General features: G+C 63.3%; 49 protein-coding genes. 26 read left to right on the plus strand and 23 right to left on the minus strand.

The annotated features are described in order from the left end of the window. Positions 1–176: 176 nt before the first annotated feature. The 10 genes from NKJ04_RS29895 to NKJ04_RS29940 all read right to left on the minus strand — a co-directional run bounded on the left by NKJ04_RS29895 (position 177) and on the right by NKJ04_RS29940 (position 8,980). Entirely contained in the window at positions 177–1,058 is an 882-nt protein-coding gene (locus tag NKJ04_RS29895) for an AAA family ATPase (protein WP_127295448.1), read from the minus strand. Positions 1,059–1,066: 8 nt separating this feature from the next. Beyond that, entirely contained in the window at positions 1,067–2,071 is a 1,005-nt protein-coding gene (locus NKJ04_RS29900; RefSeq protein WP_127295450.1) for a xanthine dehydrogenase family protein molybdopterin-binding subunit, read from the minus strand. Position 2,072: 1 nt separating this feature from the next. Further along, positions 2,073–3,440 (minus strand): xanthine dehydrogenase family protein molybdopterin-binding subunit, encoded by a 1,368-nt coding sequence (locus tag NKJ04_RS29905; protein WP_352611338.1) that lies wholly within the window; start codon positions 3,438–3,440, stop codon positions 2,073–2,075. A gap of 13 nt (positions 3,441–3,453) precedes the next feature. Further along, complete coding sequence (locus tag NKJ04_RS29910) at positions 3,454–3,936, minus strand: (2Fe-2S)-binding protein (RefSeq protein ID WP_023813250.1); 483 nt, start codon at positions 3,934–3,936, stop codon at positions 3,454–3,456. 60 nt (positions 3,937–3,996) lie between these two features. Further along, positions 3,997–4,791 (minus strand): FAD binding domain-containing protein, encoded by a 795-nt coding sequence (locus NKJ04_RS29915; RefSeq protein WP_023813249.1) that lies wholly within the window; start codon positions 4,789–4,791, stop codon positions 3,997–3,999. Between the two features lie 14 nt (positions 4,792–4,805). Next, positions 4,806–5,249 (minus strand): SRPBCC family protein, encoded by a 444-nt coding sequence (locus NKJ04_RS29920; RefSeq protein ID WP_128303426.1) that lies wholly within the window; start codon positions 5,247–5,249, stop codon positions 4,806–4,808. A 112-nt stretch (positions 5,250–5,361) separates the two neighbouring features. Then, on the minus strand, positions 5,362–6,189 hold the full coding sequence (locus NKJ04_RS29925; protein ID WP_127266791.1) for an AraC family transcriptional regulator: 828 nt from the start codon (positions 6,187–6,189) through the stop codon (positions 5,362–5,364). 176 nt (positions 6,190–6,365) lie between these two features. After that, complete coding sequence (locus NKJ04_RS29930; protein ID WP_023813246.1) at positions 6,366–7,133, minus strand: SDR family oxidoreductase; 768 nt, start codon at positions 7,131–7,133, stop codon at positions 6,366–6,368. Between the two features lie 66 nt (positions 7,134–7,199). Beyond that, positions 7,200–8,198 carry an ABC transporter permease gene (locus NKJ04_RS29935; RefSeq protein ID WP_023813245.1) on the minus strand — a complete coding sequence of 333 codons (999 nt, stop codon included), beginning with the start codon at positions 8,196–8,198 and terminating at the stop codon, positions 7,200–7,202. Between the two features lie 41 nt (positions 8,199–8,239). Next, positions 8,240–8,980, minus strand: a complete 741-nt coding sequence (locus NKJ04_RS29940; RefSeq protein WP_013530854.1) for an ATP-binding cassette domain-containing protein — start codon at positions 8,978–8,980, stop codon at positions 8,240–8,242. A 466-nt stretch (positions 8,981–9,446) separates the two neighbouring features. Between NKJ04_RS29940 and NKJ04_RS29945 the strand changes: the two genes are divergently transcribed. Both NKJ04_RS29945 and NKJ04_RS29950 read left to right on the plus strand, forming a co-directional pair. After that, complete coding sequence (locus NKJ04_RS29945; RefSeq protein ID WP_023813244.1) at positions 9,447–10,436, plus strand: sugar-binding protein; 990 nt, start codon at positions 9,447–9,449, stop codon at positions 10,434–10,436. Positions 10,437–10,634: 198 nt separating this feature from the next. Then, positions 10,635–11,417: a FadR/GntR family transcriptional regulator gene (locus NKJ04_RS29950; protein ID WP_352679142.1), complete on the plus strand. Its 783-nt coding sequence runs from the start codon at positions 10,635–10,637 to the stop codon at positions 11,415–11,417. Between the two features lie 24 nt (positions 11,418–11,441). On the opposite strand, the gene NKJ04_RS29955 is transcribed toward NKJ04_RS29950, so the two are convergent. After that, positions 11,442–12,380, minus strand: a complete 939-nt coding sequence (locus tag NKJ04_RS29955; protein WP_352679144.1) for an NAD(P)-dependent oxidoreductase — start codon at positions 12,378–12,380, stop codon at positions 11,442–11,444. Positions 12,381–12,499: 119 nt separating this feature from the next. Here NKJ04_RS29955 and NKJ04_RS29960 point away from each other — a divergent pair, with 119 nt between their 5' ends. Continuing rightward, positions 12,500–13,396 carry an NAD-dependent epimerase/dehydratase family protein gene (locus tag NKJ04_RS29960; protein WP_352679147.1) on the plus strand — a complete coding sequence of 299 codons (897 nt, stop codon included), beginning with the start codon at positions 12,500–12,502 and terminating at the stop codon, positions 13,394–13,396. A gap of 102 nt (positions 13,397–13,498) precedes the next feature. Beyond that, entirely contained in the window at positions 13,499–14,275 is a 777-nt protein-coding gene (locus tag NKJ04_RS29965) for a FadR/GntR family transcriptional regulator (RefSeq protein WP_023813240.1), read from the plus strand. A gap of 17 nt (positions 14,276–14,292) precedes the next feature. On the opposite strand, the gene NKJ04_RS29970 is transcribed toward NKJ04_RS29965, so the two are convergent. After that, positions 14,293–14,583, minus strand: a complete 291-nt coding sequence (locus NKJ04_RS29970; protein WP_031213606.1) for a DUF3175 domain-containing protein — start codon at positions 14,581–14,583, stop codon at positions 14,293–14,295. 227 nt (positions 14,584–14,810) lie between these two features. Here NKJ04_RS29970 and NKJ04_RS29975 point away from each other — a divergent pair, with 227 nt between their 5' ends. The 7 genes from NKJ04_RS29975 to NKJ04_RS30005 all read left to right on the plus strand — a co-directional run bounded on the left by NKJ04_RS29975 (position 14,811) and on the right by NKJ04_RS30005 (position 22,756). After that, entirely contained in the window at positions 14,811–15,983 is a 1,173-nt protein-coding gene (locus NKJ04_RS29975) for an MFS transporter (RefSeq protein WP_502897989.1), read from the plus strand. Positions 15,984–16,160: 177 nt separating this feature from the next. After that, on the plus strand, positions 16,161–17,189 hold the full coding sequence (gene gntR / locus NKJ04_RS29980; protein WP_023813237.1) for an HTH-type transcriptional regulator GntR: 1,029 nt from the start codon (positions 16,161–16,163) through the stop codon (positions 17,187–17,189). A 301-nt stretch (positions 17,190–17,490) separates the two neighbouring features. Continuing rightward, positions 17,491–18,618 carry a sugar ABC transporter substrate-binding protein gene (locus tag NKJ04_RS29985; RefSeq protein ID WP_023813236.1) on the plus strand — a complete coding sequence of 376 codons (1,128 nt, stop codon included), beginning with the start codon at positions 17,491–17,493 and terminating at the stop codon, positions 18,616–18,618. A gap of 79 nt (positions 18,619–18,697) precedes the next feature. Then, positions 18,698–20,245, plus strand: a complete 1,548-nt coding sequence (locus tag NKJ04_RS29990) for a sugar ABC transporter ATP-binding protein (RefSeq protein ID WP_352551685.1) — start codon at positions 18,698–18,700, stop codon at positions 20,243–20,245. Continuing rightward, complete coding sequence (locus NKJ04_RS29995; protein ID WP_127295462.1) at positions 20,242–21,222, plus strand: ABC transporter permease; 981 nt, start codon at positions 20,242–20,244, stop codon at positions 21,220–21,222. The genes NKJ04_RS29990 and NKJ04_RS29995 overlap by 4 nt, the downstream gene beginning before the upstream one ends. Further along, positions 21,219–22,205, plus strand: a complete 987-nt coding sequence (locus NKJ04_RS30000) for an ABC transporter permease (RefSeq protein ID WP_127295464.1) — start codon at positions 21,219–21,221, stop codon at positions 22,203–22,205. Before NKJ04_RS29995 ends, NKJ04_RS30000 begins: the two co-directional genes overlap by 4 nt. A 2-nt stretch (positions 22,206–22,207) precedes the next feature. Further along, complete coding sequence (locus NKJ04_RS30005; protein WP_352551687.1) at positions 22,208–22,756, plus strand: gluconokinase; 549 nt, start codon at positions 22,208–22,210, stop codon at positions 22,754–22,756. A 63-nt stretch (positions 22,757–22,819) separates the two neighbouring features. Here NKJ04_RS30005 and NKJ04_RS30010 read toward each other — a convergent pair whose 3' ends face one another. Together NKJ04_RS30010 and NKJ04_RS30015 are read right to left on the minus strand one after the other, a co-directional pair. Then, positions 22,820–22,981: a hypothetical protein gene (locus tag NKJ04_RS30010; RefSeq protein WP_352551689.1), complete on the minus strand. Its 162-nt coding sequence runs from the start codon at positions 22,979–22,981 to the stop codon at positions 22,820–22,822. Between the two features lie 113 nt (positions 22,982–23,094). After that, positions 23,095–24,000 carry a LysR family transcriptional regulator gene (locus NKJ04_RS30015; protein WP_352679154.1) on the minus strand — a complete coding sequence of 302 codons (906 nt, stop codon included), beginning with the start codon at positions 23,998–24,000 and terminating at the stop codon, positions 23,095–23,097. Positions 24,001–24,119: 119 nt separating this feature from the next. Here NKJ04_RS30015 and NKJ04_RS33760 point away from each other — a divergent pair, with 119 nt between their 5' ends. From NKJ04_RS33760 to NKJ04_RS30025, 3 genes are read left to right on the plus strand one after another with little or no spacing between them, the layout of a single operon-like run. Beyond that, positions 24,120–24,302 (plus strand): hypothetical protein, encoded by a 183-nt coding sequence (locus NKJ04_RS33760; protein WP_502897987.1) that lies wholly within the window; start codon positions 24,120–24,122, stop codon positions 24,300–24,302. Beyond that, on the plus strand, positions 24,293–24,541 hold the full coding sequence (locus NKJ04_RS33765) for a DoxX family protein (RefSeq protein WP_502897988.1): 249 nt from the start codon (positions 24,293–24,295) through the stop codon (positions 24,539–24,541). Before NKJ04_RS33760 ends, NKJ04_RS33765 begins: the two co-directional genes overlap by 10 nt. A gap of 43 nt (positions 24,542–24,584) precedes the next feature. Then, the gene (locus NKJ04_RS30025; RefSeq protein WP_023813228.1) at positions 24,585–25,454 is read left to right on the plus strand and encodes an NmrA family NAD(P)-binding protein; all 870 of its coding nucleotides are present in this window, start codon (positions 24,585–24,587) and stop codon (positions 25,452–25,454) included. 120 nt (positions 25,455–25,574) lie between these two features. Here the strand turns inward: NKJ04_RS30025 and NKJ04_RS30030 are convergent, their stop codons facing one another. Continuing rightward, positions 25,575–26,024, minus strand: coding sequence for an RrF2 family transcriptional regulator (locus tag NKJ04_RS30030; RefSeq protein WP_352679156.1), 450 nt, complete (start codon positions 26,022–26,024; stop codon positions 25,575–25,577). A gap of 256 nt (positions 26,025–26,280) precedes the next feature. Then, a complete protein-coding gene (locus NKJ04_RS30035) occupies positions 26,281–27,267 on the minus strand; it encodes a sulfate ABC transporter substrate-binding protein (RefSeq protein WP_352679158.1) in 987 nt (328 codons plus the stop codon). Positions 27,268–27,520: 253 nt separating this feature from the next. On the opposite strand from NKJ04_RS30035, the gene NKJ04_RS30040 reads away from it, so the two are divergent. The 4 genes from NKJ04_RS30040 (at position 27,521) to NKJ04_RS30055 (ending at position 29,113) form a co-directional block, all read left to right on the plus strand. After that, entirely contained in the window at positions 27,521–27,802 is a 282-nt protein-coding gene (locus NKJ04_RS30040) for a type II toxin-antitoxin system TacA family antitoxin (RefSeq protein ID WP_023813225.1), read from the plus strand. Beyond that, on the plus strand, positions 27,802–28,287 hold the full coding sequence (locus NKJ04_RS30045) for a GNAT family N-acetyltransferase (RefSeq protein WP_352679191.1): 486 nt from the start codon (positions 27,802–27,804) through the stop codon (positions 28,285–28,287). Before NKJ04_RS30040 ends, NKJ04_RS30045 begins: the two co-directional genes overlap by 1 nt. 154 nt (positions 28,288–28,441) lie before the next feature. Further along, on the plus strand, positions 28,442–28,714 hold the full coding sequence (locus tag NKJ04_RS30050) for an AbrB/MazE/SpoVT family DNA-binding domain-containing protein (RefSeq protein WP_023813223.1): 273 nt from the start codon (positions 28,442–28,444) through the stop codon (positions 28,712–28,714). Further along, on the plus strand, positions 28,715–29,113 hold the full coding sequence (locus NKJ04_RS30055; protein ID WP_023813222.1) for a type II toxin-antitoxin system VapC family toxin: 399 nt from the start codon (positions 28,715–28,717) through the stop codon (positions 29,111–29,113). Between the two features lie 15 nt (positions 29,114–29,128). On the opposite strand, the gene NKJ04_RS30060 is transcribed toward NKJ04_RS30055, so the two are convergent. The 7 genes from NKJ04_RS30060 to NKJ04_RS30090 form a co-directional block, all read right to left on the minus strand. Next, positions 29,129–30,169 carry a sulfate/molybdate ABC transporter ATP-binding protein gene (locus NKJ04_RS30060; RefSeq protein WP_023813221.1) on the minus strand — a complete coding sequence of 347 codons (1,041 nt, stop codon included), beginning with the start codon at positions 30,167–30,169 and terminating at the stop codon, positions 29,129–29,131. A gap of 13 nt (positions 30,170–30,182) precedes the next feature. Further along, positions 30,183–31,067 carry a sulfate ABC transporter permease subunit CysW gene (gene cysW, locus NKJ04_RS30065; protein WP_127270916.1) on the minus strand — a complete coding sequence of 295 codons (885 nt, stop codon included), beginning with the start codon at positions 31,065–31,067 and terminating at the stop codon, positions 30,183–30,185. Further along, entirely contained in the window at positions 31,060–31,911 is an 852-nt protein-coding gene (gene cysT, locus NKJ04_RS30070; protein ID WP_352679160.1) for a sulfate ABC transporter permease subunit CysT, read from the minus strand. The genes cysW and cysT overlap by 8 nt, the downstream gene beginning before the upstream one ends. A 21-nt stretch (positions 31,912–31,932) precedes the next feature. Continuing rightward, a complete protein-coding gene (locus NKJ04_RS30075) occupies positions 31,933–32,958 on the minus strand; it encodes a sulfate ABC transporter substrate-binding protein (RefSeq protein WP_352679163.1) in 1,026 nt (341 codons plus the stop codon). 220 nt (positions 32,959–33,178) lie between these two features. After that, entirely contained in the window at positions 33,179–33,937 is a 759-nt protein-coding gene (locus NKJ04_RS30080) for a M15 family metallopeptidase (RefSeq protein ID WP_352551700.1), read from the minus strand. A 206-nt stretch (positions 33,938–34,143) separates the two neighbouring features. After that, on the minus strand, positions 34,144–36,225 hold the full coding sequence (gene pbpC / locus NKJ04_RS30085; RefSeq protein ID WP_352679165.1) for a penicillin-binding protein 1C: 2,082 nt from the start codon (positions 36,223–36,225) through the stop codon (positions 34,144–34,146). Positions 36,226–36,399: 174 nt separating this feature from the next. Then, positions 36,400–41,898 carry an alpha-2-macroglobulin family protein gene (locus tag NKJ04_RS30090; protein WP_352679167.1) on the minus strand — a complete coding sequence of 1,833 codons (5,499 nt, stop codon included), beginning with the start codon at positions 41,896–41,898 and terminating at the stop codon, positions 36,400–36,402. A gap of 272 nt (positions 41,899–42,170) precedes the next feature. Between NKJ04_RS30090 and NKJ04_RS30095 the strand changes: the two genes are divergently transcribed. From NKJ04_RS30095 to NKJ04_RS30130, 8 genes are all read left to right on the plus strand, one after another. After that, the gene (locus NKJ04_RS30095) at positions 42,171–44,099 is read left to right on the plus strand and encodes an autotransporter assembly complex protein TamA (RefSeq protein ID WP_352679170.1); all 1,929 of its coding nucleotides are present in this window, start codon (positions 42,171–42,173) and stop codon (positions 44,097–44,099) included. A 3-nt stretch (positions 44,100–44,102) separates the two neighbouring features. After that, positions 44,103–50,156, plus strand: a complete 6,054-nt coding sequence (locus NKJ04_RS30100; RefSeq protein ID WP_352679173.1) for a translocation/assembly module TamB domain-containing protein — start codon at positions 44,103–44,105, stop codon at positions 50,154–50,156. Between the two features lie 266 nt (positions 50,157–50,422). Next, on the plus strand, positions 50,423–52,075 hold the full coding sequence (locus NKJ04_RS30105) for an ABC transporter substrate-binding protein (RefSeq protein ID WP_352441159.1): 1,653 nt from the start codon (positions 50,423–50,425) through the stop codon (positions 52,073–52,075). 228 nt (positions 52,076–52,303) lie between these two features. Next, on the plus strand, positions 52,304–53,338 hold the full coding sequence (locus NKJ04_RS30110; protein WP_352679174.1) for an ABC transporter permease: 1,035 nt from the start codon (positions 52,304–52,306) through the stop codon (positions 53,336–53,338). A 12-nt stretch (positions 53,339–53,350) separates the two neighbouring features. Then, positions 53,351–54,508, plus strand: coding sequence for an ABC transporter permease (locus NKJ04_RS30115; protein ID WP_023813215.1), 1,158 nt, complete (start codon positions 53,351–53,353; stop codon positions 54,506–54,508). A 67-nt stretch (positions 54,509–54,575) separates the two neighbouring features. After that, positions 54,576–56,792, plus strand: coding sequence for a dipeptide ABC transporter ATP-binding protein (locus tag NKJ04_RS30120; protein WP_352679176.1), 2,217 nt, complete (start codon positions 54,576–54,578; stop codon positions 56,790–56,792). Between the two features lie 156 nt (positions 56,793–56,948). Next, positions 56,949–57,176, plus strand: a complete 228-nt coding sequence (locus NKJ04_RS30125) for a CopG family transcriptional regulator (RefSeq protein ID WP_352679179.1) — start codon at positions 56,949–56,951, stop codon at positions 57,174–57,176. Next, positions 57,173–57,610 carry a TA system VapC family ribonuclease toxin gene (locus NKJ04_RS30130; RefSeq protein ID WP_352679182.1) on the plus strand — a complete coding sequence of 146 codons (438 nt, stop codon included), beginning with the start codon at positions 57,173–57,175 and terminating at the stop codon, positions 57,608–57,610. The genes NKJ04_RS30125 and NKJ04_RS30130 overlap by 4 nt, the downstream gene beginning before the upstream one ends. Positions 57,611–57,671 lie beyond the last annotated feature (61 nt).

The following is a 57,671-nucleotide window of genomic DNA, read 5'->3' on the forward strand; positions in this document are numbered from 1 at the left end:
CGGCCTCAAACCCGAGCCGCAAGGCACCCCACATTGGCCTGACCCTCCCTCCTTGCCCCTATAACTTAATAACGCAACGGGCCCCTTGAGGGGGAGATGTCCGGCAGGACAGAGGGGGGTGCTGTCCCGCCAGCGTTGCGGAATGAACGGGGAGAACGTGCCGTTGAGGTCTCGGCTCACGCCAGCGCCTCCTCGACAATCCGGCCAAGCTCGGGCTCGATGTAGGAGAGATCCTCCTCGTCCTTGATCAGCACGCCGATGGCGCGGCGGAAGGCTTCCGGCCACGGGCTGCCGCCTTTTTCCAGGATGGTCGCGGCGTTGGCCCATTCGACCGCCTCGGCAATGCCGGGCGGCTTGGCGAGCGGGCGGGCGCGAATGGTCTGCACGGCCGCCGCCACCGCGCGTGCGGTGGCTTGCGCTACATCGCCGGCGCGCAGCATGATGATGGCGGCCTCGCGCTCGGCGTCGGGATAGCCGATCCAGTGGTATACGCAGCGGCGGCGCAGTGCTTCGGCCAGTTCCCGGGTGCGGTTCGAGGTCAGGATGACGATCGGCTGTGCCGTGGCGCGGATGGTGCCGCGCTCGGGAATGCTGATCTGGAAGTCGGAGAGGAATTCCAAAAGCAGCGCTTCGAATTCGTGGTCCGAGCGGTCGATCTCGTCGACCAGCAGCACGCGCTGCTCGGGCGCCTTCAGCACCTGCAGCAGCGGCCGGGCGATCAGGAAACGGTCGTCGTAGATGTCGATCTCATGCTCGCCGGCATGGCGGATGGCGAGCAGTTGGCGCTGGTAGTTCCATTCGTAGAGCGCATGCGCGGCATCGATGCCTTCATAGCATTGCAGCCGCACCAGATCACGGCCGAGCAGCGCGGCGATCGCCTTCGCCGCCTCCGTCTTGCCTACGCCCGGCGCGCCTTCGAGCAGCAGCGGCTTGCCCAGCCGGATTGCCAGGAAGATCGCGGTCGAAAGGCTCTCGTCGGCAAGGTAGCGCGAGGCGGCCAGGTGCTGCGCCACCGCCTCCGGCGAGGTCGCGACAGTCTCGGCGCTTGTCCCTGTCATTCCAGCCCTCAATTCGCCGTTTGCGCCTTCAGCGCGCGCAGGATGCGCTCCGGCGTGATCGGCAGAGTGTCGATGCGCACGCCGACGGCGTCGAAGACGGCATTGGCGACGGCCGGGATCTGCGGGTTGGCGCACATTTCGCCCGGCCCCTTGGCGCCGTATGGTCCGTCCGCCGAAGGCCGCTCCAGAACGATGATCTCGGTCTCGGCGAGATCGCCGGGGCCGGGCATCAGATACTGGTTGAAGTCGGTGCCGCCATGGTCGCGGTTGGGATAATAGGGCTCGGTTGTCTCATAGAGCGCATGGCTGATGCCCATCCAGGAGCCGCCAACCAGCTGCTGTTCGACCATCTTTGGGTTCAGCGCGCGGCCGATCTCGAAGACGTTCTTCACCGTCAGCACGGTAACCTCGCCGGTCTCGTCGTCGACCTCGACCTCGGCCACCGTGCAGGCATGGGCATAACAGGTCGACGGCTTCATCGCGCCGGTTTCCTTCTCGGGATAGGAGCGCGGGATCAGGAACATGCCGCGGCCGGAGATCGAGCGGCCACGCTTGAAATGCGCCGACAGCGCGACATCGAAGATCGAGATCGACTTTTGCGGTGCGCCTTTGACCAGGATGTTGCCCTGTCCATCGGTCTCGAGGTCGGAGGCGTTGACCTCCAACTCCTCGGCGGCCACTTCCAGCATCACCTGGCGCGCTTCCCTTGCCGCCTGGATGACGGCGTTGCCGGCGCGGTGGGTGCCGCGCGAGGCGAATGTGCCCATGCAGTGCGGGCCGGTGTCGGTGTCGGCGGTGTCGACGACGACACGGTCGGTCGGCACGCCGATCGTCTCGGCGCAGATCTGCGCCATGATCTGCTTCATGCCCTGACCGAGATCGACGCTGGAAAGCGTCACCATGAAATTGCCGGTCGGCGTCGAATGCACCAGCGCCTGCGTCGGGTCGCCGCCGAGGTTCATGCCGGTGGGATAGTTGATCGCGGCAACGCCGCGTCCACGCCTGATCGCCATCTCAAGCTCCCTTCACGTAAGACGACATGGCCATGTATTTCTCCGCCACCGGCCAGTTGGCTGCGCGCGAGGCTTCCTGCATGCATTCGATCAGCGCCGCGCCCTCGGTCGGCTGGCGATGCGCTTTCATGTCGCCGTCGCGATAGGCGTTGATGAAGCGGAATTCGAGCGGATCCATGCCGATCAGCCGTGCCAGCTTGTCCATCTGCACCTCCAGCGCGAAATCGCCGATGGTGACGCCGAAGCCGCGCATGGCGGATGAGGGCGTGCGGTTGGTGTAGACGCAGTAGGTGTCGATCCAGACGTTCGGGATGGTGTAGGGGCCGGGATAGTGCCCCGCACCCTTCTGCGCGCCATAGGGCGAGTGGCGCGAATAGGCGCCGGCATCCGTGTAGCCGGTGACCTTGCGCGCGACGATGCGGCCATCTTTCATGACGCCGTCCTTGATGACGACCTTTTCAGCGGCGCGTGGCGACGAGATCTGCATCTCCTCCTCGCGGCTGTAGATAAAACAGACTGGTCGTCCTGTTAATTTTGCGCCGAGGATGGCGATCGGCTCGACGATGACGTCGACCTTGCCGCCAAAACCGCCGCCGACGGTGCCGCCGACGAAATGCAGTTTGCTGCCCGGCATCTGCAGGATGATCGAGGTGTTGTCGAGCGTGAAGAACATCGCCTGCGTGTTGGTGTAGCAGGTGAAGCGGTCATTGCCCTCGGGTGCCACCACGCAGCCGGTGGTCTCGGTCGGCGCGTGCTCGATCGGCGAGGACTGGTAGCTCTCCTCCAGGATGTGGTCGGCGCCGGCGAAGCCCGCCTCGACATCGCCGAAGCGCACCTTGCGGCACTCGCCGCTGTCATAGAGGTAATAATTCTGGCCGTGATATTCGTTGACCAGGGGTGCGCCGGGCTTCAGCGCCTCTTCCATGTCGAAGACGGCCGGCAGCACCTCATAGTCGACCTTGACCTTGGCTGCGGCCTCTTGCGCGGCACGCTCGGTTTCGGCCAGCACGGCCACCACGGCCTCGCCCTTCCAGCGCACCTTGCCGTCGGCAAGCACCGTCTCGTCCTCCGGCCCGACCTGGATCAGGATCAGGATGGTGTAGACATTGTGCGGCACGTCCTTGGCGGTCAGAATCTTCACCACGCCCGGATGCTTTTCCGCTTCCGAGGTGTCGATCGAGCGGATGCGGGCATGGTGATGCGGGCTGCGCACCATCTTCAGGTGCAGTATGCCAGGGAAATTGCGGTCGGCGAAAAAGGCGGTCTTGCCGGTGACATGGCCGGGTGAATCCGAGCGCGGCCGGGGCTGGCCGATCTCGTTCAGATCGTCCTTGCGGATATCAGCGAAGTAGTTCTTGCGCAGTTCCATTGCTTTGGACCCCTCAGGCCGCGTTCTGCGAATTGGCGCGGGCGGCGGTCAGCACCGCCTGGATGATCGGCTCGTAGCCGGTGCAGCGGCAGATGTTGCCCGACAGCGCCTCGACCACCTCGTCGCGGCTGGGGTTGGGCGTATGGTCGAGCAACACCTTGGCCGCCATGATCATGCCCGGGGTGCAGAAGCCGCATTGCGTGGCGAACGTGTCGAGGAAGGCGCGCTGCAGCGGGTGCAGCACGCCGCTTTCCGAAAGCCCTGAAGTCGTGCTGATGACGGCGCCATCGCAGGTCTCGGCAAGCGTCAGGCAGGAGAGCCTGAGTTCGCCGTCGATGATGACCGAACAGGCGCCGCAGGTGCCTTGATGGCAGCCGCCTTTCGGTGAGGTGTCGCCGATCTTGTCGCGCAGGGCCTGAAGCAGCGTCGTGCCGCTGTCGATGAATTCGGCCTTTTCCGAGCCGTTGAGCGTGAATTGAACCGGAACCTTTGCCATGTTTTCCTCCCAGCGCGCCTGCCCGAACCGGCGGACAGACGCGCGCCCCCGAACGAAATATTATGCGAGCAGCAACCGGCCGAGATGAACCGGCAAGACTTCGGCGCGATACCAGGCGCTGGCGATCGGGTCGGTGATGGGCGAGGTGCCATCACCGGCCGCGGCCAAGGCCGGCGCGATGCCGTCAGCGGTCAGCTTTCGGCCGATCAGCGCTTTTTCCGCCGCCCTGGCGCGCATTGGCCGATCCGCCATGCAGCCGAGCGCGATCCGCGCCGAGGTCACGGTGCCATCCGACGACAGTTCCAGAGCACCGGCTATGCTGAGCACCGAGACGCCCTTGGGCTTGACCCTCGACACTTTCAGGAAGCGGAAACTGTCGGCCTTCGGAAGCGTGAAGCTCACGGAAGTGACGACGGCACGGCTGCCGTCCCGATTGGCCAGAAAAGTCTCGATCGGCGTTTCGCCGCCATCGGTGCCGACCGTGGCATCGAGTGCCAGCAGGGCAACAGCGAAATCGCCATAGGGGGCCGGGGCAAAAAGATTGCCGCCGACGGTCGCCATGTTGCGGATGGCCGGGCCACCGACGGCGCGGGCGGCCTTGGCGAGCGTGCCGAGCTCCGGATGGCCGGCGATCGCCGCCATCGTCACCGAAGCGCCGACACGGGCTTTTCCACCGGCAACGGCGATGGTGGACAAAGACGGCTCGGTCGACCTGATAAGGCCGGAAACCGAGACATCGCCCTCATTGGCCGCGCGGACGACCAGCGTGCCGCCGCCGAGATAGCGTGTGCCCTGGGCTTTCAGTGCCGCGTTCGCGTCTTTCACCGTTGCAAAGGTCTGCAGTGCCAGCGCCATGGTTTGGCTCCCCGTCAGCTCTGGCCGGCGAAATGGCTTTTCAGGGCGTTGAAGCCGCCCTGAAAGACATTGGCGCCCATGCCGTCGGCCAGCTTGTCTGCCTCCTCGGGCGCGGCGTCGAAGCTGGCGGTCCATTCGGCGTAGGTGCGGTCGCCATCGGTCACGCGCCGCAATTGAAGCGTCGCCTTGTGATTGGTCAGCGGCTGCGGCGTCTCCAGGATGGAGTAGCTGACCAGGAAATTCTGATCGGAAAAGTCGAGCAGCTTTTCGCGCAGGCGGGCGCCGCTGGCGAGCTGGAAATTGCGCACGCAGCCAATCGTGGTGGCGTCCTGGCCGTCTTCAATGTGGCTTTCCACCATGCGCGGATGCCAGTCCGGCAGTCCGTTGAAGTCGCGTATGCGCGCCCAGACCTTTTCGACCGGTGCGTCGATGACGCTGGATATGGTGACTTTGGCCATTCAAATGTTCCCTTGCAAAAGCGATCCGATGCAAGGGTAGGGCGGCCATTTCAGCGGCGCTTATCAATGCGTCTTGAGCGCCTATCAAGGAGTCTGAAAAAGGGCGGTTGGTTCAGGCAATCGCCCGCGCGGCCTCGCGGTAGAGCGTCGGCGGCACGCCGACATGGTCGCGGAAAAAGCGTGAGAAATTGCCCTGCGTGGTGAAGCCGAGATTGCAGGCGACCGAGATCAGCGGCTCCCGCGACCATTGCAGCTGCCGCACCGCTTCCTCCATGCGCAGCGTGTTCCAGTAGACATTGGGCGTCAGATTGGTCTGTTCCTTGAACAAAGCGAAGAAATGCGGCCGCGACAGGCCGACGCTGCGCGCCACGTCGTCGAAGCAGATGCGCTCGCAGACATTGGCCTTCATCAGCTGGATTGCCTTGCGGACACGGAAATCCTGCATGGTGTTGATGCGGACACGGGCCTCCTGCGGCGCCGAGGCGTCGGCGGCGTCGAGCACGCTATCGATGAAACGCTCGATCTCGTAGTTGGCGATATCGTCGACGCTCTCATTGTCGCTGAGGTGGTCGAGCAGATTGGCGGCGGCCTGATGCAGCCACGGTTCCAGCGTGATCGCGGCTTGTGAGAACAGCGGCGCAGACGAAGGCAGGTCGCGGCGGCGCCGCGCCCAGTCGGGATCGATGTAGAAGGCGAGAAACAGACCGGGCGTCCCGTTTTGCGACAGAACATGGCTGTGCGGCTGGAAGGAGTTGATGCCGGCGGCCGTTCCAGGTCCAAGCCGGACGGTCTCGCGGCCGATGGTCATTTCGCCGGCCGTACCTTCCAGCCAGATGATCAGATGGGCCTCGACATGGGCATGAGTGACGAAGTCGCTTGCGACATTCAGGATAGAAACATGTCCGAACCGGCCCCAGTAGAGCCTGATCGCTTCCGTCATGGGTATATCCTCCCGCAGACGACTGGCCTCCCTTCGCCTGCAACAGGGATTGTGCGGCGGAGTTAGGGGCCGCGTCAAGACGCGCGGGGGCGGCGAGGGCCAATGACGGCCGATGCGGCCGGATTTTCAGACTGAGCGATAGGTTTCCTCTTCTCCCACAAGGGAAGAACGCCCCCTCAAACCGATGCCGTCATGCCGCCATCGACATACAGCGTATGGCCATTGACGAAGGAGGAGGCGTCGGAGGCGAGGAATACCGCAGCGCCGATCAACTCGTCGACATTGCCCCAGCGCCCGGCGGGCGTGCGCTTTTCCAGCCAGGCGGAAAATTCCGGATTGTCGACCAGCGCCTGGTTCATCTCGGTGCGGAAATAGCCGGGTGCGATCGCATTGATCTGCAGGCCGTATCTCGCCCAGTCGGCGCACATACCCCTTGTCAGGTTGCGGATCGCGCCTTTGGTCGCGGTGTATGGTGCGATGTTCGGCCTTGCCAGCTCGCTCTGCACCGAGCCGATGTTGATGATCTTGCCCTTGCCGCGCGGGATCATGTGGCGGGCGACCGCCTTGCCGACATGGAAGGCGCCCGACACATTGGTCTTGAACAGGCGCTCCCACTGCTCCTCGGGAAAGTCCTCGAGCGGAGCGCGGAACTGCACGCCGGCATTGTTGATGAGGATGTCGATGGCGCCGATCTCGGCCTCGATGCGGGCAATGTCCGCGTTGACCGCCTGAAAATCGGTGACGTCGAATACCGAGGCGTGCGCCTTGAAGCCGACATCGCGCAGCTTTTCGACGGCGCTGTCGATCCTGGCGGTGTCGCGACCGTTCAGCACTATGCTTGCACCGTGTCCGGCGAGGCCCCGAGCCAGCGCAAAGCCGATGCCTTGACCGGAGCCAGTCACCAGCGCCACCCGCCCCTCGAGGCTGAACAGGGAGTTGGCCATCAAACCGTCTTTTGTTTGACCATGATCTTGCCCGAAAACCGGTTTCCACTTTTCGGGATCATGGTTCTAGTCGCTGCGGCGGAAATTGCGGATGCGGTCGAACAGCACCGCCAGCAGGATGGCGCCGCCGATGAACACACCTTGCCAGAAGGCATTGATGCCGAGCAGACCGAGACTGTTGCGGATCACCTCGATTAGGGCCGCACCGACGATGGCGCCAAAGGCGGTGCCGACGCCGCCAGCCAGATTGGCGCCGCCGATGACGGTTGCGGCGATTACCTGCAGCTCCATGCCGGTGCCGAGATTGGTGGTGACGGCACCCAGCCAGCCGGTCTGGATGATGCCGGCAATGCCGGCCGACAGCGCCGAGATCATGTAGACGGCAACCTTGATCTGGCGCACCGGAACGCCGGTCAGCGTTGCCGCGTGCTCGTTGCCGCCAATGGCAAAGATGTGGCGGCCGAACTTCGTCCAGCGCAGGATGAAGCCGGTGATCAGCGCCAGAAGGATCATGTAAAGCACCGGATTGGCGATGCCGAACACCCAGGCGCCGCCGCCCAATGACAGAAGCTTGGCGTGGTCCGGCCCGAACTGGAAGACGACCGTGTTGTTGGAGGCGACCATGGCCAGGCTTCGGGCGATCGACAGCATGCCGAGCGTCACCACAAAGGGTGGAAAGCCGAGATAGGCGATCAGCACGCCGTTGAAGGCGCCAATGGCGAGCGCGGTGGCGATCGAGGCCAGGATGCCGACCTCGATCGAGTAGCCGGCATGCATCGTGACAGCCAAAATCATCGACGACAGGCACAGCACCGAGCCGACCGAGAGGTCGATGCCGCCGGTGATGATGACGAAGGTCATGCCGAGCGCGATAATGGCGACGAAGGTGATGTTGCGGGTGATGTTGTAGAGGTTCTTCGACGTGGCAAACGCGTCGGTGGCAAACGACAGGAACACGCAGGCGAGGATAACGGCGATCACCACCCAGAAGGTCTGGCTGGCAAACACTCTTGCCGGCAGGGATTGCTGCTTGTGTTCGATCGGCTGGTCAATTGTCAGTGCCATCGTCGACCTTCATCTGCTGTGCGTGGTGAAATTCGCTGAAATCAAACCTGTTCGATGGCGCCGGTGATCAGCCCGGTGACTTCCTCGGGCGAGCTCGACGCAATCGTCTTGTCGGCGACCTTGCGGCCGCGCCGCATGACTATGACGCGGTCGGCGACGGTGAAGACGTCAGGCATTCGGTGGCTGATCAGCACGACGGCAATGCCTTGATCGCGCAAATGGCGGATCAGGTTCAGCACTTCGGCGACCTGGCGCACCGAGATGGCGGCCGTCGGTTCGTCCATCAGCACGATCTTGGCCTGCGACAGCATGGTGCGGGCGATCGCCACCGCTTGGCGCTGGCCGCCCGACATCTGCTTGACGAGGTCGCGCGGACGGGTTTCGGACTTCAATTCGGCGAAGAGCTGGCCGGCCCGCTTGTACATCGAGGCATAGTCGAGGATGCGAAACGGTCCGACGCCGCGCCGCAGCTCGCGGCCGAGATAGACATTGGCGGCGGCGGTCAGATTGTTGCAGAGCGCAAGGTCCTGGTGGACGATCTCGATGCCGTGCTGGCGGGCTTCCGCCGGCTTGTGCAGGATCAATTCCTTGCCGTCCATGTGCATGGTGCCATGGCTCGGGCGGAAATTGCCGGCGATCATCTTGACCAGCGTCGACTTGCCGGCGCCGTTGTCGCCCATCAGGCCGACCACCTGTCCGGGCTCGATCGACAGCGACACGTCGTTGACGGCCTGGATGGCGCCGAAATGCCTTGAGATGTTGGTGAGTTCGAGAACCGCCACCAGCCTTTGCCTCCCCGTGATTTGCGACCTGCCGCTGTTCCCGGCGTGGATGCCGACGCTGCTTTGGCCTCGCTCTCCCCGGCTCCTCCCGAAGACGGCGTTAGCGTTCTTTTACGCAAAAGCCGGCGCACGTCAATCAATTGTCGGACGAATTGGGCCAGGACTATTTTAAAAATCCGTTTTGTAGGACAAATAGCATTGACGTTGGCGCCAAGCCGATATTAGCTAAGCGTCGGAGGAGATTATGCCGATCCCCGCTGGCGGTTCGCCGGCCGGAATCGGCGGAGGTTTGACGGTCCAGGATCCAGCGGCACCTGTGTGTGAGTTGATCTGAAGCCGAATCTGGAAATGCTTATCGATCTGTCCTGGCGACACGAGCGCTCGCGAAACGACCCTCGGTCATCACGAATCCGGTCGATCTGTATGGCGGGCACGCCGTGTCCGTTTGTTTCAAGGGAGGACTGACATGAGGAAAACACTTTTGCTCGCCGCCGTCGCCGCAATGGCGTTGGGTGCCGGGCCGGCTTTGGCCAAGAAACAGCTCGTCATTGTCGTGAAAGGTCTCGACAATCCGTTCTTCGAGGCCATCCACCAGGGCTGCGAGAAATGGAACAAGGAAAACGCCAGCTCGGAGTATGAATGCTTCTACACCGGTCCGGCGTCGACTTCGGACGAGGCCGGCGAGGCGCAGATCGTCCAGGACATGCTGAGCAAGGCCGACACGGTCGCGATGGCGATCTCGCCGTCCAACGCGCCGCTGATCGCGCAGACGATCAAGAGCGCCAATCCGACGATCCCGATCATGACGGTCGATGCCGATCTCAGCAAGGAAGACGCAGGTCTTCGCAAGACCTATCTCGGTACCGACAATTACCTGATGGGCAAGAAGATCGGCGAGTACATCAAGAAGGGCAAGCCGAATGGTGGCACGATCTGCACCATCGAAGGCAACCCGGCAGCCGACAACATCCTGCGCCGTGCGCAAGGCATGCGTGACGCACTGTCGGGCAAGGAAGGCCTTGCCGCACTTGCGGGTGAAGGTGGTTGGACCGAAGTTCCCGGCTGCCCGGTGTTCACCAATGACGATGGCGCCAAGGGCGTGCAGGCGATGACCGACATCCTCGCCGCCAACCCCAAGCTGGACGCCTTCGGCATCATGGGCGGCTGGCCGCTGTTCGGCGCGCCGCAGCCCTACCGCGATCTGTTCGGGCCGCTCAAGGACCGGATCGCCAGCAACGACTTCGTCATCGGCGCCGCCGACACGATCGGCGACGAAGTGGCGATCGCTCGTGACGGCCTTGTAACGGCTCTGGTCGGCCAGCGGCCGTTCGAAATGGGCTACAAGGCACCGTCGGTGATGATCGACCTGATCGAAGGCAAGGCGGTCGCCGATCCGGTGTTCACCGGCCTCGACGAGTGCACCAAGGATACGGTCGACACCTGCATCCAGAAGTAGGTTCTCGATTTCGGGGCGCCCGGTTGCGGGCGCCCCGTCAATCCTGAACGGAAGCGGTAATTCCCGAACGGACGCAATGGTTGGGGCAATCGGCTCCGGCTTTGCCGCGCCCGTGATCTGGATTTTTCGGCAACGAGATCGGCGCCCGTACGGTTCGGACCAGTCCGGACGACAGACGGTCGACGCATTGGAACGTGGATGCCGGACGAGAAGTCAAGCAAGCGAACCGACCGAACCAAGGCACAAGCGAGCCACGGTCCGGCTGTCATGCGGAAGGCTGGTGCCGCGCATTTTGCGGGGGCGAGCGTCCATGTCTCGTTGGCCGGCGAGATTGGCCTGCGGATCGTGCGTGGCGACTATCCGCCCGGCACCATCCTGCCCAACGAGTCCAGATGGGCCGAGATCTTCAATGTCAGCCGTTCGGCGGTGCGCGAAGCCATCAAGATGCTGATGGCGAAAAGCCTGTTGGCCTCACGCCCCAAGATCGGCAGCTGGGTCGAGCCGAAGGAGCGCTGGAACCTGCTCGACCGCGACGTTCTGGCCTGGTACGCGACCGCGCCCGACCGCGAGGCGTTCCTGCGAACCGTGCAGGAGTTTCGTCATATCATCGAGCCAGAAGCGTCGGCCTTTGCCGCCATGCGGCGCAGCGACGAGCAAATGGCGGAAATCAGCCAGGCCTGCCGCGAGATGGGCGAGGCCTTGAGCCTGCAGGAGCGTATCCGCGCCGATACGCGCTTTCATCTGGCCATCCTGCGCGCTTCCGGCAACGACCTTCTGGTGCCGCTCGGCGTGCTGATCGAGTCGGCGCTCGACCATCTCTTCGCATTCACGACACAGCAGGTCGCCGATCAGCGCCAGGCGCAGAAGCTGCATGAGGCGATCGAAAAGAACATCCGCCTGCAGCGCCCCGCCGCCGCGCGCAACGCCGTGCACAAGCTGCTTGCAGATACCGACGATGGGATAGGGCGGTGGCGGCGGTGATCGGCGCCAGCGTTGGGCAATCGGTTAAATGGTCTGTTTCTTGCCATCCTTCATCGGCATCAGGTCGACACCGTTCACCCCAGCGATATGCGTCGCCAGCATCGGTACGAATTGCTCGGCCGGGCCGGTTGCATGGGCACCGGCGAAGGAGTTCTTGGTAGCGTTGCCGAGCGGGTTGGCAATGCCGGCCGCACCCGCCATCGATTCCAGATAGGTCAGGTCCTTGAAGGCATTGGCGATGGTGAATTTGTGCGCGTCTCGGTCACCTTCCAGCGTCCAGCGCATGAAGGTCTGGTAGAAGCCGCAATCCATGCGGCCATTGCGAATGACGCTGTCGAAGCGCGGCGGCGAGATGCCGACCTTCTCAGCCAGTGCCAGTGCCTCGGAATAGATCGCTGCGTAGCCGAGCGAGATGAAATTGTTGAGCAGCTTCATGCGATGGCCGTCGCCGGTGTCGCCGATATGGACGATGCGGCCGGCCCAGGTTTCGATCACCGGCTTCACCCTGGCAAAGAGGGCGTCCGGCGCGCCGACCATGGCGTCGAGCGTGCCTTCCCAGGCTTCCTTCGGCGTGCGGCTGAGCGGTGCGTCGACAAAATCGATGCCGAGCGCCTTGAGCTCAGCGGCAAGCGCAATGGTCGAGACCGGATCGGAGGTCGAGCAGTCGACGACGACCGAACCTTTCTTCAAACCCTCCTTGAGGCCGCCCGGGCCGCGAATGATGGCTTCGACCTCGCGCGAACCGGTGACGCAGATGAAGACGATATCAGACGCCGCCGCCACATCGCGCGAGGTCGATGCTTCCGTGGCGCCGCGGCCAAGCAGGTCTTCCGCCGGCTTGCGGTTCTTGCGGCCGAGGAAGGTCAGGCTGTAGCCCTTGTCGACGATGTTCTTGGCGATCCCGTGGCCCATCAGGCCAAGGCCGATGAAGCCGATCTTTTCGCGCGCGGCAGTCGTGTTCATGTCTTCAAGTCCTGTTGCAATGATTGATGTCAGGCGCTGCCGTTTTGCAGGCGTGGGTGGTTGCGGATGGCGATATTGTCTGACAATACACATAAATTCCTGAGGATGTGGAGAGCAAAATGACGAAGCGGATCATGTTCACCGGCGGCAGCGGCAAGGCCGGACGCCATGTCGTCCAGTATCTGGTGGAGCAAGGCTGCCAGGTGCTCAACATCGACACCAAGCCGCTCGACAATCCCAAGGTGCGCACGCTGATCACCGACATCACCGACAGCGGGCAGGTGTTCAACGCACTGTCGAGCTATATGGGCCTGCATGAATTCGACCCCTCGCTGCGCCCGCAGCCGGTCGATGCGGTGGTGCATTTCGCCGCCATCCCGCGCATCATGATCACCACCGACAACGAGGTGTTCCGCATCAATGCGCTCGGCACCTACAATGTCATCGAGGCGGCGGTGAAGCTCGGCATCCCCAAGGTTATCATCGCCTCCAGCGAGACGACCTATGGGCTCGTGTTCGCCAACGAGCCACGCGATCCCAAATATTTCCCGCTCGACGAGGAGTATGACGTCGACCCGATGGACAGCTATGCTTTGTCCAAGGTCGTCAACGAGAAGACGGCGCGGGCCTTCACCCAGCGCAACGGCACCGACATTTATGCCCTGCGCATCGGCAACGTCATCGAGCCGCACGAATATTCGCTGTTTCCGAAATGGTTCGCAGATCCGGGTTTCCGCAAGCGCATCGCCTGGAGCTATGTCGACGCGCGCGACCTTGGCCAGATCACGTTGCGCGCCATAGAGAAGGACGGGCTCGGCTATCAGGTGTTCAACGCGGCCAATGACGACACCTCGTCCGACCTACCGACCGCCGAACTCTTGAAGCGGTTCTACCCCGGCGTGCCGGTCAAGGCCGAACTCGGTGAATACGAGACGCTGCTGTCGAACCGCAAGGCGCGCGACGTGCTCGGTTTCCGCCCGGAGCATAGCTGGCGCAGATACGTCAAGCAGGACTGATCCGCGAAGCAAGCGAGGCTGATCTGTGCACAGCGGGCGGCTTTGCGGTGCAAGCCGCTTGCCGCGCTTGACAGCCTGCTTAATACGGACTTTCTGGAACCCATGCGGGACGCGAAGCCGAACAAGGAAAAATCGTTGGGGAAAGCGGCCTCCGGGGACCGTCCGGGCGGCGTTCGCCGGGCGGACGCCGCGCGGATTCCAGGCTCCAGCGTCCACGCCTCGCTGGCCAGCGAAATTGGCCTCAGGATCGTGCGCGGCGACTATCCGCCCGGTACCATCCTGCCCAATGAAGCGAAATGGTCGGAGACCTTCAGCGTCAGCCGCTCGGCGGTGCGCGAAGCGATCAAGATGCTGATGGCCAAGAGCCTGCTCGCCTCACGTCCCAAGATCGGCAGTTGGGTCGAGCCGAAGGAGCGCTGGAACCTGCTCGATCGCGATGTGCTGGCCTGGTACGCGACGTCGCCGGATCGCGAGGTGTTCCTCAAGACGGTGCAGGAATTCCGCCACATCATCGAGCCAGAAGCGACCGCGTTTGCCGCCATGCGAAGAACCGACGAGCAGATGGCCGAGATCAGCCTGGCCTGCCGTGAGATGGGAGAGGCGACGAGCCTGCAGGAGCGGACCCGCGCCGACACGCGCTTCCATCTTGCCATCCTGCGGGCTTCGGGCAACGACCTGCTGGTACCGCTCGGCGTACTCATCGAATCCGCCTTCGATCATCTCTTTGCCTATACGACGCGGGAGATCGACGATCTCAACCACGCGCAGAAGCTGCACGAGGCGATCGAGAAGAACATCCGCCTGCAGCGGCCGGACGCGGCGCGCAATGCCGTGCGCAAACTGCTCGCCAACACAGACGGCGTCATCCGCGCCCGGTAGGGCTGGACCGGCCGCCGCTAATCATCCTTGTCCCGTCCGAAGGCGCTGCGCAGTTCGTCCTTGGCGTCCTCAAGCACTTTTTTGCGCGCGGCAGGCAAGTTCTTGCCGGCGCGGTTGATGTAGAAGTTCAGCATCGACATGGCCGACTGGAACGGCTCGGCCTTGCGCCGGTGGCTGTGTTCGGCGGATCGCTTGAGCGAGGCGGCGATCTTCCTGGCGTCGTCGGATTCGAAGACGTGATCCTCAAGATCCATCGCGTCGCTGTGCTCGGTCACCTCGGCCGACCATTTTTTCCTGGTGGCGGTCATCGCAGGACTCCTCTGCAGGGTGGGCTGCCAGGAAACTCCGCACATCGGCATCGGTTCCGCCCTGGCTCTGGAGCCACGGATTTGCCCGCTGTGGCGCTGCTGCGGCCTGAGAATGCGCCGATAGTGGCGCAAACGGCAGCCGATCTCCGAGACCGCCGACAGGAAACGCCTTGACCCGAACCGACAGCCTCCAGGCCGGCCCCGGCATCGACAGCTCCTATGCCTGGATGCGGCTTGCCATCTCGATGCTGCTGGCGACGATCGGCGCCGTCGGCATGTGGGCTGTCGTCGTCGTGCTGCCCGCGGTGCAGGCCGAGTTCGGCGTCGACCGCGCCGCGGCGTCCATGCCTTACACCGCGACCATGGTCGGTTTCGCCGCCGGCAACGTGCTGGTCGGTCGCGCCATCGACCGGATGGGTTACTGGATCCCGGCGCTGCTCTCTTCGATCGCGCTTTCCGCCGGCCTGCTTCTCGCGGCGCTGTCGACCTCGATCCTGCAATTCACGCTTGCCCAAGGAGTGCTGATCGGTATCGGCACGTCGGTGATCTTCGGGCCGCTGATCGCCGATATCTCGCACTGGTTCAACCGCCGTCGCGGTGTCGCGGTCACGGCGGCGGCCGCCGGAAACTACCTCGCCGGAGCGATCTGGCCGACCATCATGCCGACACTGATAAAGGCGGAAGGCTGGCGCTTCACTTATGCGGCAATCGGCATCTTCTGCCTGGTGACAATGGTGCCGCTGGTGCTGATGCTGCGGCGCGGTGCCCCAGTTGCGGCTGCCGCCGGTTCGCCCGGAAGCCGGCGGGTGCAGTCGATGCCGCTGTCGCCGGCGGCGTTGCAGGTGCTGCTGGTCGTCGCCGGCCTCGGCTGCTGCGTGGCGATGTCGATGCCGCAAGTGCATATCGTCGCCTATTGCATGGATCTCGGCTACGGCGTGGCGCATGGCGCCGACATGCTGTCGATCATGATGGCAGGCGGCGTCGTCAGTCGGCTGGCATCGGGCTTTCTCGCCGACCGTATCGGCGCGGTGTGGACACTGATGATCGGCTCGGTGCTGCAATGCCTGTCGCTGCTGTTCTACATCCCGTTCGACGGGCTTGCCTCGCTCTATGTGGTGTCGCTGGTGTTCGGCCTGTCGCAAGGCGGTATCGTGCCTTGCTACGCGATCATCGTGCGCGACTACATGCCGGCCAAAGAGGCTGGCCAGCGTATCGGCATCGTCTTGATGGCGACGATCTTCGGCATGGCGATCGGCGGCTGGATGTCGGGCTGGATCTACGATTTGACCGGCTCCTATGCGGCTGCGTTCCTCAACGGCATCGCCTGGAATTTGCTGAACATACTGGCGATCGGGCTGCTGTTGTGGAAGGCACGGCGCAGCACAGCCGTGATGGCCTGAGCTCACCCTGCCCAATGGTCCGGGAGCTGCGCGGCTTGACAACCACCCAAGGCTGCGCGACGCCGGAGGGCGGATGGGTGCGGCAACAGGCCGATTTGGCATGACGACGGTGGCAAAGACCCTGAATATGGTTCTAAAGGCGCTTGGCTGCACAAGCCCGTCGCCAGGAGTGCGCCCTTGACCAAGCCGCGCTCGCGCCGGGGCGGCGGCCGCCCTACCATCGCGGATGTCGCGCGCAAGGCCGGCGTTGGTGCGATCACCGTGTCGCGCGCCCTGCGCGAGCCGGAGCGTGTGTCCGAAGAGCTGCGCCGCCAGATCCAGGCCGCCGTCGACGAACTGGGCTATGTGCCGGACCCGAATGCCCGGGCCCTGGCCTCGGCGCGCGCGGAGGTGTTCGGCGTGCTGGTGCCGTCGCTTACCAACAACGTCTTCGCCGAGGTGGTGCGCGGCATCTATGACAGCCTGTCGGCCAGCCCCTTCCGCATCCAGCTTGGCAACACCCACTATTCCGGCCTCGAGGAAGAGCGGCTGCTGCAGGTGTTCGGTTCGCAACGGCCGGCAGCGTTGATCGTCGCCGGCATCGATCAGACACCGGCTTCGCGAAAGCTGCTGGAAAGTGCCGGCTGCCCTGTGGTGCAGGTCATGGAAACGGGTCCCGATCCGGTCGACATGATGGTCGGCTTCTCGCATCTGGATGGCGGCAGGGCGGCGAGCGAGCATCTGATCGAGGCGGGCTATCGCCGCATCGGCTTCATCGGCGCGCGCATGGATCCGCGTTCGCAGCGGCGCCTTGCCGGCTATCGCGCGGCGATGGAGGCCGCGGGCCTGTTCGACCCGCGCCTCGTCACCACTACGCCGGTGCTGTCCAGCGTCTCGCTCGGCCGCGAGATGTTCCGCGATGCGCTGGCCAAGGTGCCGACACTCGACGGTGTCTTCTGCAACAATGACGATATCGCGCTCGGCGTCTTGTTCGAATGCCATCGCGCCTCGATCGCGGTACCGAAGACGATCGGCATCGTCGGGTTCAACGATCTCGACATGATGCAGGTGGCGTTTCCTTCGGTCACCAGCATCCGCACCCATCGTTATGAGATCGGCCGGCGTGCCGTTGCCATGGCGCTTGCGGCGATCGCCGGCAACAGACCGGAGCAACGGATCGTCGACCTCGGTTTCGAGCTCAAGCGCCGCGAGAGCACGGCGCGTTGAAACGCACAGGAGCGACTGTGCAAATGCCGGTTTACACGCCAATTTGGTAGCGCTACCATTTCCCGCAGGCAGGTGCATAAACGACAGGGCGTACCTGTTTATTATACATAAGCGACAACTAATACTTGTTTATTATGGATAATATGATAGTTTTCGTACCGCTGGGGGCGACAAGGGAGGAACCGGGTCGGCCACCACGGGCGGCCAAGGACGCGCATGGCGAGGCGGGAGGTGCCGGTCCATCGCGCGAAAATTCGCGTTGCGAAACGAACAATCTGAACTGCAATCGGGAGGATTATCGATGATCAAGTCACTTGTTGGTGGCGTCGTTGCCGCCACTGCATTCGTCATGCTCAATTCGGCCGCCATGGCCGCCGGACCCGAAATCGTGTCGGGTCCCGCCGCTCAGGCGGACTGTTTCGCGCCGTGGAGCGCGGAGACCAAATTCTTCAAATATCCCAAGAAGGAAGGGCCGTTCCGCATCGCCTTTGCCAATGGCTATATCGCCAATACCTGGCGCATCCAGATGGTGCAGACGGCCAAGGCCTACGCCGCACAACCTGAAGTCAAAGCCAAGATCAAGGAATTCAAGGTCGTCTCGACGGGCGAGGACGTGCCGGCACAGATCTCGGCGATCAACAATTTCATCGATTCCGGCTATGACGCCATCGTCACCGACGCCCAGAACCCGACGGCCTTCGGTCCGGTCATCAAGCGCGCCAAGGAAGCCGGCATCGTGCTGGTCGCCTTCGACAACATCCTCGACACCAAGGACGCCATCAACGTCAATGTCGATCAGAAGGGCCTTGGCGAATTGTGGGCCAAGTGGCTGGTCGCCAAGATTCCGAACGGCGGCAAGATCCTGGAAGTGCGCGGCGTCGCCGGCACCTCGGTCGACACCGATCGTCACAACGGCATCCACGAGGTCTTCGACGCGTCCGGCAAGAAGTGGGACGTGACCGAAGTCGCCGGCAAATGGGATGACGGCGTGGCACAGAAAGTGACCGCGGATGCGATCGCCACCAACGGTCCGTTCGACGGCATCACCGGGCAGGGCGGCGACACCGGCATCGTGCAGGCGATGATCGACGCCAAGCATCCGTTCGTGCCGTTTGGCGGCGAGACCGAGAACGGCTTCCGCAAGTTCTGCGCCGCGCATTCGGCCGACGGGCTGAAGTGCTCGTCCGCAGGCTCGGGTCCGGCTCAGGTCGCCGTCGCCATCAAGACCGCGATCGCCGCACTCGAAGGCGAGGTTGTGCCACAAGAGGTGAAGCTGCCGCTGGCGATCGCCGAAGACCCGAACTTGAAGGAAGGCACGGATTATTTCCCCAAGGAATCCGATAATTTCTTCGTCGGCAATTCCTTCCCGACCTGCGGCATCAATTTCAGCGCCCAGGAAATCATGGGTCAGACCAAGGAAAACCAGTAAATCATCGCTGGCTGTCACCTGGCGCCGCGGCTTGAGCCGCGGCGCTTGTCTCAATCCCACAATCGCCCTGGGAGGGCCGATGGACGGTGCGGCTCCGCTCTTTCGTATGGAAGGCATATCCAAGCGCTATGGCGGCGTACGTGCGCTGGAGAAGGCCGAGCTTGTCGTCGAAGCCGGCAGCATCCACGCCATTCTCGGTGAAAACGGCGCCGGCAAATCGACGCTGATCAAGGTCATGGCAGGTGTCGTGGCGCCCGATGAGGGCCGCATGACGCTGGACGGGCGCGAGGCGATCTTCGCTTCTCCGGGGGCCGCCAACAAGGCCGGCATCGTCTGCATCTTCCAGGAACTGTCGCTGGTCCCTGAGCTCAGCGTGGCCGACAACATCGTCATTTCCGATCCGCCCAAACGCTTCGGCATGATCGACCGCAAGGCGCAGCGCCGCATCGCGGAAGACGCGCTGGCGCGTGCGGGCGCCGCCGACATCCACCCGCTGGCTCTGGTCAAAGACCTGCCATTGTCGCGCCGACAGATGGTCGAGATCGCCAAGGCATTGGCACGCAAGCCGCGCATCCTCATCCTCGACGAAGCCACCTCCGCGCTGACCGCCGCGGATGTCTCGAAGATCTTCGCGGTGCTGAAGCGGCTGCGCTCGGAAGGGCTGGCGCTGCTTTACATCTCGCACCGCATGAACGAGATCGCCGAGCTGGCGGATCAGTGCACGGTGTTCCGCAACGGCCGCAATGTCGCCAGCTATGCAGCCGGCTCGAAGAGCGACAATGAGGTGGTCGAACTGATGATCGGCCGCGAATACAGCCATATCTTTCCGCCCAAGCCGGCGGCCGTGCCTGCCACCGCGGCCCCCAGGCTCGAGGCCCGCAAGCTCTCATGGGCCGACCGGCTGCACGATATCTCGCTGACCGTCAGGGCAGGTGAGGTGGTCGGCCTTGGCGGCCTCGACGGCCAGGGCCAGCGCGAATTGCTGCTCGCCTTCTTCGGCGTGCTGCGGGGCCTCAGCGGCCAGATCCTGATCGACGGCAAGCCTGTCTCGATCACCAGTCCATCCGTTGCGCGCGACGACGGCATCGGCATGGCGCTCATTCCCGAGGACCGCAAGACCGAAGGGCTGATGCTGCCGATGACGGTGCGCGAGAACCTGTCGTTCGCGGCGCTCGACCGGCTGTCGAAAGCCGGCATTATCGATCGCGCCGCCGAGCAGCGGCTGATCGACGACATGGTCGGCCTCTTGGCGATCAAGACGGCGGGCCTCGACATTCCGGTCGGCGCGCTTTCGGGCGGCAACCAGCAGAAAGTGGTCATCGCCAAATGGCTGATGCGCCAGCCGCGCATCATCCTGCTCAACGATCCGACGCGTGGCATCGACGTCGGCACCAAGCAGGAGTTGTACCAGCTGATGCGCAAATTGGCCGACGCGGGTGCGGCGATCCTGTTCTACTCGACCGATTATGACGAACTGATCGGCTGCTGCGATCGCGTGCTGGTGCTCTATGACGGGGCGGTCAAGCGCGAGTTGGTCGGTGCCGAGATCACCGAGCGGGCGCTGATATCAAGCGCGCTCAACATCCATGGCGAGGAGAGCCCAGTGGGCCTGGGAGCAAGCGCGTGAAAGATTGGCGCTACTGGCTGGCCGAGCAGCGCGGAACGCTGCTGGCGTTCGGCATCTTCATCGTCATGTTCGTCATCTACACCTCGAACCATCCGGCGGGCTTCACCGCCAATGTCGTGCAGACGGCGTCGAACAAGGGTGTGCTGCTCGCCTTCGTCGCCATGGCGCAGACGCTGGTGGTGATCACCGCGGGCATCGACTTGTCCGTCGGTATGATCTTCCTGCTCACCAACTGCCTCGCCTCCTGGCTGGTGGTCGGCACGCCGATGCAGACGACGCTCGGTGTCATCGCCGTGCTGGCGGTAGGGCTGCTGTGCGGCGCGATCAACGGCGCCATCGTCATCTATGGCCGGCTGCAGCCGATTGTCGCCACCATTGCCACGGGGGCCGTCTATTACGGCATCGGCCTTTTGCTGCGGCCATTCCCGGGCGGCTCGGTCAATGAGGATCTGGCCGATGCGCTGACCGGCCGTGTGTTTGGCGTGGTGCCGGCGAGCCTGGTCGTCCTGCTGGCCGTCGTGCTGGTGATCTGGGTGCCGTTCAGCCGCTCGGTGCTCGGCCGCGCCGCCTACGCGGCGGGCTCATCGGAGACGGCGGCTTACATGTCGGGTGTGCCGATCCGGCGCGGCAAGTTCGCCGCCTACACGCTGGCCGGCCTGCTGGCGGCGATCGGCGGACTGTTCCTGACCTTCTTCACCTATACGGGTGAAGCGGCCTATGCCAGCGGCAACTCCTACACGCTGTTTTCGATCGCCGCCGTGGTGCTCGGCGGCGTTTCGCTGTTCGGCGGCAAGGGCAGCGCCATCGGCGCCATCTTCGGCGCACTGGCCTTCCGTACCATCGGCGACCTGTTGTTCGTCTTCGATTTCGATCCGCTCTGGCAGCCGCTGTTCCAGGGCGTTATCCTGCTGGTCGCCGTCAGCCTCGGCGCCTTCGCCCTGTTTCGGGTCCGCAACCGGCTGGAGTGGTTCCTGTGAGCGAAACGACGCTTGGCGGCATTGCCGGCCGCATGCCCAGATTCATCCGCCGCGCCGATCCGGCGGTGCTGACGGCCTTTGCCTGCATCGTTCTCTTGCTGTTCCTGGGCAGCCTCTATTCCAGAAGCTTCCTGTCGCCTGAATATCTTCTGCAGCAGCTCAAGGTGGCTTCATTCCTCGGCGTCATCGCCACCGGGATGATGCTGGTCATCCTGCTCGGTCAGATCGACCTGTCGGTGCCGTGGGCGGTGGCGGCCGGCGCCATGATGGCCTGCGCTGCGGCGGCGTACGGCCCGGTCGGCGTGGCGCTGGCCATTCCGTTCGGTATTTTCTGCGGCATGCTGATCGGCGTCGTCAACGGCATCGGCGTCGCCTATCTGCGCATCCCCTCGATGATCATCACATTGGCCACCAACGCTGTCGCGCAAGGGCTGATGGTGGTCTACACAGGCGGCTTCTCGCCGCAGGATTCGGCGACGGGCGCGATGCGCTACCTGGCGACCGGCTTCGCCATTCCGGGCGTGCCCAACGCGGTCATCATCTGGGCGCTGATCGGAGCCGCGATGGTGTTCGTGCTGACCCGTACCAGCTTCGGCCGCACCGTCTACGGCATCGGCAACCGCGAGCGCGCGGCCTATCTCTCCGGCATCGACACACGGCGTGTGGTGATGATCGCCTTCGCCGTCTCCGGCGGGCTCTCGGCTTTCGGCGGCGTGCTTCTGGCGGGCTATGCCTCCAAGGCGGCGCAGTCGATGGGCGACGCTTATCTGCTGCCGTCGATCGCCGCGGTGGTGCTTGGCGGCACCTCGATCCTGGGCGGACGCGGCTCTTATCTCGGCACTGTCGCCGGTGTCATCCTCATCACGCTGCTGCAGTCCATCCTCTCCGTCATGCAGATGCCGGAGGCGGGGCGGCAGATCATCTACGGCGTCGTCATCGTCGCCATGCTGCTGCTCTACGGCCGCGCGCCGGCAAGCCGCTGACAGTGGACGAAAAGGCAGCACAGGCGCCAGCGGGCGCTCCCGGCTCGGTGTCTCCGGCCATCGTGGTGATGGGCGTCGCCGGCTGCGGCAAGTCGGCCGTCGGTATTGCGCTGGCGGCCGCGCTGGGCGTTACCTTCATCGAGGGCGACAGGCTGCACCCGCCGGAAAACGTCGCACGCATGGCAAGCGGCGAACCGCTTACCGATCAACTGCGCGAAGGCTGGCTCAACGCGATCGGCGAGCGCATCGCGGAGTCGGTGGGCGGCGGACAGGGCGTGGTTGCCGCCTGCTCGGCACTGAAGCGCAGCTACCGCGAACGGTTGAGCGGCTTCTGCCCGGAAATCGTCTTCCTCTATCTGGAGATCGACCCTGCCACGGCCAGGCAGCGTGTCGGTAACCGCAAGGGCCATTTCATGCCGGCAAGCCTGGTCGACAGCCAGTTCGCCATCCTCGAGCCGCCGGCAGTGGAGGAGCGGGCCTTGTCGCTCGATGCGACGCGCCCGGTCGGTGAGCTCGTCGCTGCCGCGGTCCGCCTGATACCCCGGTCATGAACTTTCATCGTCAGTGCCGATGCCGGTGCTGTCCTGGGCCTCGGTCAGCCGCTGCCGGCGGGATCACGTCAGCATCTGCTCGGGGTAGAGCCTCAGCGCCTCCAGCAGGCGGTCATGCTTGAGCAGGATGTAGTGCGCCTGCACGGCCATGTTCTTGGCGCCATCCCTGGCGGTGTCCGTTGCCGGGGTGACAGACGCCCCCGGCGCCAGCGCGGGGCTGAGCACGGCCCGGTACTCATGTCCGTGCTTGAGCCGGCGCCCGCGACGCCGGACCGCCGATCGGCAGACACAACTTCAGAAATGTTGATTTCGAGGGTCGGACGAAGATATTCGTGTCGCTATTCCATATATGGCGTCAGCACATCTTCGATCCATTTCATGAATGCGCGGACTCGGCGCGACAGATTGCTCCGATGCGCAACGACAAGGGACACGGCGAGCGCCCGGCGACGAAAATCGGGTATGATCTCGACAAGCGCTCCACTCTCCAAGTATCGGCCAATGCCCAAGAGTGGCGCCTGAATCACACCAAGGCCGGCGAGGGCGGCGGCTTCGTAGGTCTGCGCGCTGTTGACGTGTAGCGCACCTGGCAACTGAAGCGTCGCATAGCTGTCGCCGTCCGGATATTCCCATCCATAGGGTCTCGCGCCCAGCACCGTCGAAAAGTGAATTGTCCTATGTTCCTGACGCTGGAGATCTTCCAGCGACCGAGGGACGCCATGGCGCGCCAGATAGGCGGGGCTGGCAGCGTTGGCCATGCGCAACAGGCCCAGTGGGCGGGCAATCAGCGTCTCGTCCCGAAGGGGTCCAAGCCGCAATACACAATCGAACCCCTCTTGAACCAGATCGACTTGCCGATCCGTACTCGACACCTCCAGCTCCAACTCGGGGTGCGCCGCCATGAAATCCGGCAAGGCCGGCACGATCGTTGTGCGCGCCACTTCGGTTGGAAGGTCGACCCGCAAACGCCCGCGAAGTGCCACGCGATCGCCGGCGAACATCGAGTGCAGATCATCGACTTCAGCAAGCAGATCGCGGGCACGGGCATGAAATGCGCGTCCGTCTTCCGTCAACCGCACGCTGCGCGTCGTCCGGTGCAGGAGCCTGACACCGAGATCTTCTTCCAGCTTCCGGACCGCCGTTGAGGCTCTCCCCTTTTGGATGCCCAGGCTGTCGGCTGCGCGGGTGAAGCTCCCCATTTCCGCTACCGTTATGAAAATGAGGATGGGTTCGAGATTTTGCATTTTCGTGCCCCGGTATTGTTTCCCGAAAAGAGAACAGTCGGTTCATTTCCTCGGTGTTTATCACGTCTTGGGGGCACAGTAAGCTTGGAACATGGGATATTCCCAATGGAGAATGACAAGTGTCGGAAACCGTGAACCTGCATCAGACACCTGAAACTATGACCTTGCATCGCGCCCTGTGGGTCGGCCGGATAATGAGCGCGTTTGTCGTTATCGCTTTGATGGCAGACGGCACTGTTCAGCTTTTCGCGCCGGCACGGATCGCGAGCATGTTGCAGGAAACGGGTTCGCGATGGACCTGACCCGTGTCGTGGGTCCGATCATACTCGCCTGCGCCATCCTCTATGCCATCCCGTTCACCGCCGTCCTCGGCGCGATCCTGGTGACTGGCTTTCTGGGAGGTGCCATCTGCGCCCATCTCCGCATCGGTGAGTTGGGGTCGCCGCCGGAAATCATTTCCCTGCTTCTGGGCGCGATGACCTGGGGCGGCCTCTATCTGCGCGATCCCCGTATCCGGGCCATTCTGCCGCTCATCCATTGAACCAACAGGGGCAGCTCTGTCCCTAAACATCAGGAGAAAACACATGTTCTTAGTAATGGGAATCACGGGAAACGTGGGCGGCGCGACGGCAAGGCATTTGCTAGCGCAAGGCAAGAAGGTGCGCGCGCTGGTCCGCGACCGGGAGAAGGCGTTGAGCTGGGCGAACCGGGGCGTGGAGCTCGTTGACGGCGATTGGAATGATTCGGCAGCCATCGAGCGTGCGCTCGAAGGCGTCGAAGGCGCGTTCGTCATGCTGCCCCCTGTCTGGGCGCCTTCGCCCGATTACAAGGAAGCAAAGGGCGTGATTGCAAGCTATGTCGAGGCGCTCACCAAGACAGCGCCGCCGCGAGTGGTTGCGCTTTCGTCTATGGGGGCGAACAGAACCAGCGGGCACGGGGTAATCGCGGCCTTGTCCCTTCTGGAGCAAGGTTTTCGCGACCTGACATCGCCAGTTGCTTTTGTGCGCGCAGGCGGATTCTTCGAGAATTTTCTTTTCGGGTTGCAGGTCGCGCAGGGCGGAACGCTGCCGGCTTTCTACAATCCGACAAACCGGAAATCGACAATGGTCGCGACGAACGACATCGGCGCGGAATTCGCAACGCTTTTGACCGGGCCAATGTGGTCAGGGCAGCGCATCGTCGAGCTTGGTTCGATGGTCAGCGCGGACGACGTCGCCGAGCAATTGGGCGAAGTCCTGAATCTCGACGTGAAAGCCTTTGCAATCCCGCGTGCGGGGTGGGCGGAAGCGCTCGAGCAATTCGGCATCCCGAAGGGCCACAGCGGACCTGCCGAAGAAATGTACGAGGCCGTGAATGCGGGATGGATGGACCTCGGTGTGGCGGGTACGGAGCACGTGGCGGGTACGACGTCCGCACGCGATGTATTCGAGGCTGCGTCCAATTTGAACGGGTAGGCCAAACTGTATGGGGTTCTCCTGTGATTTCAGGTCTTCGCAACCCGGGATTTGGAGAACTCCCTCTTCAATGGAAGAATCTCATGTCTGTCTGAGCGCGGTCAGCTTGCAGTCGGTGGTTTAGATCTGCGACGTCAGCTCGACCGGAAAATCGTCATTGTCCGCATCGCGCATGGCGGCGAGGCTGCGATTGTCCAGCACCTCGGCGATAGCCTGCCGCACCTCCAGCATCATGTGGCGGACCTGGCAGGTCGCCTCGTTGCAATCCTCGCAGCGCTGATACTGCGTGCGGCTGGCGCAAGGGATCGGCGCCAGCGGCCCGTCAAGCACGCGCACGACATGGCCGATCTTGATTTCGGAAGCCAACCGGGCAAGGCGGTAGCCGCCTTCCTTGCCTTTGCGGCTCTGGACGAAGCCGGCATTGCGCAACTCGCCCAGGATGGCATCGAGGAATTTCTTCGGGATATTGTTGGCCACAGCGATGTCATTGACGAAGGCCAATTGGCCGGCCGGCAGGCCAGACAGATGCACGAGGGCCTTGAGGCCGTATTTGCCTTTTTTTGTCAGCATGCCCAGATCAACCCATAAAAGCCCCAACCACTCGCATCTGCCGACTGTTTGTGTGCAAATAATGACGTCTTCGCCCTGCGATGATGTTTCGCAAACAGCCACCAAATTGCACGTTAGGCATAAACGCGTTGATTCTTTGTAACGTTTTGCACTGAGAAGGCGGATATTCTGCTGATAACCAGGTTTTCGGCGTTCAAAAACGAAAAAAGCCGGCAGGGCGCCGGCTTTTCCGTCTACTCCGCAGATATCGCGGCCTTCAGCGGCTGCCGTAGGTCTGGTCGAGCAGGCCGCCAGCGGCGAAATGCTCTTTCTGTACTTTGTCCCAGCCGCCGAAGACGTCTTCCACCGTCAGCAGCCGGATATCGGGGAAATCGACCTTGTATTTTGCCGCCACAGCGGCGTCGCGGGCTCTGAGGCCGTTGCGGGCGGCGATGTCCTGGCCCTCCGGCGTGTAGAGGAAGTCGAGATAGGTCTTGGCCAGATCGCGCGTGCCGTGCTCGTCGGCAACCTTGTCGACGATCGCGACGGGGAATTCGGCCAGCAGGCTGACCGAAGGCGTGACCTGCTCGAACTTGCCGTCGCCATACTCCTTGCGAATGCCGCGCGTCTCCGACTCGAAGGTGATCAGCACATCACCGATCTCGCGCTGCACGAAGGTGGTGGTCGCGGCGCGGCCGCCGGTGTCGAAAATCGGCACGTTGTTGAACAGCTTGGTGATGAACTCCTTCACCTTGGCGTCGTCGCCCTTGAAGGCCTCCTTGGCGTAGGCGGTGGCCGCCAGATAGGTGTAGCGCGCATTGCCGGAGGTTTTCGGATTGGGGAAGATCACCTGCACGTCGTCGCGCACGAGATCGTTCCAGTCCTTGATATGCTTGGGGTTGCCGGCGCGTACCAGGAAGGACGGCAGCGAATAGAAGGGCGAGGCGTTGTCGGGAAAGTTCTTCTGCCAGTCTGCCGACACGAGGTCCTTCTTGACCAGGAAGTCGATGTCGGTGACCTGGTTGAAGGTAACGACATCGGCGCCAAGGCCCTCCGCGATGGCGCGCGCCTGCGCCGAAGTGCCGGCATGCGACTGGTCGACGGTGACGCCCGGATGCTGCGCGATGAAGGCCTTGTTGACCTGAACAAACAATTCGCGGCCGACGTCATAGGACGCGTTGAGCAGTTTGTCGGCCGACCAGGCTTGGGAGGATGCAAGGAACAGGCCTGCGACGGTGGCAAGCCCGAGGAAAAATCGTTTCATGAAAACAGGCTCCGATGCAATGCGTTTATAGCCGGACCATAGCCGGGGTGCGTGGTGTGCGACGAGGCATGGGTCCGAGGATCAGTACATTGCTGCTAGAAAATTTGTTCTCGAGACAGAAGGTTCGTAGTTTTTTCTTTCAAACACGACTTCGCCTCGGTGGACGCCGATCGTTCCAATTCGTTTGACTGTTCCGAAAAAAGATACACATTGTGTATGCAGGTGTGCTACGGGAGCGACAAGGAGCGCTGCCATGACAAAGACCACACCCGAGACCCATGCCAAGCCTGTCAATCTGCGCATCCGAGAGGATGTGCGCATATTGATCGACCGTGCTGCGAAAATACGCGGGAAGACCCGTTCCGACTTTATGATCGATGCTGCATATCGTGCGGCCGAGGACACGCTGCTCGACCAGGCACTGATCAAGGTGGATCCCGAGAGCTATCGGCACTATCTCGACATCCTCGATGAGACGCCAAGCGGTGAAGGTTTTGCACGCCTTATGAACGTGCCCAGGCCGTGGCAGGGATGATACTATCGGCGCCCGCGCCTCTGGCCGAAAACCACGATCTCGACCTTTTTCGAAGCGGGACGGAAAGTCTCGACCAATGGCTTCGCGTGAGGGCGCGAGCCAACCAGGTCAGCGGCGCGTCGCGTACCTATGTGGTGGCGGAAGACGCGCGCGTTGTCGGTTATTACTGCCTCTCTTCGGGCGGGCTTGATCTCGCGCAGGCACCCGGCGCCATTCGTCGCAACATGCCTGATCCCATTCCGATGGTCGTGCTCGGGCGTCTTGCCGTCGACGCGGGCTGGCAAGGCAAGGGGCTGGGTGCCGCGCTGCTGCAAGACGCCGTTTTACGGGCAGGTCGCGCCGCGACGATCCTCGGGATTCGCGGGATATTTGTTCATGCCATATCGGATGAGGCGAAAGCCTTTTACGAACACTACGGTTTTGCGGCTTCGCCGAAAAACCCAATGACCTTGGTGCTGTCGCTGAAAGGCGTGACGAAAGGATAGTCGTGTCGCTCGAAGCATGAATTAAGCCGACCGCATCAGACCGAAACGTTCCGGGGTGCGATGGCAGGCGATGTCTCCTGTGCCGAGTTTTCCCGGGCCTTGCACCGTGGCGCTGTTTGGCATATACAAATGGCATATACAAAAGAGCTGCAACATGCCCCAGAACCGTCATTCAACAACGCCGCCCAAGGAGGCGAAGCTGTTTCGCAACAACCGCAGCCAGGCGGTGCGCATTCCTGTCGAGTTCGAGCTTCCCGGCGAAAAAGTCCTGATCAGCCGGGAAGGCGATCGTCTTGTCATCGAGCCGGTTCGCAAACCTGGCCTCACCGCGTTGCTCGCCCAGTGGGCGAAAGAGCCGCCACTCGATCCTGAAGACGACTTCCCCGAGATCGACGACACGCCAGTCAAATCCGAGGACATTTTCTAGATGCGGTTCATGCTGGATACGAACATCATCAGCGACATGATCCGAAACCCGGCTGGCAAGGCCGCGAGGGCAATGTCGCGCGAGGGAGATGACGCGGTTTGCACCAGCATCGTGGTCGCCTCGGAATTGCGATATGGCTGCGCCAGGAAGGGATCGGCCAAGCTGCTCAAGAAGGTTGAAGACTTGCTGGCCGAGATTCCTGTCTTGCCGCTCGATGTGCCGGTGGATGCCGAGTATGGCGGACTTCGCGCCGAGCTTGAAGCGGCAGGCCAGACCATTGGCCACAACGATCTTTTTATTGCCGCTCATGCCTGTGCATTGGGCGCCACGCTGGTGACCGCCAACACGGGCGAGTTCAACCGGATCAAAGGCCTGAAGGTCGAGAACTGGCTGGCGTAGCCCTCGACCAGAGGATCAAGCCGCCGGAAAAAGCTTCCAGCGTCCGGGGCGGAACGCCACCCGGCTTTTTTGGGCCGCGGGGTGATCGACCGGCAGTTCGATTTCGACCCGCTGGCGCTCACCACCGATCTCAAGCTCGACCCGGCGCGTGCCGGCGACGCGGCGGCTGGCGGCGACCGTGCCGGCGATACAGCCGCTGCAGCCGTCCAGCAGTTCGACATCATGCGGGCGGAAATAGAGCGTCGCATCGCCCGAGGGCTCGTTGGGCGCGGCAATCCCGATCGGACGGTCGGCGAGCCAGATCTCGCCATTCTCGACCTTGACGGGAAGCGAGCTTGATTCACCGATGAAGCCATAGACGAAGGGCGAGTTCGGCGTGTCGTAGATATCGTCGGCGGTGCCGACCTGCTCGATGCGGCCCTGGCTCATCACCACGACGCGGTCGGCAAGCTCCAGCGCCTCTTCCTGGTCGTGGGTGACGAAGACGGTGGTATGGCCGGTGGCGTCATGGATTTCGCGCAGCCAGCGGCGCAATTCCCGGCGCACCTGCGCGTCAAGCGCGCCGAACGGCTCGTCGAGCAGCAGCACCTTGGGCTCGATCGCCATGGCGCGCGCCAGCGCCACGCGCTGCCTCTGGCCGCCGGAGAGCTGCGCCGGATAGCGCTTTTCGAGCCCTGAAAGCTGGACGAGATCCAGAAGCTCGGAGGCGCGACGGCGGATCTCCTGCGCCGGCGGGCGCGACGGTCCGTGCCGGACCTTCAGGCCGAAGCCGATATTGTCCGCCACCGTCATATGCCGGAACAGCGCATAGTGCTGGAAGACAAAGCCGACATTGCGCTCCTGGATCGACTTGTGCGAGGCGTCCTCGTCGCCGAAGAATATCTTTCCCCGTGTCGGCCGCTCCAGCCCGGCAATCAGCCTGAGCAGTGTCGTCTTGCCGGAACCGGACGGTCCCAGCAACGCGATCAGTTCGCCCGACTTGATGTCGAGCGAGACGTCGTGAAGCGCCGGAAACCGGTCAAACTCCTTGCGCACGTTGGCAACGCGAACTTCCATAGTGGTCCCTTTGTCAGTGCCCGCGTGTCGCGGCGATCTCGGCGCCGTAGCGCATCTCGAGAAGTGTTTTCAAGACCAGCGTGACGAGCGCCAGGCCCGCAAGCAATGAAGCGACGGCGAAGGCACCGACGGCGTTGTACTCGTTGTAGAGGATTTCGACATGCAGCGGCATGGTGTTGGTCAGGCCGCGTATGTGACCCGACACCACCGATACCGCGCCGAACTCGCCCATGGCACGCGCATTGCACAGGAGCACGCCGTAGAGCAGCCCCCATTTGACGTTGGGCAAGGTCACGTACCAGAAGGTCTGCCAGCCATTGGCGCCGAGCGAAAGCGCTGCCTCCTCGTCGCCATTGCCTTGTTCCTGCATCAGCGGGATCAACTCGCGGGCGACGAAGGGGAAGGTGACGAAGATTGTGGCCAGCACGATGCCCGGCACGGCAAACAGGATGACGATGCCATGCGCTTTCAGCCAGGTGCCGAGCAGTCCCTGGGCGCCGAACAGAAGCACATAAACGAGACCCGATATGACTGGCGAGACCGAGAAGGGGAGGTCGATCAGCGTGGTCAGGAAGGCCTTGCCCTTGAACTCGAACTTGGCGATCGCCCAGGCGGCGGAGATGCCGAAGACGATGTTGAGCGGCACCGAGATCGCCGCCACCAGCAGCGTCAGCCGGATCGCCGAGCGCGTGTCGGCACTGCCGAGCGCTTCGGTGTAGGCACCGATGCCCTTGGCGAAGGCTTCGTTGAAGACGATGATCAGCGGCAAGAGCAGGAAAATGCCGAGGAAGGCGAAGGCGACGGCCATCAGAGCCAGGCGCGCAGGGCGGCTTTCCGTGACCGCCGCCGACTGGCTTTCATGATGCGGTTCGTAGGATTTGATCTCCGGGTCAGCCATAGCGCTTGCGGCTCCATGACTGTGCGAGATTGACGACCAAAAGCATGATGAACGACAAAGCGAGCATGATCGCCGCGATCGCGGTCGCTGCCGGATAATTGTATTCCTCCAACCGAATGACGATCAGCAGGGGTGCGATCTCGGATTTGTAGGGCAAGTTGCCGGCGATGAAGATAACCGAGCCATATTCGCCGACGCCGCGCGCGAAGGCGAGCGCGAAGCCGGTGACGATGGCCGGCGCCAGGCCCGGAAACAGGATGCGGGTGATGATCTGCAAGCGATTGGCGCCAAGCGTGGCGGCGGCTTCCTCCACTTCCTTGTCGATCTCCTCCATGATCGGCTGCACGGTGCGCACGACGAAGGGCAGGCCGATGAAGATCAGCGCGATGACGATACCGAGCGGCGTATAGGCTACCTTGATGCCGAGCGGCATCAGCAATTTGCCGATCCAGCCGTTCGGCGCGTAGAGCGTGGTCAGCGCGATGCCGGCCACAGCCGTCGGCAGGGCGAAGGGCAGGTCGACCATGGCATCGACGATGCGGCGGCCGGGGAAGCGGTAGCGCACCAGCACCCATGCGACCAGCGTGCCGAAGACGACGTTGACCGCAGCTGCGACGAAGGCGGTGCCGAAGCTGATTCTCAGCGCATTGATGGTGCGGCGATCGGTGGCGATCGCCCAGAATTCAGGCCAGCCAAGGGCGGCCGAGCGCCAGAGCAGCCCGGATAGCGGGATGAGGATAATGAGGGTGAGGTAGGCAAGCGAGAAGCCGAGCGTCAATCCGAAACCCGGAATGACGCTCGGCTGCCTGAATCGCCACCCCGCCTGGGCGGGTGCTGTGGTCATGTCGTCCTGAATATCGACTGCTTACTGGGGCTTGTAGATCTGGTCGAATATACCACCATCGCCGAAATGATAAGGCTGTGCTTTTTTCCAGCCACCAAACTGTGGATCGTCGATGGTTACGAGCTTGATCGGCGGCAGCTTGGCGAGGTCTTCGGCCGGCACCAGATCGGGCTTGGCAGGACGATAATGGTTCTTGGCGATGATCGTCTGTGCTTCTTTGGAATAGAGCCAGCTCAGATAGGCTTCGGCGACCTTGCGCGTGCCCTTGGCATCGACATTGGCGTCGACCACCGCCACCGGCGGTTCTGCCAGGATCGAGGTCGGCGGGTAGACGATGTCGAAATTGTCGGCACCGAACTCGTCGAGCGCCAGATAGGCCTCGTTTTCCCAGGCGATAAGCACATCGCCAAGACCCTTTTGCGCGAAGGTCACGGTCGAGCCGCGCGCGCCGGTGTCGAGCACCGGGGCATTGGCGTAGAGCTTGCCGACGAACTCCTTGGTCTTGGCCTCGTCGCCGCCGTCATTGGCGTTAGCGTAGGCCCAGGCGGCGAGATAGTTCCAGCGCGCGCCGCCGGAAGTTTTCGGATTAGGCGTAATCACCTGGACACCGTCCTTGACGAGGTCGCTCCAGTCGTGAATGCCTTTGGGATTGCCCTTGCGAACGAGGAAGATGATGGTCGAGGTGTAAGGCGCTGAATTGTTTTCGAATTTGGTGCGCCAGTCCGGACTGATCTTCTTCGCCTTCGAGACGATGGCATTAATGTCGCCTTCAAGTGCCAGCGTCACCACATCGGCGTCGAGGCCATCGATCACGGCGCGGGCCTGGGCGCCCGATCCGCCATGCGACTGCTGGACGGTGACCGTCTCTCCGGTCTCGGCCTTCCAATGCGCGACGAAAGCTTCGTCATAGGCCTTGTAGAGCTCGCGTGTCGGATCGTAGGACACGTTGAGAATGGTGGTATCGGCAAACGCGAAACCGAGCGTGCCGAACTGGACAGATGTGGCGACCAGTGCGCCGAGCAGTTTCCTGAAATGAGGTTTGGTCATTTCTGCCTCCGTTGAACCCGCGCCAAATCTACCGAATTGGTAGAAATTAGATGCATTCAATGTTGCCTTTTTTGCCCCTCTTGAGAAAATGTTCGACGCCATTTCGCCGTTAGGAGAAATATTTTCCTCTTGCGGCCAAAGGAAGAATCCATGGCCCGGCCACTCAGCCTATCTAGCAAGGGGCGGTGCCGAGGCAAGGTGTGGAATTTGGTCCGGTGCATCAATCGGCGGTGATGGGAAAGTCGAAACGCTGTCTGGCGAACGGTTCGCTTTTCAGCGTGAAGTGCCACCATTCCCTTGCATAGTTCTTGAAGCTGCCAGCGCGCATGGCGTCGACAAGCATCTTGCGGTTTGCTGCCGCTTCACTGGCAAGGCCGCGGTGGGCGGTTTCGCTCATCGGATCAAAGCAGTCGAAGCCGGTACCGAAATCGAGCGTGTCGGTATCAACCGCGCCACAGGCCGGGTTGGGGCTGGACCTGCGGTCCGTCCGGGCGATGGCGACGTCGACGGTCGAGCCTCGTGAATGGGTCGACAGCTCTCCGACATAGCCGTTGGCGATCAGGTCGCTGCGCCTGACCCTCGAATACCATTGCGGATCGGGCGGCCCGCCCTGTTTCGTCCATTCAGCCATATCGGCGACGGCGCGGGCAGGGCGATAGCAATCGAACACGACCAGCGTCAGGCTTTTGGCGACGATCGCCTTCTGCACACGGCCGAGTGCCTGGGCCGCCTGCTCGGTGAGGATGCAGGCCGGCGCGTCATAGCCGTTCACCTTGCGGTGCAGGAAATTGTCCGATCCGGCGTAGCGGATGTCCTGGCGGATCGAAGGGTCGACATCGGCGAGCCGGACAAAGCCGGCGGGCAGGGCGTCGGCGAAAGCGGGGAGGGTGACTGCCGCGATAAGGATTGTTGCTGCCAGTGCTGAGGCTGCTAACGATCGAGGATTGCGCGAGGCACCCCCCTCTGCCCTGCCGGGCATCTCCCCCGCAAGGGGGGAGATTGGCAGCTTTGCCGTTGCGTATAGTCTTTGACAGTTGGCGAAAGCGGAAAGGACATCCGATCTCCCTCCTTGCGGGGGAGATGGCCGGCAGGCCAGAGGGGGGTGCCTCGGAACAGGCATGGGGTGAGTATCCTGCTATCCGCTGAGCCTGTGGAAAGCCAATTCCATGAATCTCTTGGCGCGATCTATTCGACGAACACTTTTACGCTGGCCGCACGTCCCGCGGCGTCGATGACGGTCAGCGTCGAATAGCCGGCGCCGTCGGGCTGCCAGGTCGCGGTGCGGCGACGGTCGATGCCGATGAGTGGCTTGCCGTTGGCCAGCCAGCGGAACGGCGCACGGCCGCCTTGCAGCTTCAGCACCAGCGGCGAGGCGTCGACTGAATTGGTGCCGAGATCGACGCGGGCGCCGTCGGGCGGGAAGATGATGGTCGGCGCGGGTTCGGTCACTGTCGCCTGCACCAGGCCGTCCGACCCGGCGCCGAAGCGGGCGAGCGTCACCGGCAGGTCCTCGCGCCTGGGGCTGAACATGCCGGGCGGTTTGCCCGGCAAGGGGACGGTGGCGAGGCCCGAGCGGACAAAACCCTCGAACAGGATGGGAGCGGCCGAGACATAGCCGGAAAGGCCGGGCACCGCGCCGGCGTCGGGGCGGCCGACCCAGACGCCCAGCACATAGCGACCGTCGAAGCCGACCGACCAGGCGTCGCGGTATCCGTAGGACGTGCCGGTCTTGTAGGCGATGCCGCGCTGCAAGGCACCCTCGGGCGGCTTGACGCCCGACAGTATGTCGATGATCTGCCAGTTGGCCTGACCGTCGAGGATGGTGGCGCTGGTGCGCTCGGCATTGGCAGGCTCGGTGCCGTCATGCAGCGTGTGTGTCTTGCCGCCATTGGCGAGCCCTGTGTAGAGCTGGACGAGGTCGCATAGTGTGACGCCGACACCGCCAAGGCCGATGGCCAAGCCCGGGGCTTCGTTGACCGGCAGTATGGGGCTGACGCCGGCCTGGCGGAAGCGCGCCATCAGCCGCGTTGGCCCGACCGCGTCGAGCACGCGGATCGCCGGCACGTTGAGCGACAGTTGCAGCGCTTGCCGGATGCTGACGTCGCCCTGATAGCCCATGTCGAAATTCTTCGGCCGGTAGCCGGAGAAATCGACGGGGCTGTCGTCGATCAGCGTCTCCTGCGCCACCAGGCCCTGTTCGAAGGCAAGACCGTAGATGAACGGCTTCAGCGTCGAGCCGGGCGAGCGGACGATCTTTGTCATGTCGATCCAGCCGGAGCGGCTGGCGTCGAAGAAATTGGCCGAGCCGACTTCACCAAGAATGTCGCCGGTGCGGGAGTCGGCCAGCACCATAGCGACCGACAGGCGGGGGCCGAGCTTGGTGGCCGCGTCCCTCGCCACCTGTTCCAGCCCCTCCTGGACGCTCTTGCGGATCGTCAGTTGCAAGGGCTGGCCGGGGACGGCCTTGGGCAACATCGCATAGGCGGCGTGCGCGGCGAGCGCCGGCAGGGTGCGGCGCAGGCCCGACACATCGTCGAGGGCGGCACGCGCGGCCTCGCGCTCGCCGAGCAGGCCCGAGGAGACCATGCGGGTCAACACCCGGTCGCGGGCGGCGTGGGCAATTTTCAAATTTCGGTCGGGCCGGCGCTTTTCCGGCAACTGCGGCAGGGCGACGAGCAGGGCGGATTCGGAAACGGTAAGCCGCTTCGGCTCCTTGCCGAAATAGGCGAGCGAGGCGGCGCGCACGCCTTCCAGATTGCCGCCATAGGGCGCCAGCGTCAGGTAGCGTTCGAGGATCTCGCGTTTGGACAGCCGCCGTTCGATCTGGATGGCGCGCAGCATCTGCTTGATCTTGGAGCCGAGGCTGCGGCTTTCGCGCGGCTCGATCAGCCGGGCGAGCTGCATCGAAAGCGTCGAACCGCCGGAGACGATGTGGCCACTGGTGGCAAACTGGCCGGCGGCGCGCGCCAGTGCCAGCACGTCGACACCTTCATGGTCCCAGAAACGCTTGTCTTCGTAGGTGACCAGCATGTCGACGAACTGCTTGTCGACCTGGTCGAGCCGGGTTTCCAGCCGCCAGTAGCCGTCCGGTGTGGCGAAGGCACGCAACAATTGGCCGTCGCGGTCCTGGACTTCGGTGGAGACCGTGAGTTCGGCTGGAAGCGGGGGTGGGAAAGCACGGTCGAGTTCCCAGAGGCTGGCTGCGGAGAGCGCCAAAAGGCAGGCGCCCCCTGCGGCTCCAATAGCGAGTTTGCGAAGTATCTTCATGGCTGGAAAGACGCCCCCTCATCCGGCCGCTTCGCGGCCACCTTCTCCCCGATGGGGAGAAGAGACTGGCGCCGGCGCTGGTCGTCTCCTCTCCCCTTGGGGAGAGGTCGACCGAGCGAAGAGGAGGGCGGGTGAGGGGGCACTTTGCTTATCGCGTCCATCACCATCGGAGCCTTACGGCGCCTTGACCTCCATCATGCCGGTGGCGGTGCGGGCCGAATATTGCGGCCGGTACATGTCCTCCACCGTTGCCGCCGGGTGCGCATAGGTACCCGGCGTCACCGCGCGCACGACATAGGCGAGTGTCAGATTGTGGTCATGATCGCCGTCGGCCGGGTTGAACGCCGCGACGAAACGGTCGTCGCGGAATTCGAGATGGGCCGCATCGGTCTGCGCCAGCCAGGAGAAGTTCGTCAGCTGGGCGCTGGAGACCAGGCCGGGATTGTCGATCTCGAAGCCGGCCGGCAACAGGTCGGTGACCAGCAGGCGCGACGGCCATTTGTTCTGCTCGTTGACCTTGAGCACGACGACATAGCGTTCGTTCTGCGTCGCCTCGGTGACATTGGCCTCGGTGCCATCGAGCTTGTAGTAGGTGCGGCTGATGGTGAAGCCTTCGCCGCCGGCCGGCAAGGGCTGGACCGGCGACGCCACGGTGGTAACGACTGCCTGCAGCGGGGTCTTGCCGGTGTTGGCGATGGTCAGCGGGCTGTCGGCCAGGTCAGAGCCTTCCACCTGGTTGGAGTAGCCGCCGGAATGCGCCGCGCCATTGACGGCCAGCGTGATCGAATCATTGCCTTCCCTGAGCGCGCGGGCCGCAAGCAGCATCCAGGATTCGTCCTGGGTGCTGGTCCAGCGGGCTTCGGCGCGTTCCCTGGTCACCAGCTTGATCAGTTCCGGCACGATCGTCGGCACCGGCTTCGATTCCGCCGCCAGCGCCAGCATCGCCGCGCCATCACGCAGCCGCGAACCGTAGTCGGAGCGGTAGTAGTCGTAGTCGGTGGTGGACTTTGCCAACTGCAAGGCAGTCTTGAAGGTGGCTTCGGCGCGCGGTGTATCGCCGTAGAGCGCCAGGCTTGCCGCCAGCTGGGCAACGGCCATCGGGCTTGAGAAAGCTTCGAGCTGGGTGTCCGCATAGTAGCGCAGGTCGCCGATCGAGGCCTTCTTGTTGCGGGCCAGAACGTAGAGGGCGTAGGCGATCTCGCTGCCACGGTCTTGGACGCTCTGGTCGTAGCCGAGCGAGTTCTGCAGATTGCTCAGCGCCTGGTTCATGGCCAGGCTCGGAACGTCGTATTTCTGCTCGCGCGCCCTGGTCAGGAAGTCCGTGACATAGGCATCGAGCCACAGATCGCCGGAGCCCGGGCCCCACAGGCCGAAGCTGCCGCCCGAGGCCTGATAGCTCAGAACCTTGTAGATGGCATCCTGGATGCGGCCATGGATGTCGGGATCGCTGGCCATGCCGATGCCGGATGCCAATTCATTGACGTAGAGAAGCGGCATGGCGCGGCTGGTGGTCTGCTCGGCGCAACCATAGGGGTAGCGGTCGAGCGTCATTAGCAGCGACGGCACGTCGAAGGCGGCGGCCTGCGAGACGCCGACGCTGACAGAAGCACCATTGAGCAGGCTTGCCGCCAGCAGTTCCTTGTCGACGCGCAGCGCTCCACCATCACCTTTGAGGTCGACCACCAGCCGGGTGGTCACCGGTAATTGCGCCGGGCGCACCGGCACATAGAGCGTCTGCTCCACCTTGGTGCCGTCGGCATGGGCAAGCTTGATGGTGAGCGAGGCATTGCCGGCCGTCTGAGCGATCAGCGGGACAGTCAACGTCTGGCGCTTGCCCTGGGCGAGCGTCAGCTTCTGGGGCAGGGGCTTGTCGCCGGTCGAGAGGTCGCCCGTGGTTTCGATCGAGAACGCGTAGTCGCCGGCCGGACCATCGGTGTCGGCGACATCGAGGCGCATGATTGCGGCGTCACCAGGCGCCAGGAAGCGCGGCAGGCCGGCGGTGATCACGATGGGATCGCGCACGATGACATCGGACTGAGCATGGCCGACCGCATCCTTGGTCCAGGCGACGGCCATGACGCGCACGGTGCCGTTGAACTGCGGTATGTCGAAGTCGACCCGCGCCTTGCCGTCGGCATCGAGCTCGACGATGCCGGAGAAGAAGGCGACCAGCTTTTCGGTCGGCGGGCTGCCTTGCGCCTGCATGTTGGCGCCGTCGCCGCCGGTCCTGAGCTTGCCGGTGTTGCCAAGCGAGCCGTCGATCAGGCGACCGTAGATGTCGCGGATTTCCATGCCCAGCATGCGCTGGCCGAAGAACCAGTTCTCCGGATCCGGCGCCTTGTAGTTGGTCAGGTTGAGGATGCCGACATCGACGGCGGCAACCATGACATAGGCATTGCTGCCCGGCTGCACGCCGGCGACCGAAACCGGGATCGACAGCTGTTGGCGCGGCATGGTCTTGTCCGGTGGCGTCAAGGTGACGGCGAGCTTCTTCGAGCCCGGATCGACCTTCAGCCATTTCACGCCGATGGCGCGCGCCGGCATGCGCGTTTCCTGCGCCTCGCCGGGCCGGAACAGGGTTGCGGTGACATAGGCGCCGGCGCCCCAGTCGTCGCCGACCGGGATGTCGACCGTGCTGCCGCCGGCCGGCACGGATGCCGTGACGGTCTTCAACAGCTTGTCGGAACCGATGTTGATGAGAAGTTCGCCGGCAAAGTGCGGCGAGACTTTCAGCCTGGCCACTTCGCCGGCGGCATAATTGTCCTTGTCGAGGGCGATTTCGAGGCCGTCAGGCGTTTCGGTGGTGGTCGAGGAGACATACCAGCCGGCATCGAACTCGTAGCTTGTCGCCGGTCCCTCGGGATCCGATGTCTCGACTTCGAGGCGGTACTGACCCCAGTCGACCGGCACGGAGACCGTTGCGTCGCCGTCGGCGCTGAGGTCGACCTGGCCGTTGGCGATCGACTTGGTGAAGTTGACCGGCTCGTAGTTCCAGGAATTGTTGGAGCGGTACCACTGGTAATTGCGTTCGACCTTGACCAGCGTCCACTGCGCGCCTTTCAGCGCCTCGCGCTTGCCGTCGGGATCGACGGCGATCAGGCTGAACTTGGCGGTGCCACCCTGCGGCACTTCATTGTCGGCGAAATCCGGACGGATGCCGATCATATGGCCTTGCGGGCGGATGCCGATGTTGAGCGAGCGCTCTATGGCGCGGCCGGCGGATTCGCGCATCCTCACCGTCACCTTGGCGTCGACCAGCTTGGTGGTCGAGGGCAGTTGGTCGACGGAGACCGGGAAGGTCACCTTGCCGTCATCGCCGACCACCGGCAGATCGGCGAGGGGGGTGACCGTGGGTTCGGCCGACTGCTCGTCGGCGAGACCGAAGGAAAAGCCCTGGAAGCGGTCCCAGTCGCGCGACGTCGACAGCGTCAGCTCGCCTTCCAGCGCCAGGCCGGCCGCCGGAGCGCCATAGAGGAAGCGGCCGTCAATGTCGATATTGGCGGTTTCGCCCAGGGCGATTTCCTGCTTGTCGGCCTTCATGTCGAATTCGATGCGATCCGGTACGAAATCCTCGACCAGGAACATGTGGCTGGCCACCGCCGGCTGCTTGGGATCGGTGTAGATCGACACCGACCAGGTACCGCGCATGGCGTTGGGTTCGAGCGGCAGGTCGACGGCATGGCCGCCCGCGGATGCGCCGTCACTGACGATACGGCGGTTTTCGACACCGTCGGGGCGCGAGAAGATGAAGGTCAGCGGCAGGTTCTCGACTGCCTTGGCGGCGCCGTCGCGAGCAAGGGCCGCGACATGAACATCCTCGCCGGCGCGGTAGATACCGCGTTCGGTCCAGGCATAGACGTCAAGCGCACCGGGCGCCGCGCGCCCGGTGACGCCGCGGTCGGACAGATCGAAGCCGGCCCGGCCCATGTCGAGGAAGACGAAATCATTGGCGCCCTGCTTGGCCATCAGCACGGCCGGCACCATGCCGCCGTCGCCGCGCGTCAGGCCGGGGTTGAAGACGGCATGGCCGTCAGCATCCGATGTCGCCGTGCCGAGAACCTCATTGTTCCTGGCAACCAGGGTCAGTTCGGCGCCTGCTATCGGCTTGGCACTGCCCAGCGAACGGGCAAAGACATTGAGCCCGTCCTGGCCGGTATAAGTCGACAGGCCGATGTCGGAGACGACGAACCATTGCGTGGCCATCGAATTGTAGTCGTCGCTCTTGTCGTTGACGGCCTGGGCGGTCAGCACGTAAACGCCGGGCTTGCGCTGCGGCACCGCCTCGTCGACCGGGAAGGAGGTGGTGACCTCCTTGTTGAGATCATTGGCGATGTCGAGCTGGCCTTGCCAGACCGGCGCGCCCATCTGCTCGGAAATGTTGGAGATGTCATAGCCGTCGAGCTGGTGCAGGAACTGGTAGCCCGACAGAAGCTGGGCGAGCGAACGATCGCCGATGCGATAGAGCTTCATCTCGGCGGCGTTCATGTTGACGGTGACGATCGGAATGCCACGGCGCGCGCCAGCCGGCAGCACGAAGCTGTCACCGGTGAAGCGGGCGGACGGTGCGCGGTCCTGCACATAGATCGACAGCACCACGGGGGCCGCGGTCACTTCGCCGATTGCCGCCGGCAGGCCGGCGCGGAAGGTGACGTCGTAGTGCTGGCCATGCTCCAGTCCTTCGACGCAGATTTGCTTGTCCTTGGCCTCGACGCCCTTGGGCGGTGCATTGTCCACGGTGACGAACTGCGCGTAGTCGACGCCGGTCTTGACCAGATCCTCGGAGAATTGCACGCAGATGCGCGGCGCGCTGGTGTCGGCGTCGACGGTATGGTCGATGACGCGAAAACCCTTGCGGGCCTTGAGATCGGCATAGTCGGCCTGGACCGCCGGCGAAGGGTTCAGGGCAAGGCTGGCCTCATAGGCCTGCAGCGCCGGCCGGTAGAGATCGCGCTTGTCGAGCCCGTTGCCGAGCAGCGCCAGCACTTCGGCGCGCGTCTTGGTGGTGCGCAGCAATTTATAGGCATTGAAAGCGGCCGACGTGCCGTTCGCCGGCAAAGTGGATGCTTCGGAGGTGCTTGCGGCGGGCTGAACGGCCAGCGTTTCACGCGCCAGGTTGAGCCAGAGCTGGCCATCATCGGGCAGCACCGAGACCGCGGCCTCGTATTTCAGCATGGCGGAGCGGTGATCGCCGGTCAGCACGGCCTGTTCGGCGGCGTTAAGCAAGGCAGCCATGCCTTCTGTCGGTCTATCATAGGCCGGGCCGAGCAGCTTGTTGCGGTATTGCTGGGCCTGATCGGCCATCCAGTTGGGGAAGAAAGCGAGTTCCGGCGGCGCGCCGATATCAGGATCGCCATCGATGTTGACGACCTTGCCCGCGACCGCGCCGTTGAAGGTTTTCAACTGGTTGTAGTCGGATTTGAGGAAGCACCATTTGGCTTTTTTGTTGTAGGTGAAGGCGCGGCAGGCCGGGTCTCCCAGGCACGTCGTCTTGCACTGGTCGATTGTCACATTCTGGTCGGACCTGAGATCAAAGCCGAAATAGTCGGAATTGTCCGTTGTCGCTATTCGCCGGGCCTCGGCCGCTTGCGCGGCGCTGCTCCAGGCCAGGACATTGGCCCAGGCAAAAAACACGAGAATCAGAATCGAAAGACCACGAGCCGCGCGCATTGCCATAACACCCCTCCAGACACAGCTGACGTCCGGGCATGATCAAGCTTCAGTCAGGCTTGTCAACACGAGGACGCGGCAGGGTTCCGCCTGCCAACGGTTTCCTTTCCGGCCGATGACCGGTAGTACCTCCATAGGACAGGGGATCACGCTTTCTTGCGGCGACGCAAAAGGTGTGAATTCCAAGCCCGCCCTATTTCAGACAATTGGATTGTGGCCCCTTTACGAGCGCTTCAGAACTTCATTCCAATTTTAGTTTTGTAATCTAGGTTGTCTTAATGCCGGCGCATGAAGAGCAGATGTCAGGAGGTCGCGCGCCAGGGCGTGCGCTTCCGCGCGCCCTGCTGCTGGCCATGATGTGCTCGACCGTGCTCGCCGCCGAATCGCGCCCGGCGGCCGCTTTCGAGCTTTTCGGCATCAAGCTGTGGGGGTCGTCCAGCGACGAGGATGCCGATATCGTCGATCCTCTGCGGTACGCCGTGACCATTTCCGCCCCCGACGCCGACAAGGATCTGGTCAAGAAGCTCGAAAATGCCTCGGCGCTGAAGAGTGACGAGGAGCGTCCGGTTTCCGGTTCGCTCGGACTGATGGCCAAAGCGCGCAGCGACCGCGAACAGCTTGTCGCCGCGCTCTATGCCGATGCCCGTTACGAAGGCGTCGTCACCGTCACCATCGACGGCAAGCCGCTCGACGATTTGCCGCCGGATGCCGAATTCAAGGGGCCGAAGCCGGTTCCCGTGGTCATCGACATTGTCACCGGGCCGAAATTCACCTTGGGCAATATCCACCTTGAGGGCGATGCGGCAGGGCTGATGAGCGCCGATTACGGCCTGATTTCAGGCGGCGATGCCGGATCCGGCGCTGTGCTCAAGGCTGAAGCCCTGATCGTGCGGACGCTGAAAGAGCAAGGCAGGCCGCTGGCCAAGGTGACCGACCGCCAGATCGTCGCCGACCATGCCACCTCGACGCTCGACGTGACGCTGACGGTCGCCGCCGGACCGGTCGCCGGCTACGGCCCGACCACGGTGGAAGGCACCGAAAAGGTCGACCGCGACTTCACCGAATACATGACCGGCCTCAAGCGCGGCCGGCAATACTCGCCGCAAGAAATCGACGACGCGCGCGACCGGCTGCTGGCGCTCGAGGTCTTCAACAGCGTGACGTTCAAGGAAGCCGACACGCTCGATGCCGACGGCAACATTCCGATCGGCGTCCAGGTCAGCGAGCGCAAGCCACGCTATTTCGGCATCGGCGGCACCTTCTCCAACACCGAGGGGCTGGGCCTGGAAGGTTATTGGGGCCACCGCAATTTGTTCGGCCGGGCCGAGAAGCTGCGCATCGAGGGCAAGATCAGCGGCATCGGCAGCAACGATCTCGGCGAACTCAACTACAATGCCGGCATCATGTTCGAGAAGCCGGGCGTGATCGGGCCGGCATCGAAGTTCTTCGCCAGCGTCAAGACGGTGCTCGAACATCCTGACGCCTATGACCATTTCTCGGTCAAGGGCAGCACCGGGCTGTCCTACGAACTCACCAAGAAGCAGACGGTATCCGCCGAGGTGGCGCTCGACTATTCCCGCATCCACGACGCCTTCGGCAAGCACAAATACCTGATCGCCAGCATTCCGCTGCAATATGTCTATGACAACCGGGACAACCGGCTGAACCCGACCAGCGGCTTCCGGGTGCTGGCCTATGCCGAGCCGAGCTACGACATTTTGAGCGGTGCGGCGTTCCTGAAGCTGAGGGGCGAAGGGTCGGCCTATCAGTCGCTGGATTCGGCTTCGAAGTTCGTGCTGGCCGAACGTGTCGCCATCGGTTCGATCGTCGGCACCAGCCTCGAACATGTGCCGGCCGACCGGCGCTTCTATTCCGGCGGCGGCGGCTCGGTGCGCGGCTACGCCTATCAGGGCATCGGTCCGAAGGATTTCACCGGCCAGCCGATCGGCGGCCTGTCCTTCTTCGAAACCTCGGTCGAGATGCGCATCGCCATCACCGACACGATCGGCATCGTGCCGTTCGTCGATGCCGGCACTGTGTCGACCAAATCGGTCCCCGATTTCTCCGATGTCAAGGTCGGCGCCGGCGTCGGCCTGCGCTATGTCACGCCGTTCGGGCCACTGCGCATCGATGCCGCCGTGCCGCTCAACCGCGATCCGGGTGACCCGCATTTCGGCATCTATGCCGGCATCGGACAGGCATTCTGAGCGATGAAAACAGTCTGGCGCATCCTCCGCATTGTTCTCTACACGCTGCTGATCGTGGTTGCAGGAGCGATCGGCGCGCTGGTGGTGCTGACCAAGACCGAGCGCGGCCGCGACAATCTCGCCGGCATCATTTCGCGGCTGGCCTCGAACGACGACCGCAAGATCACGGTCAGCGGCATAGACGGCATCTGGTCCGGGGCGCTCAGCGTCGATCATGTCGTGCTGGAGGATCGCGAGGGCGCCTGGCTGGTGGCGCGCAAGGTGGCCGTCGACTGGTCGCCGCTGGCGCTGCTGTCGAAAAGCTTCAGCGCCGACCGTATCGCTGCCGAGCGTATTGAGTTGGCGCGATTGCCGGTGGCCAGCACGCAGCCAGCGCCGAGCGGGGGCACGGCGACGCTGCCGGTTTCCATCGACATCAAGCAGATCGATCTGCCCGAAATCGCGCTTGGCCAGCAACTGGCCGGCAGCGGCATCGCCGAGCTTGCGGCCAAGGGATCGGTCAAGGCCGATGCCGCGCCGCTGGCGGTCGAGACGGTGCTCAACATCACCCGCCATGACGGCAAGCAAGGTAATGTCGACGCCAAGATCCACTTTGCGCCGGCAGACAACAGGCTCGATCTCGACCTGAAGGCCTCGGAGCCGGCAGGCGGTATCATCGCCAACCTGCTCAAGCTGCCCGACACGCCGCCGGTCGACATAAATGTCTCGGGCACCGGGCCGCTCGCCAATTGGAACGGCATCGGCACGTTCTCAGTCGACGGCAAGATCGTCACCCAGCTGACGGGTCGCCACCAGCTGACCGACAAGGGCAATCATATCGAGGCCAAGGGCGACGGCGATTTCGCCCGCTTCCTGCCTGAGAATCTCAAGCCGCTGTTTGCCGGCAAGACCAGTTTCGACATTGCCGGCACCGCCACATCGGCCGGTGGCGTCAGTGTCGACCGCGCCAACATCGACAGCGATGCGGTGCACGGCACCGCGACCGGCATTGTCGATCCTGCCGGCGCCAGCGACCTCTCGGTCGAACTCGCCGCCAAGGGTCCACCCGTGGTGATCAGCGTCGGCAGCAAGGCGCAGCCGATCACGCTGGCGATCAGCAATGCCACCGCCCGCGCCTTCGGCGACGGCAAGGCGCCGATCATCGACGTCGGCGCCTCCTTCGTCTCCATCGTCGCCGGCGGCACGCGGCTGGATGATCTGGCGGCCCAGATCCATTCCGACGGTTTTGACATCCAGAACCGCGCCGGGCCGGTCACCGTCAAGCTGGAGGCGGGCGGCCTCAACACCGACGTGGCGACGCTGGCGCCGCTGATCACCGGCAAGATCGATGTCGACCTGGCCGGGTCGGTCAGCAAGGACGCCATTGCCATCGACCAGGGCACGCTGCGTTCCGACGCGCTCAACGCTTCGCTGACCGCGACGGTGGCGCTTGCCGACCTGTCGATGCAGCTCAAGATGAACGCGGATGCCGTGGCGACGGCCTTTCCGCCGCAGATCGCCTCGGTGCTCGGCGCTAGGGTGAAATTCTCGGCGAGCGCGGCCCGCGACCCGCAAGGGTCTTTCGCCGCCAACTCGATCGAGTTCACGTCCGGCACGCTCAGCGCCGCCGGCACGGCCAGCATGCAAGGCACCGACATCCAGGCCGACATCAAGGGCAAACTGGGCGACGTTTCCGTGCTGTCGCCGACAGTCGGCGTGCCGGTTGCCGGTGGCGTCGATTTCGCGCTGTCGGCAAGTGGCGCCATGACGGCGCCGGATTTCACCGTTACCGCCGACAGCGACAGCCTGACGGCATCGGGCCGCACGGTGAAGAGCATCAAGCTGACGGCAAGCGGCAAGGCCGATATCACCAGTCCCGCCGCCAACGTATCGCTGACCGGCTCCGTCAACGACCAGCCGCTCGACATCAAGGCAGCGCTGGTGACGAGCGAAGGCAAGCGTTCGATCAACGGATTCCTGGTCTCGCTGGGCGACAACAAGGTCTCGGGCGATCTCGCGCTCGACGACAAATTCATGCCGCTCGGCACGCTGACGCTCGATGCACCCGCTATCGACCAGCTGGCCGCACTTGCCGGCCAGGCGATAACGGGCGACATCAACGGAACCATCCGCTTCGCCAAGGATGGCGACGCGCCCTCCGTTGCGATCGATGCGAAGAGCACATCGATCGCGCGCGGTGAGGTGACGGCCAAGGCCATCACCGTCAATGCGCTGATCGCCAATTATCTCAAGGCGCCTGCGATCGCGGGTACGATCAAGGCCGACAGCGTCACCTCCGGAACCACCGAAATCGGCGGCATCGGCGTCGACCTGAAGCGCGAAGGCGACTGGACTAATTTCACCGGCGGCGCCACCATAGCGGGCATTCCGGCAACCGCTGCCGGCCGGGTGAAGATCGCCGATGGCACGACCAGCGTCGAGATTGCCTCGGGCGAAGCCACTGTTCGCGGCATCAAGGCGGCAATCGCTCAGGCGTCGACAATGAGCATCGCCAACGGCACGACCAGCATCGAGAAACTGGCTCTCGATGTCGGCGGCGGTTCGGTGACGCTGTCGGGCACTGCCGGTCAGACGCTCGACCTTGCGGCGCAATTTTCGGCACTGCCCGCGGCGCTCGCCAATGAATTTTCGCCCGGCCTCGATGCTGTGGGCACGCTCAGCGGCACGGCTGGTGTGACCGGACCGCCGGCCGCGCCCGATGTCCGCTTCAATGCGCAACTGGCCGGTATCGAAACCAGCCAGACCCGGCAGGCCGGGCTCGGGCTGCTCGCCGTCGATGCGGCCGGCAGCTACACCTTGGCCGGCGGCGTGATGCTCGATCAGGCGACGCTGACCGGCGACAAGATTTCCGGCAAGGCGGCCGGCACCCTCAACCCGAACGGCGCCAGCGATTTTGCGCTCGATCTCATATCATCCGGCCCCAGCCTGCCCCTGACTGTCGGCAGCGCCGAGAGCCCGGTCAAGATCGAGATCCAGTCCTTGTCGGCAAAGGTGGCGGGCCAGAGCACGCGGGCCCGCCTGGATGTCTCCGCGATCCTGCCCTCGATCGTCACCAGTCCGGCGAGGGTGGACGGGCTTGCCTTGGCGTTGCATTCGGATGCGTTCGATCTCAAGAACCGTGCAGGGCCGGTTTCCGGCACAGTGTCGGCGGGCAAGGTCGGTCTCGACAATCCGGTGATCGCGCCGCTGATCGCCGGCAAGGTCACGGCAGCCGTCAGCGGCCGCCTGACGGCCGACCTGTTTGCCATCGACAGCGGCTCGCTCAAGAGCGATGCGTTGAACAGCCAGGTCGCCGGCCAGGTATCGCTGCGAGACGGTGCCATCGACCTCAATCTCAAGGCGGATGCCCCATCGTCGGCCTTGCCGGCGGCGGCGCGCGGCATGCTTGGCGAACGCGCTGAGATCAGCGCCACGCTGAAGCGCGACCCCAACGGCAGTATCAATGTAAGCGGATTGAAGCTGGCCTCGGGTGCGCTGACCGCCGACGGGCAAGCCAGCCTTGCCGACAACAAGGTGGCCGCCGACATCAAGGGCGCGCTGAGCGACATCTCTCTGCTGTCGAAGGATGCCAAGGGCGCCATCGCCTTTGCGTTGAACGCACAGGGGCCGGCCACCGCGCCGGACCTGTCACTGACGGTCGACAGCGACAGGCTGCTGGTGGCGGCGCGAGAGATCACCGGGTTGAAGCTGACCGCCACCGGCAAGGCCGATGCCGCCAATCCGGCAGCCAACGTGCAACTGACCGGCAATGTCGCCGGCCAGGCGCTGCAAGGCAGCGCGGTGCTGGCGACGGCTGACGGCAAGAGCGCCATCAACGGCCTGCTGCTGTCGCTGGGCAAGAACAGGATCTCCGGCGATCTGGCGCTGGACGAGAAGTTCGTGCCTGTCGGCACCATCGCGCTCGACCTGCCCGATATCGGCCCGCTGGCGGCACTGGCGCTGGAAAAGGCCGAAGGCGACGTACGCGGCACGATTGCCTTCTCGAAGAATGGCGCAGCACCCCAGGTCGCCATCAAGGCGGCGACAGCGTCGATTACGCGCGGCGACCTGCAGGCGAAAGCCGTCTCGATCGATGCGCTGGTCGCCAACTATCTGGCGGCGCCCGTGATCTCCGGAAAGGTCCGCGCCGACACCGTCATTTCGGGCGGCACCGTGATCAGCGGCATCGATGTCGATTTGAAGCGCGACGGCGACTGGACCGGTTTTTCCGGCGGCGCCACAGTCAAGGGCATTCCGGCACAGGCTGCTGGCCGCGTGAAAGTGGCCAACGGCACGACGACCATCGAGCTTGCCTCCGGCCAGGCGACCGTCCAGGGCATCAAGGCGGCCATTGCTCAGGCCTCGACCGTCAGCATCGCCAATGGCACGACGACGCTGGACAGGCTGGTGCTCAACCTTGGCGGTGGTACGGCGACGGTAACCGGCAAGGTCGGCACGGCGCTCGACATCAACGCGACGCTGGCGCGGGTGCCGATGTCGCTTGCGAACAGTTTCTCGGCCGGCCTCGACGCCGCCGGCTCGATTTCGGGCACGGTGAAGGTGACGGGTGCGCCGGCCAGCCCTGCGGTCGCCTTCAATATCGATGCGGCCGGCGTGCAAACATCGCAGACCCGAGGCGCTGGTGTCGGGGCGGTGAGTGTTTCCTCGTCCGGCACCTTTGCCGCCAACAAGCTGGCCTTCACCGCCAATGTCAGCGATGGCGCCGGCCTTGGCCTCAAGGGCGGCGGCACCGTGACGACGGCCGGCACGCCGGCGCTGGTGCTCGACTTCAATGGCGCCGTGCCGTTCGGCCTGCTGAGCCAGAAGCTCGCCGCGCAAGGCATGTCGCTGACGGGCACGGCCAATGTCAACGTGCAGGTGCGCGGTCCCGCGACATCGCCCGTCATCGGTGGCAGCGTCAGCACCTCCGGTGCGCGCCTTGTCGATGCGCGCTCCGGCCTCGCCGTCAACGATCTCGCCGCCGATGTCTCGATTGCCGGCGGCGTCGCCAGGATCAACCGGCTGACCGGAACGCTGTCCACGCGCGGCAGCCTGTCGGCCAGCGGCACGGTCGGCATCAACCCGGCGCAGGGTTTTCCGGCCGATTTGTCGATCAAGCTGGTCGACGGCCGCTATACGGACGGAAGGGTGGTGACCGCCAATCTCGGGGGCGACCTGACGATCAAGGGACCGCTGACCTCCGCACCGGTCATTGCCGGCACCGTGAATCTCGCCAAGACGGTGATCACGGTTCCGGACAAATTGCCGGGCTCGCTGGCGGCGCTCGACGTCAAGCACAAGAACGCGCCAGCTGCGGTCAAGGCACAGGACAAGGCGCTGCGGCCGCCGACGACCAGCGGCAAGGGCGGCGGTAGCGGCCTTGCGCTCGATGTCACGGTCAACGCCCCGAACCAGATCTTCATCCAGGGCAGGGGCGTCGATGCCGAACTTGGCGGCTCGCTCAGGCTGACCGGCCCGGCCTCGTCGCCGCAAGCGGTCGGCACCTTCACCTTGCAGCGCGGACGGCTGTCGATCCTCGGCAAGCGGCTGACCTTCACCGAAGGCACGGTCGGGTTTTCCGGCTCGCTGGTGCCCTATCTCAATTTGACGGCGACCACGACGACGACCAGCGCCACCGTCACCATCGTGGTGTCGGGCGAAGCGACCAATCCGAAGTTCACCTTCTCCTCCGTGCCGGCACTGCCCGAGGACGAGGTGCTGGCGCAATTGATCTTCGGCCGCTCGATGTCGAACCTGTCGCCGCTGCAGATCGCCCAGCTCGCAGAGGCCGCCGGGCAACTGGCCGGCGTCGGCGGCTCGACGTCGCTGCTGGAAAACCTGCGCAGCGCCATTGGCGTCGACGATCTCGACGTCACCACCGACGACCAGGGCGGCACGGCGGTTTCGGCGGGCAAATACCTCAACGACCGCACCTATGTCACGATCCAGAAGGGCGACAAGCCGGGCTCGGGCAAGGCTACGATCGACCTCAATGTCGGGCGCGGCGTCAAGCTGCGCGGCGAGGCCAACGATGCCGGCGAAGCCAAGGGCGGCATCTTCTACGAGAAGGAATACTGATAGTTCGGCAGGGCTTTTGGCCTCATGATGGATCGATTCTGGCGCTGTTCGGGCTGGAGTAAATGTCTCAGTTTAATCGACTATCGAGATTCCAGAAGAATCCGTCGGACAGTAGCAAATTTGCGCCAAGACTGTCGTTATCACGCGAACCGCTCCCCTTTCAAAGTTGCACATTCCCTAACATGTTCTCAATCCACGCCGTCTTTGACATCATGGCCTGGATGCGGAATGTTAAAAGGCGGAAAGCCAACAATGGGAGTTAAGTCATGACAATTTATAAGAGTAATGGCGATCGCGTTCCGGATCACATCCTGGCCATGGCCGAAGAAGCCAAGGCAGGCAAGGTGGACCGCCGCGAATTCCTGGCCATGGCCAGCGTCTTCGGCGCATCGACGGCAATGGCTTACGGCTTGCTTGGCCTCGCCGATCCGACGCCGGCGAAGGCCGAAGAGGTAAAGGGCAAGAAGGGCGGCACGCTGAAGATCGCCCAGTGGATCAAGGATCCCAAGGACCCGCGCAAGGCCGACTGGTCGGAAATCGCCAATGCCGAGCGCCAGGCGCTCGAGCCGTTGGTCAAGTACACGTCCGAATACACGTTCCGCCCCTATCTGCTGGAAAGCTGGGACGTCAACGACGATGCCACGCAGTACACGCTGCATGTGCGCAAGGGCGTCACCTGGTCGAATGGCGATGCCTTCACCGCCGCCGACGTCGTCTTCAACCTGAAGCGTTGGGCCGACAAGAAAGCCGAAGGCAATTCCATGCCAGGCCGTCTTGGCTCGCTGGTCAAGGACGACAAGCTCGACGAAAGCGCCGTGACCATGCCGGACGACCACACGGTCGTGCTGAAGCTCACCAAGCCGGACATCGCGCTGATTCCGAACATGTGCGACTATCCCGGCCTCATCGTCCACAAGACCTTCGACGAGAAGGGCGGCGACTTCAAGGCCTGCCCGATCGGCACCGGTCCGTTCGAACTCGTCTCCTACGATGTCGGTCAGAAGGTGGTCTACAAGCGCCGCACCGACGACAAGTGGTGGGATGGCGAAGTGTTCCTCGATGGCCTAGAATTCATCGACTACGGCACCGATCCGGCAGCCATGGTCAGCGCTTTCGAAGCCGGCGAAGTGCACACCAATTTCGAGACTTCGGCCGACTATGTGTCGATCCTCGATGGCATGGACCTGGTGAAGTCGGAGATCGTCACCGCGTCGACCATCGTCTGCCGCACCAACGTCAACAACAAGCCCTATGGCGACCAGAAGGTGCGCAACGCGCTGCAGCTTGCGGTCGACAACAATGTCGTCTTGCAGCTCGGCTACGGCAATGCCGGTTCGGTCGCCGAAAACCACCATGTCTGCTCGATCCATCCGGAATATTACGAGCTGCCCAAGGTTGCCCGTGATCCGGCCAAGGCAAAGGCGCTGATGGCGGAAGCCGGCCAGGCCGACTTCGAACACGAGCTGATCACTGTCGATGAAGACTGGCACAAGAACACCGGCGATGCGATCGCCGCCCAGCTGCGCGACGCCGGCATCAAGGTGAAGCGCACCGTTCTGCCGGGTTCGACGTTCTGGAACGACTGGACGAAGTATCCGCTGTCGATGACCAACTGGAACATGCGCCCGCTCGGCGTCCAGGTTCTGGCCATCGCCTATCGCACCGGCGAGGCCTGGAACGAGGCCGGCTGGTCGAATCCGGACTGGGATGCCAAGCTCAATGCGGCGCTCGCCGTTGCCGACGCCGCCAAGCGCAAGGAGATGATGAAGGAAATCGAGCAGATCCTGCAGGATTCCGGCATCATGATCCAGCCGTACTGGCGCAAGCTCTACAGCCACTCGGTCAAGGCGGTGCAGAATTACAAGATGCACCCGACCTTCGAGCGCGACTACGGCAAGATCTGGCTCGACCAGGCTTGATCGCACCGACATTGGGGGAAGAGGCTCGCTCCCTTCCCCCGCTCTTTGCATCGTCCGTCCCTGCTGGTCCGCACTTTCTCAAAAAAATTGCGGACTCGCGGGCAAGGCCATGCAACAAAAACAGGGTTGATCGCATCCGAAGGCCTGTTTGACAGCCAGCCCCGCCGGTTACGGCAGGGTTGGCTTTCATAGCCGGCTCAAACCCCAACCCATCGGCAGGGGGCCGCCATGCTTTCCTTCGTTATCAGGCGTCTTGGCACCATGGCATTGACGATGCTGTGCCTGACCATGGTCGTCTTCTTCCTGATCAACCTCGAACCCAATCTGAAGAAGCTGGCGATCAGCCAGACCGAAATGCATACGTCGGCCGAGCAGCTCGAGAGCTGGCTGGTCAACCATGGCTATCGGCAGAACTTCTTCGTCCGCTATGGGCAGTGGCTGGGCGTGGTGCCCAAGCAACCTGTGACAGACCCGGCGACCGGCAAGCCGGCGCAGCGTTTCTCCTTCTGCAACGATCCGCTCGTGCCGACCCTCGCCGGCGTTTTCCAGGGCGATTTCGGCTGCTCGACCAAGTTCAAGGCGACCGTCGCCTCAAAACTGTTTCCGGCACTCGGCGCTACGGGCATCCTGATGTTCTGGGTGCTGGTGGTGATGGTGCCGATCTCGCTGCTGATCGGCATTCTGGCCGGCATGCGCGAGGGGTCGCGAACCGACCGCGTGCTTTCGGTGGCATCGATCGCCTCGACGGCGACGCCTGAATATGTGTCGGGCGTCATCTTCACCGTCATCTTCGCCTCATGGCTAGGCTGGCTGAACGGCTCGGCGGCTTCGGCTAGCCAGGGCATCACCTTCTACAATTTCACTTTGCCGGTGATGACGCTGGCGATTTACGGCATCGGCTACATCGCCCGCATGACGCGTGCTTCGATGGTCGAAGTGATGACGCAGCAATATATCCGCACTGCCAGGTTGAAGGGTCTTTCCTTCGGCAGCGTCGTGGTCAAACATGCCTTGCGCAATGCGCTGATCGCACCGTTCACCGTCATCATGCTGCAGTTTCCCTGGCTGCTCACCGGCGTCGTCATCGTCGAGGTGATGTTTCGTTACCAGGGCTTCGGCTACACGCTGGTCGAGGCGGCCGGCAACAACGACATCGACCTTTTGCTCGGCTGCTCGCTGGTCTCGGTGTTCATCGTCTTGATCACGCAGCTCATTTCCGATGTCGGCTACGCATTTCTCAATCCGCGTATCAGAGTTCAGTAGGGAGCGAAGCGGATGCCGGTTCAATACATCAGTGGCTTCACCGTCGTTCTCGAAGTGCTGTCGCGCTTCTGGCCGGTCTGGATCGCGCTCGTCATCGTCATGGGCGCGAGCTTCGCCTACAAGAAGAAGCTGGCGCTCTACGGCCAGCTGTTCGACAGCGGTGTCGGCATCGTCGGCGTCGGCATCTGCCTGTTCTGGCTGTTCACGGCAATCTTCGCCGCGACCGTTTCTCCCTTCGATCCGCTGGCCCAGATTCCCATCATGAAGGATGTGCTGCCGGGCGCCGTCGAACCGAAATCGGGGCTGACCTATCTGTTCGGCGGCGACAAGCTGGCGCGCGACGTGTTTTCGCGCATGGTCTATGGCAGCCAGATCGTGCTGATCATCGCGCCTGCGGCAACCGGCTTCGCGCTGATGGTCGGCATCACGCTCGGCCTGCCCGCCGGCTACTACGGCGGCAAGATCGACACCGTGCTGTCGTTCCTGGCCAATCTCGTGCTGGCCTTCCCTGTGATCCTGCTGTTCTACCTTTTGGTGACGCCGGGCATCATGGACACGCCGATCCCTTATGGCATGGCCGGCGTCTTCTTCCTGTTCCCGATCATCTTCTTCAGCGTGCTGTTCTGGACCCGCTACAAAAACCGGCCCGACCGGCTCTACATCCTGCTCGGCATCACCCTGATCCTCGGCGGCTGGATCTATGCCGGCCTGGTCTTCGACGCCGATCCGCTGAAGATCGTGCATATCGACCCCAACCAGCTCAATATCTTCGTGGCGGTGGTGTTCGCGTCCAGCCCCGGCGTGTTCCGCATCGTGCGTGGCTTGGTGATGGACATCAAGACGCGTGACTATGTGGCGGCGGCGCAGACGCGCGGTGAATCGCCCTGGTACATCATGCTATGGGAGATCCTGCCCAATGCGCGCGGGCCACTGATCGTCGACGCCTGCCTGCGCATCGGCTACACCACGATCCTGCTCGGCACGCTCGGTTATTTCGGCCTTGGCCTGGCGCCGGAAAGTCCGGACTGGGGCACTGCGATCAAGGACGCCAGCCGCCTGCTGCGCTCCTTCATCCACCCGGCGTTGCCGCCGACGATCGCACTGATGTCGTTCGTGCTGGGCTTGAACCTGCTCGCCGACTCGCTGCGCGAACAATCGATGAAAGACTGATCTCGCGGGTTTCGACCCGATGCGCCTGATAGAAACAGGCCTAGAAGAACCAGGATTGGAGCGACCCATGAACGAGGCAGTTCGAAATCCCGCCACGCCAACCAATGGGCCGGCCAACGCGCCGATCATCGAGATCGAGAACCTGTCGATCTCCTTCTTCACCCGCAAGGGCGAGATCCCGGCGGTCATGGATTTTTCCTGCACCGTCATGCCCGGCGAGGCGATGGGCATCGTCGGCGAATCCGGCTGCGGCAAGTCGACCGTGTCGCTCGGCATCATGCGCGACCTCTCCAACATCGGGAAGATCGTCGGCGGCAAGATCAAGTTCCAGGGCAAGGACATGGGCGAGCTCTCCGACGAGGAGTTGCGCTCCATTCGCGGCAACAAGATCGCGATGATCTACCAGGAGCCGATGGCGAGCCTGAACCCGGCGATGAAGGTCGGCCAGCAATTGATGGAAGTGCCGCTGATCCACGACAAGGTGTCGAAGGAAGAGGCCCATAAACGCGCGCTTGACATGGTGCGCGCGGTCAAGCTGCCTGATCCCGAGCGCATGATGCGCTCCTATCCGCACCAGCTCTCGGGCGGCCAGCAGCAACGCATCGTCATTGCCATGGCGCTGCTGTCGAAGCCGGCGCTGCTTTTGCTCGACGAACCGACGACGGCGCTCGACGTGACGGTGGAGGCCGGCATTGTCGACCTGGTCAAGGGGCTCGGCCAGAAGTTCGGCACGTCGATGATTTTCGTGTCGCACAATCTCGGCCTGATCCTGGAAACCTGCGACCGCATCACGGTTATGTATTCGGGCGAAGCGGTCGAAACGGGCAAGATCAAGGACGTGTTCGACCGGATGCGCCACCCTTATACGCAAGGGCTGTTCCGCTCGATCCCGCTGCCCGGCGCCGACAAGAACTCGCGGCCGCTAATTTCGATCCCCGGCCAGCTGCCGCTGCCGCACGAGCGGCCCAAGGGCTGCAATTTCGGCCCTCGCTGCCACCATTTCGTCGAGGGCGTCTGCAACGCCGCCGAAATCCCGATGATCGAGGTCGCGGGTCACGAAGGCCATTTCTCGCGCTGCGTGCGCTTCAACGAGATCGACTGGGAGGCGCTGCCGCCCGGCGCCAAGAAGGTCAATGAGCGCGTCGTGCCCGGCGCTCCGGTGCTCAAGATCGAGGATCTCAGAAAATACTACAGGGTCGGCGGCAGCGAGGTGTTCGGCTCGAGCGAGGGCCGCGTCGTCAAGGCCAACGAGACGATCTCGTTCATGGCGCGGGAATCCGAGACGGTTGCCATCGTCGGCGAATCCGGCTGCGGAAAGTCGACGCTGGCCAAGGTGCTGCTTGGGCTGGAGACGGCAAGTGCCGGCACGGTGACGCTGGGCAACAAGGAAATCCAGTCGACGGGCATTGAGAAGCGGAGCGTCGACACGGTGTCGTCGATCCAGATGGTGTTCCAGAATCCGTTCGACACGCTCAATCCCAGCCATTCGGTCGGTTCGCAGATCATCCGCACGCTGGAGAAGTTCAATGTCGGCAAGACGGTTGCCGATCGCCGCAAGCGCATGCTGGAACTGCTCGACCTGGTGAAGCTGCCGCGGGCATTCGAAACCCGCAAGCCGCGCCAGCTATCGGGCGGCCAGAAGCAGCGCATCGGCGTGGCGCGCGCCTTTGCCGGCGACGCCAAGGTGGTGGTGGCCGACGAGCCGGTCTCGGCATTGGACGTGTCGGTGCAGGCGGCGGTGACCGAACTGCTGATGGACATCCAGCGCAAGAACAAGACGACAATGCTGTTCATCAGCCATGATCTGTCGGTCGTGCGCTACATCGCCGACCGCGTCGTGGTCATGTATCTCGGCTATATTGTCGAGCAAGGCACGACCGACCAGATCTTCGCGCCGCCCTACCATCCCTATACCGAGGCGCTGCTGTCGGCGATCCCGATCGCTGACACCAGCGTGGTCAAGCGGCACATCGTGCTGGAGGGCGACATTCCCTCGGCGATGAACCCACCGTCCGGCTGCCCGTTCCAGACCCGCTGCGGCTACAAGAAGCTGGTGCCTGACAATCTGTGCGAGACCAAGGTGCCACCGGTCAAGCATCTCGGCGGCGGCCATATGAGCCTGTGCTGGCTCTCCGACGACGTGCTGGCAACGATGGAGCCGGTGATCAAGTTCGACAAGGAGCACGCCGCGCACGAAGGCGTGCCGGATGACGCGCCGCATGGCGATGGCCCCGGTTTTGCCGGCCCGCCGCCAAAGCGTCCGCGCGGCAAAAGGCCGAGCTGACCGACATAGAGGCAATGCCTCTCGTCGGAGTTTTGCCTCCGCGGCATCGTCATATCTCATATCTGTCAAGGAATGACAGAGCTACGTTCGCTTGAATATCTCCGCCAATTGCCTTAGGTGATGCGTGATGTTTGATGCGCATTAAGGAAACGTATTGTGAGAACGACGCTTGCAATCGATGACGATGTCCTCCTTGCCGCCAAGGCCATGGCGCAACAGCAGGATCGCAGCGTTGGCGAGGTCATTTCCGATCTGGTTCGCCGATCACTGCGCAGGCCGCAGTCTGGCGGTGAGCGCAATGGTATTCCCTTACTCTCATCGCGGCCCGACGGCCCGATGGTCGATCTGGAAATGGTCAATGCGCTTCGCGATGAACTGCCGTGACCTTCCTGCTTGACGTCAACGTCTTGATTGCGTTGATCGATCCGGCTCACGTTGCGCATGAAGATGCCCATCGGTGGTTCCAATCCACCGGGCATATATCATGGGCTACATGTCCCATTACCGAGAATGGTGTCATCAGGATTTTGAGCAGCCCGAAATATCCTAATTCTCCGGGTTCGCCCGCTGTCGTTGCGCAGATTGTCGGCAAACTGCATGCCCTTTCAGGACATCAGTTCTGGTCGGACGACATCAGTCTCGTCGGTCCCAGCGACATTGATGCAGCTAGAATCCTAACCTCGGCGCAAGTAACGGATAGCTATCTCCTGGGGCTCGCAAAGGCGCGTGACGGCAAATTGGCGACCTTTGACCGAAAGTTATCGACCGCGGCGGTAAAGGGAGGCAAGCCGACCCTCCATCTGATCCCGAGCGGATGAATTCTGAGGCCTGTTCCGATCAAGGCGACATCACTTTTCCGCAGCGCCAAGTGATTTCACT

This window comes from Mesorhizobium sp. M0618 (genome assembly GCF_040320765.1).
In the GTDB taxonomy this organism is placed as follows: Bacteria; Pseudomonadota; Alphaproteobacteria; order Rhizobiales; family Rhizobiaceae; genus Mesorhizobium.

What these genes read in the sequence shown, in the direction of transcription:
- NKJ04_RS29895 (WP_127295448.1), bottom strand. Translation starts at nt 1,058, where the DNA reads ATGACAGGGACAAGCGCCGAGACTGTCGCGACCTCGCCGGAGGCGGTG.
- NKJ04_RS29900 (WP_127295450.1), bottom strand. Translation starts at nt 2,071, where the DNA reads ATGGCGATCAGGCGTGGACGCGGCGTTGCCGCGATCAACTATCCCACC.
- NKJ04_RS29905 (WP_352611338.1), bottom strand. Translation starts at nt 3,440, where the DNA reads ATGGAACTGCGCAAGAACTACTTCGCTGATATCCGCAAGGACGATCTG.
- NKJ04_RS29910 (WP_023813250.1), bottom strand. Translation starts at nt 3,936, where the DNA reads ATGGCAAAGGTTCCGGTTCAATTCACGCTCAACGGCTCGGAAAAGGCC.
- NKJ04_RS29915 (WP_023813249.1), bottom strand. Translation starts at nt 4,791, where the DNA reads ATGGCGCTGGCACTGCAGACCTTTGCAACGGTGAAAGACGCGAACGCG.
- NKJ04_RS29920 (WP_128303426.1), bottom strand. Translation starts at nt 5,249, where the DNA reads ATGGCCAAAGTCACCATATCCAGCGTCATCGACGCACCGGTCGAAAAG.
- NKJ04_RS29925 (WP_127266791.1), bottom strand. Translation starts at nt 6,189, where the DNA reads ATGACGGAAGCGATCAGGCTCTACTGGGGCCGGTTCGGACATGTTTCT.
- NKJ04_RS29930 (WP_023813246.1), bottom strand. Translation starts at nt 7,133, where the DNA reads ATGGCCAACTCCCTGTTCAGCCTCGAGGGGCGGGTGGCGCTGGTGACT.
- NKJ04_RS29935 (WP_023813245.1), bottom strand. Translation starts at nt 8,198, where the DNA reads ATGGCACTGACAATTGACCAGCCGATCGAACACAAGCAGCAATCCCTG.
- NKJ04_RS29945 (WP_023813244.1), top strand. Translation starts at nt 9,447, where the DNA reads ATGAGGAAAACACTTTTGCTCGCCGCCGTCGCCGCAATGGCGTTGGGT.
- NKJ04_RS29950 (WP_352679142.1), top strand. Translation starts at nt 10,635, where the DNA reads ATGCCGGACGAGAAGTCAAGCAAGCGAACCGACCGAACCAAGGCACAA.
- NKJ04_RS29955 (WP_352679144.1), bottom strand. Translation starts at nt 12,380, where the DNA reads ATGAACACGACTGCCGCGCGCGAAAAGATCGGCTTCATCGGCCTTGGC.
- NKJ04_RS29960 (WP_352679147.1), top strand. Translation starts at nt 12,500, where the DNA reads ATGACGAAGCGGATCATGTTCACCGGCGGCAGCGGCAAGGCCGGACGC.
- NKJ04_RS29965 (WP_023813240.1), top strand. Translation starts at nt 13,499, where the DNA reads ATGCGGGACGCGAAGCCGAACAAGGAAAAATCGTTGGGGAAAGCGGCC.
- NKJ04_RS29970 (WP_031213606.1), bottom strand. Translation starts at nt 14,583, where the DNA reads ATGACCGCCACCAGGAAAAAATGGTCGGCCGAGGTGACCGAGCACAGC.
- NKJ04_RS29975 (WP_502897989.1), top strand. Translation starts at nt 14,811, where the DNA reads ATGCGGCTTGCCATCTCGATGCTGCTGGCGACGATCGGCGCCGTCGGC.
- NKJ04_RS29985 (WP_023813236.1), top strand. Translation starts at nt 17,491, where the DNA reads ATGATCAAGTCACTTGTTGGTGGCGTCGTTGCCGCCACTGCATTCGTC.
- NKJ04_RS29990 (WP_352551685.1), top strand. Translation starts at nt 18,698, where the DNA reads ATGGACGGTGCGGCTCCGCTCTTTCGTATGGAAGGCATATCCAAGCGC.
- NKJ04_RS30015 (WP_352679154.1), bottom strand. Translation starts at nt 24,000, where the DNA reads ATGCAAAATCTCGAACCCATCCTCATTTTCATAACGGTAGCGGAAATG.
- NKJ04_RS33765 (WP_502897988.1), top strand. Translation starts at nt 24,293, where the DNA reads ATGGACCTGACCCGTGTCGTGGGTCCGATCATACTCGCCTGCGCCATC.
- NKJ04_RS30025 (WP_023813228.1), top strand. Translation starts at nt 24,585, where the DNA reads ATGTTCTTAGTAATGGGAATCACGGGAAACGTGGGCGGCGCGACGGCA.
- NKJ04_RS30030 (WP_352679156.1), bottom strand. Translation starts at nt 26,024, where the DNA reads ATGCTGACAAAAAAAGGCAAATACGGCCTCAAGGCCCTCGTGCATCTG.
- NKJ04_RS30035 (WP_352679158.1), bottom strand. Translation starts at nt 27,267, where the DNA reads ATGAAACGATTTTTCCTCGGGCTTGCCACCGTCGCAGGCCTGTTCCTT.
- NKJ04_RS30040 (WP_023813225.1), top strand. Translation starts at nt 27,521, where the DNA reads ATGACAAAGACCACACCCGAGACCCATGCCAAGCCTGTCAATCTGCGC.
- NKJ04_RS30050 (WP_023813223.1), top strand. Translation starts at nt 28,442, where the DNA reads ATGCCCCAGAACCGTCATTCAACAACGCCGCCCAAGGAGGCGAAGCTG.
- NKJ04_RS30055 (WP_023813222.1), top strand. Translation starts at nt 28,715, where the DNA reads ATGCGGTTCATGCTGGATACGAACATCATCAGCGACATGATCCGAAAC.
- NKJ04_RS30060 (WP_023813221.1), bottom strand. Translation starts at nt 30,169, where the DNA reads ATGGAAGTTCGCGTTGCCAACGTGCGCAAGGAGTTTGACCGGTTTCCG.
- cysW (WP_127270916.1), bottom strand. Translation starts at nt 31,067, where the DNA reads ATGGCTGACCCGGAGATCAAATCCTACGAACCGCATCATGAAAGCCAG.
- cysT (WP_352679160.1), bottom strand. Translation starts at nt 31,911, where the DNA reads ATGACCACAGCACCCGCCCAGGCGGGGTGGCGATTCAGGCAGCCGAGC.
- NKJ04_RS30075 (WP_352679163.1), bottom strand. Translation starts at nt 32,958, where the DNA reads ATGACCAAACCTCATTTCAGGAAACTGCTCGGCGCACTGGTCGCCACA.
- NKJ04_RS30080 (WP_352551700.1), bottom strand. Translation starts at nt 33,937, where the DNA reads ATGCCCGGCAGGGCAGAGGGGGGTGCCTCGCGCAATCCTCGATCGTTA.
- pbpC (WP_352679165.1), bottom strand. Translation starts at nt 36,225, where the DNA reads ATGAAGATACTTCGCAAACTCGCTATTGGAGCCGCAGGGGGCGCCTGC.
- NKJ04_RS30090 (WP_352679167.1), bottom strand. Translation starts at nt 41,898, where the DNA reads ATGGCAATGCGCGCGGCTCGTGGTCTTTCGATTCTGATTCTCGTGTTT.
- NKJ04_RS30095 (WP_352679170.1), top strand. Translation starts at nt 42,171, where the DNA reads ATGCCGGCGCATGAAGAGCAGATGTCAGGAGGTCGCGCGCCAGGGCGT.
- NKJ04_RS30100 (WP_352679173.1), top strand. Translation starts at nt 44,103, where the DNA reads ATGAAAACAGTCTGGCGCATCCTCCGCATTGTTCTCTACACGCTGCTG.
- NKJ04_RS30105 (WP_352441159.1), top strand. Translation starts at nt 50,423, where the DNA reads ATGACAATTTATAAGAGTAATGGCGATCGCGTTCCGGATCACATCCTG.
- NKJ04_RS30110 (WP_352679174.1), top strand. Translation starts at nt 52,304, where the DNA reads ATGCTTTCCTTCGTTATCAGGCGTCTTGGCACCATGGCATTGACGATG.
- NKJ04_RS30115 (WP_023813215.1), top strand. Translation starts at nt 53,351, where the DNA reads ATGCCGGTTCAATACATCAGTGGCTTCACCGTCGTTCTCGAAGTGCTG.
- NKJ04_RS30120 (WP_352679176.1), top strand. Translation starts at nt 54,576, where the DNA reads ATGAACGAGGCAGTTCGAAATCCCGCCACGCCAACCAATGGGCCGGCC.